Source organism: Bifidobacterium subtile (genome assembly GCF_000741775.1).
GTDB lineage: Bacteria > Actinomycetota > Actinomycetes > Actinomycetales > Bifidobacteriaceae > Bifidobacterium > Bifidobacterium subtile.
In genome coordinates, this window is sequence record NZ_JGZR01000003.1 from 288132 (window position 1) to 345802 (window position 57671).

At 61.9% G+C, this 57671-nt stretch carries 40 protein-coding genes (1 of these 40 only partly in view); 11 read left to right on the plus strand and 29 right to left on the minus strand.

All coding sequences use genetic code 11. The features are described from left to right. The 4 genes from BISU_RS03055 to BISU_RS03070 all read right to left on the minus strand — a co-directional run. Positions 1 to 4007, minus strand: partial view of a DNA-directed RNA polymerase subunit beta' gene (locus tag BISU_RS03055; RefSeq protein ID WP_024462682.1) — the 5' portion only. It extends 1 nt beyond the left edge of the window; only the first 4007 of its 4008 coding nucleotides appear in the window; its start codon is at positions 4005 to 4007; the stop codon is cut by the window's left edge — 2 of its three bases fall inside, at positions 1 to 2. 223 nt (positions 4008 to 4230) lie between these two features. Then, positions 4231 to 7797, minus strand: a complete 3567-nt coding sequence (gene rpoB / locus BISU_RS03060; RefSeq protein ID WP_024462681.1) for a DNA-directed RNA polymerase subunit beta — start codon at positions 7795 to 7797, stop codon at positions 4231 to 4233. A 427-nt stretch (positions 7798 to 8224) separates the two neighbouring features. After that, positions 8225 to 9076 (minus strand): hypothetical protein, encoded by an 852-nt coding sequence (locus BISU_RS03065; protein WP_404801770.1) that lies wholly within the window; start codon positions 9074 to 9076, stop codon positions 8225 to 8227. An 86-nt stretch (positions 9077 to 9162) separates the two neighbouring features. Next, on the minus strand, positions 9163 to 10335 hold the full coding sequence (locus tag BISU_RS03070; protein WP_226839084.1) for an HhH-GPD family protein: 1173 nt from the start codon (positions 10333 to 10335) through the stop codon (positions 9163 to 9165). Positions 10336 to 10518: 183 nt separating this feature from the next. On the opposite strand from BISU_RS03070, the gene BISU_RS03075 reads away from it, so the two are divergent. After that, on the plus strand, positions 10519 to 11118 hold the full coding sequence (locus BISU_RS03075; protein ID WP_152599035.1) for a tRNA (cytidine(34)-2'-O)-methyltransferase: 600 nt from the start codon (positions 10519 to 10521) through the stop codon (positions 11116 to 11118). A gap of 477 nt (positions 11119 to 11595) precedes the next feature. Here the strand turns inward: BISU_RS03075 and BISU_RS03080 are convergent, their stop codons facing one another. Together BISU_RS03080 and BISU_RS03085 are read right to left on the minus strand one after the other, a co-directional pair. Further along, positions 11596 to 12960, minus strand: a complete 1365-nt coding sequence (locus BISU_RS03080; protein ID WP_024462677.1) for a PFL family protein — start codon at positions 12958 to 12960, stop codon at positions 11596 to 11598. 22 nt (positions 12961 to 12982) lie between these two features. Continuing rightward, on the minus strand, positions 12983 to 13255 hold the full coding sequence (locus tag BISU_RS03085) for an ACT domain-containing protein (RefSeq protein ID WP_024462676.1): 273 nt from the start codon (positions 13253 to 13255) through the stop codon (positions 12983 to 12985). Positions 13256 to 13765: 510 nt separating this feature from the next. On the opposite strand from BISU_RS03085, the gene BISU_RS03090 reads away from it, so the two are divergent. Beyond that, positions 13766 to 15697, plus strand: coding sequence for a DEAD/DEAH box helicase (locus BISU_RS03090; protein ID WP_051245929.1), 1932 nt, complete (start codon positions 13766 to 13768; stop codon positions 15695 to 15697). A gap of 773 nt (positions 15698 to 16470) precedes the next feature. On the opposite strand, the gene BISU_RS03095 is transcribed toward BISU_RS03090, so the two are convergent. The 8 genes from BISU_RS03095 to BISU_RS03125 form a co-directional block, all read right to left on the minus strand. Further along, positions 16471 to 17640, minus strand: a complete 1170-nt coding sequence (locus BISU_RS03095; RefSeq protein WP_024462674.1) for a hydroxymethylglutaryl-CoA synthase — start codon at positions 17638 to 17640, stop codon at positions 16471 to 16473. Between the two features lie 408 nt (positions 17641 to 18048). Further along, the gene (locus BISU_RS11475; protein WP_024462673.1) at positions 18049 to 19875 is read right to left on the minus strand and encodes a hypothetical protein; all 1827 of its coding nucleotides are present in this window, start codon (positions 19873 to 19875) and stop codon (positions 18049 to 18051) included. Then, the gene (locus BISU_RS03105; protein WP_051245928.1) at positions 19872 to 21095 is read right to left on the minus strand and encodes a thiolase family protein; all 1224 of its coding nucleotides are present in this window, start codon (positions 21093 to 21095) and stop codon (positions 19872 to 19874) included. The genes BISU_RS11475 and BISU_RS03105 overlap by 4 nt, the downstream gene beginning before the upstream one ends. A gap of 677 nt (positions 21096 to 21772) precedes the next feature. Further along, positions 21773 to 23023, minus strand: coding sequence for a galactokinase (gene galK / locus BISU_RS03110; RefSeq protein ID WP_024462671.1), 1251 nt, complete (start codon positions 23021 to 23023; stop codon positions 21773 to 21775). A gap of 58 nt (positions 23024 to 23081) precedes the next feature. After that, positions 23082 to 23330, minus strand: coding sequence for a hypothetical protein (locus BISU_RS12420; RefSeq protein WP_152599246.1), 249 nt, complete (start codon positions 23328 to 23330; stop codon positions 23082 to 23084). A gap of 21 nt (positions 23331 to 23351) precedes the next feature. Then, positions 23352 to 24629, minus strand: a complete 1278-nt coding sequence (gene galT / locus BISU_RS03115) for a galactose-1-phosphate uridylyltransferase (RefSeq protein ID WP_033503225.1) — start codon at positions 24627 to 24629, stop codon at positions 23352 to 23354. A gap of 32 nt (positions 24630 to 24661) precedes the next feature. Beyond that, a complete protein-coding gene (locus tag BISU_RS03120; protein WP_024462669.1) occupies positions 24662 to 25465 on the minus strand; it encodes a DeoR/GlpR family DNA-binding transcription regulator in 804 nt (267 codons plus the stop codon). A gap of 308 nt (positions 25466 to 25773) precedes the next feature. Then, entirely contained in the window at positions 25774 to 26703 is a 930-nt protein-coding gene (locus BISU_RS03125; RefSeq protein ID WP_319020703.1) for a polyprenol monophosphomannose synthase, read from the minus strand. Positions 26704 to 26872: 169 nt separating this feature from the next. Here BISU_RS03125 and BISU_RS03130 point away from each other — a divergent pair, with 169 nt between their 5' ends. Then, positions 26873 to 28018, plus strand: coding sequence for a quinone-dependent dihydroorotate dehydrogenase (locus tag BISU_RS03130; protein WP_024462667.1), 1146 nt, complete (start codon positions 26873 to 26875; stop codon positions 28016 to 28018). Between the two features lie 258 nt (positions 28019 to 28276). Here the strand turns inward: BISU_RS03130 and BISU_RS03135 are convergent, their stop codons facing one another. The 9 genes from BISU_RS03135 to BISU_RS03175 all read right to left on the minus strand — a co-directional run bounded on the left by BISU_RS03135 (position 28277) and on the right by BISU_RS03175 (position 40461). Beyond that, the gene (locus BISU_RS03135) at positions 28277 to 29401 is read right to left on the minus strand and encodes an NADH:flavin oxidoreductase/NADH oxidase (protein WP_024462666.1); all 1125 of its coding nucleotides are present in this window, start codon (positions 29399 to 29401) and stop codon (positions 28277 to 28279) included. A gap of 65 nt (positions 29402 to 29466) precedes the next feature. Beyond that, a complete protein-coding gene (locus tag BISU_RS03140; RefSeq protein WP_033503228.1) occupies positions 29467 to 31707 on the minus strand; it encodes a transglycosylase domain-containing protein in 2241 nt (746 codons plus the stop codon). A 142-nt stretch (positions 31708 to 31849) separates the two neighbouring features. Continuing rightward, positions 31850 to 32572, minus strand: a complete 723-nt coding sequence (locus tag BISU_RS03145; protein ID WP_024462665.1) for a Crp/Fnr family transcriptional regulator — start codon at positions 32570 to 32572, stop codon at positions 31850 to 31852. Between the two features lie 22 nt (positions 32573 to 32594). Further along, on the minus strand, positions 32595 to 33815 hold the full coding sequence (locus tag BISU_RS03150; RefSeq protein ID WP_024462664.1) for a lipoate--protein ligase family protein: 1221 nt from the start codon (positions 33813 to 33815) through the stop codon (positions 32595 to 32597). A 65-nt stretch (positions 33816 to 33880) separates the two neighbouring features. Then, a complete protein-coding gene (locus BISU_RS03155) occupies positions 33881 to 34510 on the minus strand; it encodes a TM2 domain-containing protein (RefSeq protein ID WP_033503230.1) in 630 nt (209 codons plus the stop codon). A gap of 110 nt (positions 34511 to 34620) precedes the next feature. Beyond that, positions 34621 to 35658 carry a 3-isopropylmalate dehydrogenase gene (locus tag BISU_RS03160; protein ID WP_024462662.1) on the minus strand — a complete coding sequence of 346 codons (1038 nt, stop codon included), beginning with the start codon at positions 35656 to 35658 and terminating at the stop codon, positions 34621 to 34623. Positions 35659 to 35876: 218 nt separating this feature from the next. Next, the gene (locus tag BISU_RS13095; protein ID WP_033503231.1) at positions 35877 to 38429 is read right to left on the minus strand and encodes a S9 family peptidase; all 2553 of its coding nucleotides are present in this window, start codon (positions 38427 to 38429) and stop codon (positions 35877 to 35879) included. Positions 38430 to 38799: 370 nt separating this feature from the next. Further along, complete coding sequence (locus BISU_RS03170; protein WP_033503219.1) at positions 38800 to 40002, minus strand: App1 family protein; 1203 nt, start codon at positions 40000 to 40002, stop codon at positions 38800 to 38802. A 54-nt stretch (positions 40003 to 40056) separates the two neighbouring features. Beyond that, positions 40057 to 40461 carry a glycine cleavage system protein H gene (locus tag BISU_RS03175; RefSeq protein ID WP_024462659.1) on the minus strand — a complete coding sequence of 135 codons (405 nt, stop codon included), beginning with the start codon at positions 40459 to 40461 and terminating at the stop codon, positions 40057 to 40059. 148 nt (positions 40462 to 40609) lie between these two features. Between BISU_RS03175 and BISU_RS13510 the strand changes: the two genes are divergently transcribed. Next, a complete protein-coding gene (locus BISU_RS13510) occupies positions 40610 to 40945 on the plus strand; it encodes an alpha/beta hydrolase family protein (RefSeq protein WP_152599256.1) in 336 nt (111 codons plus the stop codon). Here the strand turns inward: BISU_RS13510 and BISU_RS03185 are convergent. The 4 genes from BISU_RS03185 to BISU_RS03200 form a co-directional block, all read right to left on the minus strand. Then, positions 40876 to 42507: a L,D-transpeptidase family protein gene (locus tag BISU_RS03185; protein WP_024462657.1), complete on the minus strand. Its 1632-nt coding sequence runs from the start codon at positions 42505 to 42507 to the stop codon at positions 40876 to 40878. The genes BISU_RS13510 and BISU_RS03185 overlap by 70 nt on opposite strands. Positions 42508 to 42763: 256 nt before the next feature. Then, positions 42764 to 43903 carry an NAD(+) diphosphatase gene (nudC, locus tag BISU_RS03190; RefSeq protein ID WP_024462656.1) on the minus strand — a complete coding sequence of 380 codons (1140 nt, stop codon included), beginning with the start codon at positions 43901 to 43903 and terminating at the stop codon, positions 42764 to 42766. Further along, a complete protein-coding gene (locus tag BISU_RS03195) occupies positions 43903 to 44772 on the minus strand; it encodes an alpha/beta fold hydrolase (RefSeq protein WP_081672586.1) in 870 nt (289 codons plus the stop codon). The genes nudC and BISU_RS03195 overlap by 1 nt, the downstream gene beginning before the upstream one ends. A 143-nt stretch (positions 44773 to 44915) precedes the next feature. After that, the gene (locus BISU_RS03200) at positions 44916 to 45539 is read right to left on the minus strand and encodes an NUDIX hydrolase family protein (protein WP_024462654.1); all 624 of its coding nucleotides are present in this window, start codon (positions 45537 to 45539) and stop codon (positions 44916 to 44918) included. Positions 45540 to 45557: 18 nt separating this feature from the next. On the opposite strand from BISU_RS03200, the gene BISU_RS12435 reads away from it, so the two are divergent. The 5 genes from BISU_RS12435 (at position 45558) to BISU_RS03225 (ending at position 50138) form a co-directional block, all read left to right on the plus strand. Beyond that, positions 45558 to 45845: a hypothetical protein gene (locus BISU_RS12435; protein ID WP_152599248.1), complete on the plus strand. Its 288-nt coding sequence runs from the start codon at positions 45558 to 45560 to the stop codon at positions 45843 to 45845. Then, entirely contained in the window at positions 45827 to 46192 is a 366-nt protein-coding gene (gene trxA, locus BISU_RS03210; protein ID WP_024462653.1) for a thioredoxin, read from the plus strand. The genes BISU_RS12435 and trxA overlap by 19 nt, the downstream gene beginning before the upstream one ends. Positions 46193 to 46458: 266 nt before the next feature. Further along, on the plus strand, positions 46459 to 47472 hold the full coding sequence (locus BISU_RS03215) for an aggregation-promoting factor C-terminal-like domain-containing protein (protein ID WP_024462652.1): 1014 nt from the start codon (positions 46459 to 46461) through the stop codon (positions 47470 to 47472). A gap of 484 nt (positions 47473 to 47956) precedes the next feature. After that, positions 47957 to 48655 carry an SDR family NAD(P)-dependent oxidoreductase gene (locus BISU_RS03220; protein ID WP_024462651.1) on the plus strand — a complete coding sequence of 233 codons (699 nt, stop codon included), beginning with the start codon at positions 47957 to 47959 and terminating at the stop codon, positions 48653 to 48655. A gap of 43 nt (positions 48656 to 48698) precedes the next feature. Then, the gene (locus BISU_RS03225; RefSeq protein WP_226839085.1) at positions 48699 to 50138 is read left to right on the plus strand and encodes an AAA family ATPase; all 1440 of its coding nucleotides are present in this window, start codon (positions 48699 to 48701) and stop codon (positions 50136 to 50138) included. A gap of 1 nt (position 50139) precedes the next feature. On the opposite strand, the gene BISU_RS03230 is transcribed toward BISU_RS03225, so the two are convergent. After that, positions 50140 to 52758 carry an excinuclease ABC subunit UvrA gene (locus BISU_RS03230; protein WP_051921995.1) on the minus strand — a complete coding sequence of 873 codons (2619 nt, stop codon included), beginning with the start codon at positions 52756 to 52758 and terminating at the stop codon, positions 50140 to 50142. 169 nt (positions 52759 to 52927) lie between these two features. Continuing rightward, positions 52928 to 54676, minus strand: a complete 1749-nt coding sequence (locus BISU_RS03235; RefSeq protein ID WP_024462648.1) for a DEAD/DEAH box helicase — start codon at positions 54674 to 54676, stop codon at positions 52928 to 52930. 411 nt (positions 54677 to 55087) lie between these two features. Between BISU_RS03235 and BISU_RS03240 the strand changes: the two genes are divergently transcribed. Continuing rightward, complete coding sequence (locus BISU_RS03240; protein WP_024462647.1) at positions 55088 to 55663, plus strand: glutathione peroxidase; 576 nt, start codon at positions 55088 to 55090, stop codon at positions 55661 to 55663. Positions 55664 to 55820: 157 nt separating this feature from the next. Beyond that, on the plus strand, positions 55821 to 57497 hold the full coding sequence (ettA, locus tag BISU_RS03245; RefSeq protein WP_024462646.1) for an energy-dependent translational throttle protein EttA: 1677 nt from the start codon (positions 55821 to 55823) through the stop codon (positions 57495 to 57497). Positions 57498 to 57671 lie beyond the last annotated feature (174 nt).

The window sequence follows — 57671 nt, forward strand, 5'->3', positions numbered from 1 at the left end:
TACATATCCAAGTCGCCTTGGCCTCCCTGATCGTCAAGGAAGTCATCCGGGTTGAAGTCGTCGCCGAGCTTCAGATCGCCGAAGTCGATGTTGGAGAAGTCCACATCGCTCGCCTCGGAATCGGAGAAGCCGGTGCCCAGATCGTCGCCGCCCAGCCCGAAGTTCGGGTAGATGGTGTCGCGGATGGCCTTGTCGGGCTCCACGACCGCATTGCGGTAGCGGGCCAGGCCAGTGCCGGCCGGAATGAGCTTGCCGATGATGACATTCTCCTTGAGGCCCTTGAGCTCGTCCTCCCGCTGGCCCAGCGCGGCTTCGGTGAGCACGCGCGTCGTCTCCTGGAAGGAGGCGGCGGACAGCCACGAGTCGGTAGCCAGCGAGGCCTTCGTGATGCCCATGAGCTCGGGACGGCCGACGGCGGGCTTGCCGCCGTTCTTGACCGCGGCGATGTTGGCCTCGCGGAAGCGCGTCTGGTCGACCAGCTCGCCAGGCAGCAGCGCAGTGTCGCCGGAGTCGATGACGGTGACGCGACGCAGCATCTGGTGCACGATGACCTCGATGTGCTTGTCGTGGATGTCCACGCCCTGGGAGCGGTACACGTTGTGCACCTCTTCCACGATGTTGACCTGAGCGGCGCGGGGCCCGAGGATGCGCAGGATCTTCTTCGGGTCCACGGAGCCCTCGATGAGTTGCGTGCCGGATTCGACGTGCTCGCCATCCTTGACCAGCATCGGTGCACGACGGGTCACCGGGTAGGCGATCGGCTCGATGCTCGTATCGTCCGGGGTCAGCGTGACCTGACGGCCGCGATCGGTGTCCTCCACCTTGACGGTGCCCGGGAACTCGACGATCGGCGCCTCGCCCTTAGGCGTACGCGCCTCGAAAAGCTCGGTGACACGGGGAAGGCCCTGGGTGATATCGGAGGCCGAAGCCACGCCGCCGGAGTGGAAGGAACGCAGGGTCAGCTGCGTGCCGGGCTCGCCGATGGACTGCGCCGCGACGATGCCGACGGCCTCGCCGACGTCCACCAGCTTGTTGGTGGCCAGCGACCAGCCGTAGCACTTGGCGCATACGCCGCGCTTGGACTCGCAGGTGAGCACGGAGCGCACCTTGACCTCTTCGACGCCGTGCGCCACGAGATCGCGCAGCACGTCCATCGACAGGGCGTCGTCGCGCTTGTAGAGCACGGTCGTGCCATCGGCCGGGTCGATCACGTCAGTGGAGAGCAGGCGGGAGTAAGGACCGCCGTCAGCCGCCTTGACGAGCACGAGATTGCCGTCCTCGTCGCGTTCGGCGACCTTCATCGCCAGCCCGCGCTTGGTGCCGCAATCCTCCTCGCGCACGATGACCTCCTGGGCCACGTCCACGAGTCGACGGGTCAGGTAGCCCGATTCTGCGGTACGCAGTGCGGTATCGGCCAGGCCTTTGCGCGCGCCGTGCTGCGAGATGAAGTACTCGAGCACGGACAGGCCCTCGCGGTAGTTCGACTTGACCGGTCGGGGGATGATCTCGCCCTTCGGGTTGGCCACGAGGCCTCGCATGCCGGCGATCTGGCGGATCTGCATCCAGTTGCCTCGCGCTCCGGACTGCACCATGATGTTCACGTTGTTGTCGTCATGGAAGTTGTCGCGCATGGCGTTGGCGACCTTGTCGGTGCATTCGGTCCACAGGTTGATGAGCTCCTGGCGGCGCTCCTCCTCGGTCAAAAGACCCATGTCGTACTGCGAGTTGACCTTGTCGGCCTGGTTCTCGTAATCCTTGATGATCGCGTTGCCTTCCGGAGGCTCGACGATGTCGGAGAAGGACATGGTGACGCCCGACCACGGGGCGCGGGTGAATCCCAGATCCTTGAGCGCGTCGAGGGTCGCGGCCACCTGGGCCGTCGGATAGCGCGTCGCGATGTCATCGACGATCCTGGAGAGCTTGCCCTTGGCCACCTGCTCGTTGACGAAGGGATAGTCGGTCGGCAGCGTCTCGTTGAACAGGATGCGGCCGTATGAGGTCGCGAACAGCACGGAGCCATTCTTGAAGCGCTCCTCCCTGACTACGTCCGGGCTGCCCGGCTCGGGGTCGATGACGTCGAGATCGGCCGGCTCCCAATGCTCGGGGAGCACGAAGTCGTGCGGCAGGCGGATGAGCACCTTGGCCTGCGTGTCGATGTCACGGCGATCCACGGCCATGGTGGCCTCCTCAAGCGAGGAGAACACGCGGCCCTGGCCCTTGGCGCCTTCCACCACGGTGGACAGATAGTACAGGCCCAGGATCATATCCTGCGACGGCATGGTCACGGTGTGGCCATCGGCCGGCTTGAGGATGTTGTCGGACGCCATCATCAGCGAACGGGCCTCGGCCTGCGCTTCGACGCTCAGCGGCAGGTGGACTGCCATCTGGTCGCCGTCGAAGTCGGCGTTGAAGGCGGCGCAGGCGAGCGGCGGCAGGTGGATGGCCTTGCCCTCGACCAGAATCGGCTCGAAGGCCTGAATGCCCAAGCGGTGCAGCGTAGGCGCGCGGTTGAGCAGCACGGGATGCTCGGAGATGACCTCTTCGAGCACGCCCCACACCTCGGCGTCGCCACGGTCGACCAGTCGCTTCGCGCTCTTCATGTTCTGCGCGTAGTTGAGGTCCACAAGCCGCTTGATGACGAAGGGCTTGAACAGCTCCAGCGCCATGGGCTTGGGCAGACCGCACTGGTGCATGCGCAGGGAGGGGCCGACCACGATCACGGAACGGCCGGAGTAGTCCACGCGCTTGCCCAGCAGGTTCTGACGGAAGCGGCCCTGCTTGCCCTTGAGCATATCGGACAAGGACTTGAGCGGGCGGTTCGAGGCGCCGGTGACCGGACGACCGCGACGGCCGTTGTCGAACAGCGAGTCGACGGCCTCCTGCAGCATGCGCTTCTCGTTGTTGAGCATGATCTCGGGTGCGCCCAGCTCGATGAGGCGCTTCAAGCGGTTGTTGCGGTTGATGACGCGGCGATACAGATCGTTGAGGTCCGAAGTCGCGAAACGGCCGCCGTCCAGCTGCACCATCGGGCGCAGTTCGGGCGGGATGACCGGAATGGCGTCGAGCACCATGGCCTCAGGCTTGTTGCCCGTGGTCAGGAAGGCGTTGACGACCTTGAGCCGCTTCAAGGCGCGTGCTTTGCGCTGGCCGGAGCCGGTGTCGATCTCCTCGCGCAGCTCCTTGGAAGCGGCCTCCAAATCGAAGTCCTGCAGGCGCTTCTTGATGGCTTCGGCGCCCATGCAGCCTTCGAAGTAGTCGCCGTAGCGATCCTCCATCTCGCGCCACAGGTCGACGTCGCCTTCCATATCCCCGGCCTTGAGGGCCTTGAAGCGGTCGAACACCGCGTTCAGACGCTGCACCTGCTCGTCGTAGCGCTGGCGGATGGCCGCCATGTCGCGCTCGGCGCCGTTGCGCAGCTTGGACTTCGCGCTGCCCTTGGCTTCGCCGTCGGCTTCGAGCGCCGCCAGATCGGCCTCGACCTTCTGCGCGCGGGTTTCGATCTCGTTGTCGCGACGCCTGAGGAGGTTCGCGATTTCGGTGTCGAATTCGTCCTGCAGATCGGGCAGATCCTGATGGCGCTGCTCCTCGTCGACCTTGGTGACCATGTAGGCGGCGAAGTAGATGACCTTCTCCAGGTCCTTGGGCGCGATGTCGAGCAGGTATCCCAACCGGCTCGGCACGCCCTTGAAGAACCAGATATGCGTGACCGGGGCGGCCAGCTCGATGTGGCCCATGCGGTCGCGGCGCACGCGGGAGCGGGTGACCTCCACGCCGCAGCGCTCGCACACGATGCCCTTGAAGCGTACGCGCTTGTACTTGCCGCAGGCGCATTCCCAGTCGCGGGTCGGTCCGAAGATCTGCTCGCCGAACAGACCGTCCTTCTCCGGCTTCAAAGTACGGTAGTTGATGGTTTCGGGCTTCTTGACCTCGCCGTAGCTCCAATTATGAATGTCCTCGGTGGTGGCCAGACCGATTCTCATTTTGTCAAATGCGTTGACGTCCTGCACTCTTATGTCCTGTCTCTGCGTTGTATAAGCACTGTGTTGCATTAAGCACTGCTGTTTAAGTACTTACGTTGCCTGCGTTGTTGCGTTGCCTGCGATTGCGCGGCGCTTGGGCCTCGCAATCCGTTGCGAATCACGATTCGTTGAACTCCATCCCGCGCGAGGCCGGCCGGCGGCATGTGCGACATGCTGTCCGGCGGGCCTTGCACGGAATGGATAGACGGGTCTAGCGGTATTCGGGCTCCGGCGCGGCCTGCTCCTCCTTGGCGGAGGCGTCCGGCCGAGCGCCGATGTTGAAGCCGAGGTCCTCGGAGGACGACATATCGTCATCATCCTCGTCGCTCATGTCGATCGCCACGCCTTCGGCGTTGAGCACTTCGACGTTGAGCGAAAGCGACTGCATCTCCTTCAGAAGCACCTTGAAGGACTCCGGGATGCCTGCCGGCGGCAGGTTCTCGCCCTTCACTATGGAGCCGTAGGCGCGCACGCGGCCGTCGACGTCATCGGACTTGGTGGTCATCATCTCGTGCAGCGTGTAGGCGGCACCGTAGGCCTCCAAAGCCCACACCTCCATCTCGCCGAAGCGCTGGCCGCCGAACTGGGCCTTGCCGCCCAACGGCTGCTGGGTGATCATCGAGTACGGGCCGGTGGAGCGGGCGTGGATCTTGTCGTCCACGAGGTGGTGCAGCTTGAGCATGTACATGTAGCCCACGGAGATCGGCTTGGGGAAGGGATCGCCGGTGCGGCCGTCGAAGAGCACGGCCTTGCCGCTGTCGCGCACCAGTCGGTCGCCGTCGCGGTCGGACAGCGTGGTCGAAAGCAGGCCGCGCAGCGTGTCGGGGCGCACGCCGTCGAACACCGGAGTGGCGACCGGAGTGCCCGGCTCGCCCTTTTCGGCGCCCTGCGGCACGTACTTCTTCCATTCGGCTTCCATATCCGGGTCGAGCGTGATATCCCAGCCGGCGTGGGCGATCCAGCCCAAGTGCAGTTCGAGCACCTGGCCGAGGTTCATACGGCTCGGCACGCCCAGGGGGTTGAGCATGATGTCGATCGGGGTGCCGTCTTCAAGGAAGGGCATGTCCTCCTCGGGCAGGATGCGCGAGATGCAGCCCTTGTTGCCGTGGCGGCCGGAGAGCTTGTCGCCCACCGTGATCTTGCGGTGCTGGGCGATGTAGACGCGAATCATCTGGTTCACGCCGTTGGGCAGCTCGTCGCCGTCTTCTTCGGCATCCTCGCGCGTGACCTCCTTGACCGAGATCACCGTGCCGGTTTCGCCGTGGGGCACGCGCAGCGAGGTGTCGCGCACTTCGCGGCTCTTCTCGCCGAAGATGGCGCGCAGCAGGCGCTCCTCCGGGGTCAGCTCGGTCTCGCCCTTCGGCGTGACCTTGCCCACGAGGATGTCGCCGGCCTCGACCTCGGCGCCGATGCGGATGATGCCGCGCTCGTCGAGGTTCGCCACCGCGTCCTCGCCGACATTCGGCAGGTCGCGGGTGATCTCCTCGGCGCCGAGCTTGGTCTCGCGCGCATCGATTTCATATTCCTCGATGTGAATGGAACTCAGCGTGTCGTCCTGCACGAGGCGCTGCGAGATGATCACGGCGTCCTCGTAGTTGTAGCCGTTCCATGGCATGAAGGCGACGAGCAGGTTCTTGCCCAACGCCATCTCGCCCTTTTCGGTCGCCGGGCCGTCGGCCAGCACAGTGCCCTTCTCGATACGCTCGCCGTCCTTGACCAGCGGCACCTGGTTGTAGCAGGTGGTCTGGTTGGAGCGCTGGAACTTGGCCAGCTTGTAGCTGGACTGCGTGCCGTCGTCGTTCATCACGCGGATGATGTCGGCGGAGACGTAGATCGCCACGCCCGGCTTCTCAGCCAGAATGGTGTCGCCCGAATCGTAGGCGGCGCGCCATTCGGAGCCGGTGCCCACCAGCGGACGCTCGGATTTGACCAGCGGCACGGCCTGGCGCTGCATGTTGGTGCCCATCAGCGCGCGGTGACCCTCGTCATGCTCCAGGAAGGGGATGAGCGAGGCGCCCACCGACACCATCTGGCGCGGCGAGACATCCATGTAATCGACCATGTCGATCGGAACGTCCTCGGCCTCGCCGGCGGCGTCACGCACAAGCGCGGTCTTCGCCACGAAGTCGCCGTTCTCGTCGATCTCCTGATTGGCCTGCGCGATGACGTGCTCGGCCTCGCGATCCGCGGTCATGTAGACGACCTCATTGGTGAGGTGGCCGTTGTCAACCTTGCGGTACGGGGTTTCGATGAAGCCGAAGGGATTGACGCGTCCGAAGGTCGCGAGCGAACCGATCAGGCCGATGTTCGGGCCTTCAGGGGATTCGATCGGGCACATGCGGCCGAAGTGGCTGGGGTGCACATCGCGCACCTCCATCGAGGCGCGGTCGCGCGACAGGCCGCCTGGGCCCAAGGCCGAGAGGCGTCGCTTGTTGGTCACGCCGGAGAGCGGGTTGTTCTGGTCCATGAACTGGCTCAGCTGGGAGGTGCCGAAGAACTCCTTGATCGTGGCGTTCACCGGGCGGATGTTGATCAGCGACTGCGGGGTGATGGCCTCGGCGTCCTGGGTGGTCATGCGCTCGCGCACGACGCGCTCCATACGGCTCAGACCGGTGCGCAGCTGGTTCTGGATCAGCTCGCCGACCTGGCGGATGCGGCGATTGCCGAAGTGGTCGATATCGTCCACGTCGACGCGCAGCTCCACGTCCTCGCCATTGCGCCTGCCTGGGAAAGTCTTGTCGCCGGCGTGCAGGGAGACGAGGTACTTGATCGTGGCGATGATGTCGTCCGCGCTCAGGCTGCGGTCGTTGATGTCGGTTTCGAGGCCGAGCTTGCGGTCGATCTTGTAGCGGCCGACGCGCGCCAAGTCATAGCGCTTGGTGTTGAAGTAGAAGGAGTCCAGCAGGTTGCGCCCGGCCTCGGGGGTCGGAGTGTCGGCCGGGCGGATCTTGCGGTACAGATCGGTCAGGGCGTCGTCCTGGGTTTCGATCGTCTCCTTTTCAAGAGCGTCCATGACCAGCGGGTAGTCCTTGAAGGATGCGGCGATTTCGGCCTTGGTCATGCCGATGGCCATGAGGAAGACGATGGCCGACTGCTTGCGCCTGCGGTCCACACGCACGCCGAGCACATCGCGCTTGTCGATCTCGAATTCGAGCCATGCGCCACGGCTCGGAATGATCTTCGCGCCGAAGACCTCCTTGTCGGAGGTGCGATCGCGCGAACGATCGAAATAGACGCCCGGGGAGCGCACGAGCTGCGAGACGATGACGCGCTCTGTGCCGCCGATGATGAAGGTGCCGTGCGGGGTCTGCAGCGGGAAGTCGCCCATGAAGACGGTCTGGCTCTTGATCTCGCCGGTGTCGCCGTTCTCGAATTCGGCGTTGACGTAGAGCGGCGCGGAATAGGTGTAGTCCTTCTCCTTGCACTCCTGGACCGTGTGGCGCGGCTCCTCGAAGTACGGGTCGGAGAAGGTCAGGCTCATGGTCTGGGCGAAGTTCTCGATCGGGGAGATCTCCTGGAAGACCTCGTCGAGCCCCGAGACGTGAGGAACGGTGTTGGTGCCGTTGGTCTCGTCCTCCTCGACGCGCTGCTTCCAGCGCTCGTTGCCGATCAGCCAATCGAAGCTGTCGGTCTGCACGCCCAGCAGGTAGGGCACGTCGATGGGTTCCTTGATGGAACCGAAGTTCACGCGGTCCGATGCCAGATGCCGTGCAATGTCATGCTCGTCGGCGCGTGCGTTGACTATGGTGGTATTCGTCGTAGCTTGTTCGTCAGCCAATGGACGTTCCTTATCGCTCGCTTATTCGTTTCGATCTGCTCGATCGATGCTGTGCAATCAGCACTGTGTGCCCAACGAATCGCCCTGATGCAGCCGCATGCATCGATTTGCGCTGCACCAATACGCAGTGCAACCCATCCATATGCAAGCCGCCGTATGTCAAATCCGCGGGCGCTTCGTTGTCTTGTTGTTGGCATGCCCGCTATATGACATACTTCACGTAGAGTCAAAAGAATAGCATTAATTTCTTATGCCCGCAAGCTGGCGTGTCTGCATAATCACGTCGGCGTGCCTGGATGCTGCTCTCACTGCACTGTCATATCCACTGCTGCGTCATACCCGCCGCTGCCAAGCCCACTGCACCGCCTCACCCTGTTGCGCGGTATCGCCTCATTACTGCAAGGCCACCCTTACTGCACGATCATTTTTACTGCACGATCACCGGCACCGGATCACTTACCGCTGCGGCATCATTTTTGAGGCTCAGCTTGGCTACATACGTCCCGGGATTGACCCTAGGAAGATCGGCATCGTCGACGCATTCCGAACCTGTGCTGTCCGCATTCCAAGTCAGCGTATCCACGCGCTTGTCGCCCTTGGACATGAGCAGCATATGCGGATCGGCCGGGCATGCATCCGATTTCCATATTGTCTGTTCGCCCGAGGTGATGGTCAGCACACGTGAAGCATTCGAAACGTCGATCAGGCAGCTGCCTGAACCTTTATATGCGACCGTCATCGTGAAGTCCACAGAGCCTCCGACCGGTATGGTCTGCGACTGCTCGCTCAGTTCCAGCCGCACATCGCCGGCCGTGCAATCGCGCACGCCGCTGGCATGTTTCGCGCTGGGGACTTCCCTGCGCACAAGCGCCGTAAGATCGTCGTGTCGGATGACGTCCGATATTGCGACCACTCCCCTGCCGAGGCTGTAGAAGCAGAACGCGATCAGTGCCAGCGCCACAACCAAAGCCGTCAGCACCACGATGCGGCGACGGCGATAAATCCGCTGCTGCCTTTTGCTTGGTTTTCTGCGCCCGTCTGCCGCAGAGGACACTGCGGCAGACGAGGATTTGCCGCGTGGGACGCGAGCGCTGCCCGTGCGCCGCGCTGAGGACGTTGCCGACGCATTGCGCTGTTTGGCACGCCCGCGCTGGCCGGATTGCCTTCGCTGGCCGGATTGCCCGCTCTGCACGCCTTGTCGGCGCCCGCTAGATGCGCCCGATGCGCCGCGCTCGACTGAGGATTTGCGCGTATTGGGAGAGTGCGGTGTGCTGGCCATATCCACGAGTCTAAACCGACTGCTCAACCGGAACGGCTCGTGGCGCGGCCGCAGCCACCTCGCATTCGTAAGCCAGCTGTCCGCCACTACTGCGGCAATCGCAGCGACTGGTCTGGAAGAACCTCGATCAGGCCGTCCTCGTCCAAAGAGGCAATGCACAGATCCAGCTGCACATGGTCGCTCCACAGCGCCTCGACCTGATCGCGCGGCAGCGATTTGTCTGCTGTTGCTGCAGCACTCGTCTGCGCAGAACCCTTCCGTACAGCGTCCATTTTCACAGCGCCTGACTCCCCAATGCTCACCTTTGCCGTGTCCATTATCTTAGCGTTCGCCTCCACAGCGCGTGCTTCCCCGGCGCCAAGCCCACGCAACGCATGCAAAATCATGCCGCGCACCTGCCGGTTCGTGCCTTGGAAGCGCTGGCGAGGTCGAGTGCGCCGCTCGCCCAGCTCAGGCCGCCCCGCGGCGAGGAACGCACACGAATCGGCCAGTGGGCATTGCTCGCATAGCGGGTTCTTGGCCGTGCAGACCGTGGCGCCGAGTTCCATGACGGACTGGTTCCACGTCACGCTGGCCTTGGCCTCCTTGGGCAGCACCCGTTTGGCCAGCTCGCGCTCCTGTTTTGTCGCCGAGCCGCCATGCGACTCAAGCCCCGAAAACACGCGGGAGAGCACCCTGCGAATATTCGTGTCGATGACCGCGATAGGACTGCCGAAGGCGAAGCTCATCACCGCTGAAGCCGTGTAGTCGCCGATTCCCGGCAACGCGAGCAGCTCATCGTACGTGCGCGGCAGTTCGTTGTCGTAGCGCTGCGCAACCACGCGCGCGCACTCCTGTAACCGCAGCGCACGACGCGGGTAGCCGAGCCGCCCCCACGCGGTGATTACCTCGGCCGTGCTCGCCTGGGCCAACGAAGCCGCGTCGGGCCACACCGCCATCCACGCAAGCCAATACGGCACCACGCGGCTCATCTGCGTCTGCTGGCTCATGACCTCGGATATGAGCACGCCCCACGGCGTCGTTCTGCCGAATCGCCATGGTAAATCACGCGCATTTCGATTCCACCAGGCGAAAAGATCGCTTTGGACAAGATCCTTCAGCTCTTGAGCAGGATCGGTCGCGCCGTCAGCCGCTGCCAAAATCGAGATCCGTTCATCGCTCGCGGCGTTCTTCCTTACATGCTGCACGGCCCCTATTGTGCTCCACGCGGGATACACCAGCGCTCCTTCATCACCGGGCATGGGACGTTCTAAGCTCATTCATGCATGATGGATGACGCACGCGGCCGATTCTGCGATTCTGTTCACATTGCAGACAGCCGGTGTGCCAACGAAGATGAAACAGAGAATCAGGACGGTGGTATGGGCGAGAACACGCAGAACGGCACGACGAACGGCAGGGACTCTGCAAAAGCAGAAAACCCCGAGTCACGCGTGGACGGCATGTATGAGTACGGGTATCGCAAATCGAATTACGGCCCGGACGAGCTGGTGACCGACGCGCACGGCAACCCGATCAGCGTGGTCGACGCGATGATGAGCGCGCGCGAGGCCAGCGAGACCGAAACCGTCACGCCGCACCTGTGCTACTACTCGCCGCGCATCCCGGGCAACACCGGCTCCGCGATACGCCTGTGCGCGGTGACCGGCAGCATCCTGCACTTGGTCGAGCCGCTGGGCTTCAACCTGCACGACACCAAGCTGCGCCGCGCCGGGCTTGACTACCACGATATGGCGCATGTAGTGCTGCATCCGGATTTCGATGATCTGGTCACATCGATGCCGAATTCGCGCATCATCGCGTTCACCGCCCATGCCACGAAGCTGTACACCGAAGTCGACTACAAGCCTTCGGATATTCTGCTCTTCGGCCCCGAACCCGGCGATATCCCCGACCCGATGGACATCATGGCCGGCCCGCACGTCGCCGAACAAGTCCGTCTGCCCATGCGCCCCAGCCTGCGTTCGCTCAACCTGACCAACTGCGCCTCCATCGCCCTCTACGAAGCGTGGAGGCAGTTGGGGTTTAAAGGCGGAGCGTAAACGGAATAGCCCAGTGGGCTATTCCGTAGCGACGCGCTAACGCCCACTAAGGGCGTTAGCGTACTCGACTGAACCACTATCAAACCGAAACCAAACCACCCAACACAACCACAACCGGAGCGTAAAGCTCGACAGTCCTGCTGAGCCGTAAAGCGGGCAGTCCTGTGGACTGCCCGTAGGCGAGGTGAGAGCCTTTGAAGGGCTCGAAGAACCGGCGCAAGCCGGTTGGTTTTGTAGCGACGCGCTAACGCCCACTAAGAGCGTTAGCGTACCCGACTGAACCACTATCAAACCGAAACCAAACCACCCAACACAACCACAACCGGAGCGTGCCAAAAACAACACCGGTCCGAAGGACCGTCTCTATCCCAGCCTTCAGCTTGAATGAACTCGCGCTCTTCCGTATACGGCGTTAGCTCCCTTCGCAGCCTTAGCGACTGTGCGTCGCCTCGCTGCCTGCTTAACGGAGTGTGAAACTCAGTTCTTAAAGCTGTGAATCGGCGCGGGTATCCGCCCGCCGCGCGTCACGAAGGGCTCGCACGATGAGGTGTTGACCCGCATGATGGGCGCGTAGCCCATCAGGCCGCCGAAGTTGGCCATATCGCCCACGCCTTTGCCGTACACCGGGATGAGCCGCACGGCGGTCGTCTTCTGGTTAACCATGCCGATGGCGGCTTCGTCGGCGATTATGCCGGAGATGGTCGAATCCGGCGTGTCGCCCGGAATCGCAATCATGTCGAGGCCGACCGAGCACACGCAGGTCATCGCTTCAAGCTTCTCCAAGGTGAGGCAGCCGGCTGCTGCGGCGTCGATCATATTCTTGTCTTCGGAGACCGGAATGAACGCGCCCGAAAGCCCGCCGACATACGACGAGGCCATGATGCCGCCCTTTTTGACCTGATCGTTGAGCATGGCGAGCGCCGCTGTGGTGCCTGGCCCACCGACCTGCGTCAGGCCGATCTTCTCAAGCACTTCGCCCACGGAATCGCCCACTGCCGGGGTCGGCGCGAGCGACAAATCAATAATGCCGAAGGGCACACCAAGCCGACGCGAGGCCTCCTGCGCGACCAGTTGGCCGACGCGGGTGATCTTGAACGCGGTGCGCTTGATCGTCTCGCACAGGAATTCGAAGTCCTTGCCCACGGCAGCATCCAGGGATCGCGAGACCACGCCCGGGCCCGACACGCCGACGTTGATGACCGCGTCGCCCTCGGTCACGCCGTGGAATCCGCCCGCCATGAAGGGGTTGTCGTCGGGTGCGTTGCAGAAGGCGACGAATTTCACACAGCCGTAGCTGTCCGTGTCGCGGGTCGCATACGCGATGTCCTTGACGATATGCCCGAGCAGCTCGACCGCATCCATATCGATGCCGGTTTTCGTCGAGCCGACGTTCACCGAGGAGCACACGATATCGGTTTCAGACAAGGCCTGCGGCAGCGAGCGGATAAGCAGCTCATCGGCCTTGGTCATCGATTTGGACACCAGCGCCGTGTACCCGCCGATGAGATCGACGCCGACCTCTTTGGCCGCCCTGTCAAGCGCGTGCGTGATGGCGACGAAATCCTCGGACGTCGTGCACGCCCCGCCGCCGACCAGCGAGATCGGCGTGACGGTGATGCGCTTGTTGACGATCGGTATGCCGTAATCGCGTTCGATGGCCTCGCCGGTGGCTACCAAATCCTTGGCGAGCCGGGTGATCTTGCGGTAGATGTTCTCGCATAGCTGGTTCACATCGTCGCTCGCGCAGTCGAGCAGCGAAATGCCCATCGTAATCGTGCGCACGTCGAGCTTCTCCTGCTCGATCATCTGGTTGGTCTCGTGGACCTCCATGATATTCAGCATGGTCTTCTCCCTTTCAGCCGACTCAGACGCGATGCATCTTGGTGAAGATCTCCTCGCGCTGGCAGCGGATGCGCACGCCGATCTCCTCCCCCAGCGAGTCCAGGTCGGTGACGATGGTGCCAAATTCCTTGTCGGAATCGGCGTAGTCGACGATCATCATCATGTTGAAAAATCCGTCGATGATGGTCTGCGAGATGTCGAGCACATTGACGCGATGCTGCGACAAATATGTGCACACACGTGCGATGATGCCGACGGTGTCCTGCCCGACGACGGTGATGATGGCCTTGTTCATGCTTCCTCCGGTGCTTCGCGTTGCCGACGCGGGCAGTATGGGCATTGCGGCTATTGCGGCATCTATCAAGCTCCTGGCGATGGGCACTCGCCGTGCCGAATCGCCATATTGCCTCAACGCCAAATCCTAGCGCCGTAACGCCGCCGAATGCGCGCAATCCACATGCCCCGCGTCAATCGTTCCTCAGTATAAGGAAGGCACCAGCCAAGCCAGCGTCAGCCGTCGCGGCATCGTCCGCCGAAGCCGAAAGTAGCGACCCTCGCGTATAGTGTTGCAACAGTCCGGGGCAAGGACAAGAAAGAACCCCGGCGTCGCTGAAAAATGCTTAAGTATTTCGGGATAGACGATGAGTCGGCTGCATACAGGCCGCAGGAGTGAATCGCGAATTCCATAAGGTACACGGCTCACTTATTTGCGATTCATCAGGCGCGCCAACCGGCGCAGGCCTTATGCAGACACTTTCTTCACATCCCGAAAGGTACCCATTTGTCTTATTCAGACACAATCGACATGACATCCGCAGCAATGCTTACCGCTGATTCCGCTGATAACAGCGTTTCCAACGCTTCCGTCGAGTCCGCCAACACCGCCAACGCTATGGCCGACATCGCAACCGATGCCAGCAATGCTGACAACAGCATCGCCGATCAGCATTCTGACGCACCGACCTTCGCCGAACTGGGCGTTCCCTCGACCCTGGTGAAGGGCCTCGCCCGCGACGGCAAGACCACCGCCTTCCCCATCCAGGCCGAAACGCTCCCCGATTCGCTGCAAGGCCGCGACATCCTGGGCCGCGGAGCCACTGGCTCAGGCAAGACGCTCGCCTACTCGATTCCGCTGCTCGCCCGTCTCGAAGGCCGCGCCCAGCCCAACCGCCCGCGCGGTCTGGTGCTGGCGCCGACCCGCGAGCTCGCCAACCAGATCAACGACGTACTGCGCCCGCTGGCCAGCGACTGCAATCTGACCACGACCACCATCTATGGCGGCGTGCGCCAAAGCGTGCAGACCCGCGACCTGCGTCGCGGCGTCGACATCGTCGTGGCCTGCCCCGGCCGGCTCAAGGACCTCATCGATCAGGGCCGTCTGACGCTGGACGACGTGGCGATCACCGTGCTCGACGAGGCCGATGAAATGGCCGACATGGGCTTCCTGCCCGATGTGAGCGAACTGCTCGGCATGACCCCGGCCGACGGTCAGCGGCTGCTGTTCTCCGCCACGCTCGACCACGGCGTCGACACGCTGGTGCGCCGCTATCTCAATGACCCGAAGGTGCACGAAATCGATTCGGCCACCGCGCAGGTCTCGACCATGACCCAGCACATCTTCCAGGTGAGCGCCGCCGACAAGCCGCGCATCATCAACGAGCTGGCTTCCGGCATGGGCAAGCGCATCCTGTTCACCAAGACCAAGATCCAGGCCGAGGAACTTGCTGCAACGCTGATCGAGCGCGGCATCCCGACCGCCGAACTGCACGGCAATCTCTCGCAGTCGCAGCGCGACCGCAATCTCAAGGCCTTCAGCTCCGACGAAGTGCGCGTGATGGTCGCCACCGATGTGGCCGCCCGCGGCATGGACATCAGCGGCGTGGAGCTGGTCGCCCAGCTCGATCCGCCGCAGGACCCCAAGTCCTTCCTGCACCGCTCGGGCCGCACCGCCCGCGCCGGTCAGGATGGCGACGTCGTCACGCTCGTGCTGCCCAAGCAGAAGCGCCGCGCCATGCAGATGCTGCACCGCGCGGGACTCAAGGGCCATGTCGTGCGTGTGGATCAGGATTCCGATGCACTGCTCGATCTCGTTGGTGAAACCGCGCCGCTGGTCGAAGGCTGGTCGCTGGAAGACTTCACGAGGCGCAATCGCAAGGCATCGCACGATTCACGCGATTCACGCCGAGGCGGCTACGGCCATCGCGGATACAGTTCGCGCGACAATCGCGATGGCTCGGATCGTCGGCATTCGGGGCGAGGCAACCGCTTCCGCCGTTCCGACCGTTTCGAGCATGCCGATCGCTCTGATCGTTCGAATGAATTCGACCGCGCAGAAAGCTTCGAGCGCTCGGAGAATCGCTCGGATTCTTCGGATCGCTCCGGCTATCGCGACGACCGCCGTGGCGGACACCGCAACGGCGATTTCAACCGCGGGCCGCGTTCGCATGACTCGCATCGCAACTTCCGCAACGACTCCAAGTTCGACTCGCGCAGGGACTTCCGCGATCACGCCGAATCCCGTCATGCTGATGCCGACAACGACGATTGGTCGAAGCCCTTCGACGGCCGCAGCGACAAGCGCCGCAACCACGCCGAATCCTACGACAGACGCGAAGGCCAGTCGGGACGCCGCTCCGGCGACTACCGCCGTTCATCCGACGACCGCCGCCACGCTTCATATTCGGATCGTGGCCGCCGCGACTATCACCGTGACTCTCGGCGTACCAGCGACCGCTAAGGCGCAATCGCCGAGATGATGGTTCGCTGAACCGCAAACTCGATACCAGATGATGCCCCGCACAGGTTTTGGCCGTGCGGGGCATCATCGTATTGGATGAGATACGCCACCTATCTCTGTATCCATAGCCGTCTGTCTCAACTAGATAACCCGTGCCATTGTCAACACCGGAGCATTCGGCAACAGCACCTGCCAATCCCGGTCTTCCAGCTAATTACGATTGTCCCACTCAACCTTCATTAGGCCCTTTGCCGACCAAAACTGTCTATATAGGGATTGCTCCAATGCTGTCGTTTTCCAAGAAATGTTGGAATTCCAAGGATCTCAAAAACAGCGCATCGGCTGTCTACTTGATGAAAGGCCTAATGAATGAAAAATCGGCCTAATGAACGAGGCTGGCGGCGATTTTAGCGCGTTTGGGTCCAAGACCATTCAACGGGCACCTAGTCAACCATGCCCAAGCCAAACGTAAACCATCTGTCTGAACAAGAGAGCGGCAGTTTTATCAAAAGACAGCTTGGAAAATACTCGCAACGCATTCGTTAGGCTGATTTTTCGCTCATTAGGCCTTTCGCAAAGTAGACATTGTATTCAGCACTTGGCTCTTCCGCAGAATACCGCCATTCCCACGACAGGGCACCTTGGTGCTAAGGCTCTTTTGGCATTGTGATTCTCTGCAATTGACCTAATGAATGCGGACGAGTTACCTACTTGACGCCAACTTTGACATTATGTACATACGGACACGTAGCCATGTCTCACTGACGAGTCTCTCACCGATAGAAGCGCTCGTGGCCTTCCATACGAATTAAGGCATGCAGAGCGGCCGGGTCGCCGTCTTCGATATCCTGCTGCGAGCCGTCAGTGACCAGCGAGGCACTGAAAATTGATTCATATTCATCTATCGAAAGCCTCTGGCGAGCTGCGAGCAGCGCTTCATGACCGGTTCGATTGAGTCGATCGCGGTAGCCGGTCTGCAGTATGCCAAAGAACAGCTCGGCCACGGAACCCGAACCATAGGAGAACAGCCCAATGCGGTCGCCAGCACACAGACTCTCGTCCCGTTCGAGCAGGGAGATCAGGCTCAGGTAGAGCGATGCAGTATATAGATTGCCGACCTCCTGGCCGTACATGATCCCCTTTTCGAAGCGTGCAGTCAGCCGCTCGTAATCGCTCACGGGAATCACGGATTCCAGCGTGCGCAGCCCTTTACGGCCCATCTTCGAGAAAGGAATATGGAAGAGCAGCGCCTGCAGACCGCTCACCTGCGTCAGCCCGAGCGACTCGGCTTCGCGCCAGTCCTCGGCGAACATCTCAAGATAGACTTGCTCCGAGTACTTGCCTTTCGCGAAGGCTTCGGCGGAGTAGTTCGGCCGCCAGAAGTCGTCGGTGCTGCGGCTGCGCACCACCGAGCGCTCCTCAAGGGCGAGGATATGCGGATTCTCGGCCACCAGCATCGCCACTGCGCCAGCACCCTGCGTCACTTCACCGCCGGCGTTGAGGCCGTATCGGGCGATATCAGCCGCGATTACCAGAGCCTTGGTGCCGGGATGCGCGCGCACGAAATCCGCAGCAAGCTGCAAGCCGGCCGTGCCACCATAGCAAGCCTCTTTGATTTCGATGGCACGCATCGAAGACGGCAGACCAAGCAAGTCATGCACGAAGAGCGCTGAGGCTTTGGACTGATCGACGCCGCTTTCGGTCGCGACAATCAGCAAGCCAATCGACGCCTTTTCCTTATCGTCAAGGCCGCCAAACATTCCCTCTGCCGCATTGGCACCCATTGCCACGATGTCTTGGCTGAGCGTCGGCACAGCCATCTTGCGCTGGCCGATGCCGATGAGATACTTATTGGGGTCGGCTCCACGAGCATGCGCCAAGTCCACCAAATCCAGATAGCGATTCGGCGTGGAAAACTCAATCCTGTCGATGCCGACCTTCATGTGCTGCTCCTTATATATACTGTCGTATCCGTATTATCCGTCAACTTCTTCGTCAATGTCCGCATGCCCACATCATTATCGCTCGTATCCCCGGCATTGCCTGTCACCGCCCGACAAATCATCTCCGTCGCGGAACTGTCCTATCCTGCTATTCTGCCGGACACGCAGGGCGGAACATATGCCTCGACCGCTGATGCTCACTGCCCATGCATGACGAATCAGGAAACCTCGGAGCAAAACAGCTCGTCAACGCAGCGCACAAGAACCGCGACGTCATCAGGCGGCGAGCACCCATTTGGTTTCGAGCCAATATCAACGTTGTGTCTGGCTGCACCACGGCAGACGGCGGGCACCGTACGCCACGACGCAAACCTGCAGCGATGCATACCGCATGTTCCACGATGCCTGTCACGCCGATCCCTCACGCAACCGTCGCAGCTGTTCCTGCGCCGCAGCAAGACTCGCCTGGCGCGGATTTGCACGAAGCCAACGCACCAATTCCTCTGCCTCGTCGCCCTGCGCGCCAGCCATCATAGCCAGACTCTGCAGTTGCAGATTCATATGCCCCGCCTGAATGCCCCGCGTCACCAACGCACGCATCGCCGAGAGATTCGAAGCCAAGCCTACGCTGGCGATGATGCCCATCAATGTCTCGGCTGAGGGCTGGCGCAATAGCCGCATAGCAAGTTTTGCCGTCGGCAACGTGGAAATCGCTCCGCCTACTGAGCCGATGGGCATCGACATGTCGATTTCGCCAATGAGCCTCTCGCCGTCGAAACGCCAGTCCGTCCATGTGCGATGCCGCTCGCTCAAGTCCGCGTACGCGGCAGCGTTCACATTGCGCGTGTCGTTGCCGCTCGCCAGCACGACCGCGTTGATGCCGTTCATGATGCCCTTGTTATGCGTGGCGGCCCTCAGCTCGGACGCCTGCGCGAACCGCGATGCGGCTGCAATCCGCCCCGCCACTTGGGCTCCGGGCATATCCTTGGTTGCCAGCAGCTCAGCGTTGATGCATGCGCACGCCCTCGCCCGCTGCTGCGGCGCGCAATTGGACAGAATGGCCATCAGCAGCTCGTAGTGCGGCAGCTGGTCTGCCAGATAACGCGAAACCGCTTCAGCAATCGTGTTGACGGTGTTCGCGCCCATCGCTGCGCCCGGGTCGATGAGCAGGTCGAATTCGATGAACTCGCCTGCGCATGTTCTCGCGCTGTTCGCTGCGACGGCCTTCGCACTGCTCCCCGTATAGTTTTCTGCGTGATTCAACATGTCACTGTTCGCTGCGGCATGCTCAACCGCGCCGATATCGCTCGTTCGCCGCACGCTCACCGACCGCAGCCCTCCACCATGGCTCGCCAGCGTCGGGTGGGCCTGCCGCGCAATTTCGCTGATTCGCGCGATATGCGCATGCAGAAAATCGCGCCACGAATCCATTGCATATTGCGTATCGGCGGCGTTCGCCGTGTTTTGCCCGTGATCGACGCTTTCCGCAAACCCGCGAGACGCGTGCTCATAGTCGACCGCGCCATTATTCCCAGCCTCGCGACCAACGTCTTCGCCAGCCCTGTGAGACGCCGTCTCAGCAATGCATTCCGCAGTCTTGCACTCCACAGAGCTGTCTTGCACAGCATTATGCGCAGTTATCTCGGAATCTTGTTTCACAATCCAAGGCTTCCCCGCATCTCTTTCGTCAGCGCCGCGCGATACCGCATTCGGAAAATCAAGAATCGCTGATTTGCCGCCACCACATGAGTTGACAACGTTTCCCGCCACATTCATCTCGGCGAGTATGGCAGAGGAAGAGGCACCACTGCCGGCGTCCGAGCCACTTGCAAAGCCAGCGTCACTATGAGCGCCTCCAACCTTACCGGCTCCGTCAACACTGCCATCCGACCGCCCACTTCGAAACACGATCTGCGCGGTGATGCCGCCACGCACTGACTCCGTGTGGAATCCGCCGCTGCGGGCGATGCGCTGCGCCGCGTTGCCTGCGGCTGCGATAACCGACGGCTCCTCAGTAGCCATCGGAATGAGATACTGCTCGCCGTCGATGAGGAAATGTTCGGCAAGACCCAGCGGCACCGGAAAATCACCGATATGGTTCTCGACCATCCGCGAGGCAATGTCAGCATTCAGCCCGCCATCGCGCAGCAACGCGGCGTCTGCCGTAGTCAACCGCCCTTCGGATATCAGCTGGCTTAACCGTTCCTCGGTGCTCAGCTCATAGAATTTCGTCATGCCTTACCCTCAAGTTTTTTACAACTGCCCAGATTCTCGACTTCCATCGCGATGGCCTGCCCCCCGCCGATGCACAGCGCCGCGACGCCTATGCGTGCCCCGGTACGCCGCAGATTGTGAATCAGCGTCGTCAAAATCCGCGTGCCTGACGACCCCAACGCATGCCCCAACGCCAAAGCGCCGCCGGAAATATTGTAGATATCCGGGTCGATGCCGAGCTCCTGCCGCACTACGATAGCCTGGCTGGCGAAGGCCTCGTTCACCTCGAACAAATCAATATCGCCGATATTCTGCCCGCATCGATCCAGCAGCCGACGAATGGCCAGAATCGGCGTGTAGCCCATCAGTCCCGGCTGGTAGCCCGCTTCGCAATAGCCGGTGATCCGCACCAGCGGCATCAGACCCAATTCCGCCGCCGTACGCGCCGTGGTCACTGCCACCATGCTCGCGCCGTCGCTCAGCGGCGAGGTGTTGCCCGCCGTCACCATGCCGTTCTGCTGGTAGACCGGCGGCAATCCAGACAGTATTTCCAAGGTCGATTGCGGCCGCATGACCTCGTCGATCGCAAGCTCGTTGACCGGCAGCACCTCCTCGTCGAACCAGCCGGCCTGCCACGCCTGCGCCGCCTTGCGCTGCGAATCCAGCGCGTACTCGTCTAGCTGAGCGCGGCGAAGATGGAACATCCGGTTGAGGTTCTCGGCCGTGACCCCCATCGCGTAGTCCTCGAAGGCATCGTTGAGCCCGTCGTTGAACAATGTGTCGCGCCAACCGTCAGTGTCGAAGGTCTTCTTGCCCGTTCTTGGTGCAAAAGCCGGCGCTCCCGACATGCTTTCGACGCCGCCCGCAATCGCCACGCGCGCATCGCCAAGCAGCACGGCCGACTGGGCGAGCCGAACCGCCTTGAGGCCGGAGCCGCAGACCTGATTCACGGTCATCGCCGTGCCGTCGACCGACAGCCCGGCATTGATCTGAACCTGCCGCGCGACGTTCTGCCCCAACCCAGCGGACAAGACATTGCCCAAGATCATCTGATCGACACATTTGGAGGCAATATGGTCACGTTCAAGCGCTGCGAACACCAATCGGGACGCCATATCCACGGCGTTGACATCGCTCAGACTCCCGCGAAACTTGCCGGTAGGCGTGCGATACGCGGAGGTGATGACGACATCGATGCCGTCAAGTGCATCCGCATGTGGCACCGCTTGAGTCTGAGCCATACACCCTCCATAGTCATCCGGACACGCCGTCGCCTTCATCAACCCTTAAGCAGACTACCGGCAATGAAGTGAATGTCCTATGAAGACGAGCGCTCCGCAACGATTTCTTCACCCTCGGCACGGCTGTTCCTCATTGATTTCCTACCTTTGGGCCTTTCTACACCCCGCAGTTCACTGGCTGAATGCGTTTTTCATGATTCAATGCGCCGAACTTCGCGTTTTACATGGGTATCTGCGTTATGTGAGGCGTTAATCAGGCCCCGCGGAGGTCTATCTGCGTTGTGTGAGGCGCTATTTCGCGGAGCATCGAGTATCAGACGGCCCAGAACCGCCATTTTCGGCCAACGATACTCGGGGCGCCAAGGAATTAACGCCTCACACAACGCAGATAGACCTCCACAAGGCCGAGTTAACGCCTCACACAACGCAGATAGCCGAATTTATCGGGTGCAGCCACGAAATTCCAGCAGCTCCGCGGCCGATGCAAAGATCAAGGGACTTCTTGACACGTCCCGCCACGCGCAATCACGTACGAAGAATCGATTATGCCCCTTTCGTGACGCTAACCCGTGATAAGGCGTCATGAAAGGGGCATAGCCCGTGTCGTAGTGCCCCTTTTGTGACGCTAATGCCGCGCTAGAGTCACGAAAGGGGCATAGTGTGTGTAACCCTCGACTTTAGGCCTCGCGGCGGGCGCTGTCGGAGGCCACGGCGGCGAGCGCACGCGGCGCGTGGAATCCGCGTGAGGCGAATTCGTCGGCGATCTCCTGCGCGATCTCCTGGCTACGGCCCCGATCCACCAGCGCGATGATGGAGCCACCGAAGCCGCCACCGGTCATGCGCGCACCATAGGCACCGGCCCGCCGCGCCACATCCACGGCTACATCCAGCTCGGGCACGGTGACCTCATAATCGGATGCCAGCGAATCATGCGAAGCGTTGAACAGCCGCCCAGCCGCCACGATATCGTGCTGCGCGAAAGCGTGCACGAAGGAGCGCACACGTTCGATTTCGGTGACGACGTGGCGCACGCGCTTCTTCATCGTCTCGTCCGGCAGCGCATCCAGCGTCTCTTTGAGCGCCTGGAAGGAATCGCCCGCCTTGATGATGCCATCGGCGCTGACCCGCAGGCTGGTGACGCCGAGGATGCGCGCGGCCGCTTCGCAGGTGGCGCGGCGCTGCGCGTACTGCCCGTCGTTGAGCTGGTGCGGCGCTTGAGTGTCGACGACGAGCAGTTCAAGCCCAAGCTCGTCGAGATCGAAGGGCTGCTGGGAGACGTTTTCGAGGGGCGTGAGCTCTGGGCGGCAGTCGAGCAGCAGGGCGTGCCCGGCGGTGCAGCGCATCGAGGCGTTCTGGTCAAGTCCTCCGGTGGAGGCTCCGGCCATGTCGTTCTCGGAGGCCATCGCCGCGTTGATCAGCGTCACACGCCCCGCATCGGACGCACCGTATCCCAAGCCGTATACGTCATCCAGAGCCAGCGCAGTGGAGCAGGTCATCGCCGCCGACGAGCTCAGGCCCGAGCCAAGCGGCACGCAGGACGTGAAGGCGGCATCAAAGCCCTGCACCTGCGCGAACCCGGCTTCGCGCAGCGCCCAGGCCACGCCAATCGGGTAGGCGGCCCAGCCATCCACACCACCAGCCTGTAAACCGTCAAGATCAGCCTGCGCGACCGCATCCGGCGAAATGTCCGACACAACCCGCGCCGTCGTGTCATTCCGGGCTTTGAGCGCGATGAAGGTGCGGTGCGGCAGGGCGATGGGCAGGCATAGGCCGGCGTTGTAATCGGTGTGCTCGCCGATCAGATTGACCCGCCCCGGCGCGGACCACACGCCGTCGGGCTGCTCGCCGTAGGCCTGGGCAAACAGTCGGGTGGCACGGTCGACGCCTTCGTCATGCGTCAGTGCGTCGATGAACTGAACGGTATTCATGATGTTCTCCTTGTTGATGTTGACATGACTTCAGCCATTGCGATTGCGCCATACGCAGTCACAGATGGCAATCCGCCTGCTGTGTTTCTTGAAAATATTGACTGTGAAAATGTTCAGGAAGATATCCGAACCGCAATGGGATCTTCTGCGATTCGTTGCGGTTCGGGATTGCGACGAGTGATGGCAGCGCAATTCGGGCGGAGTGACAGCGGTGAGACGGGAGCAGACCCAAGTTCGGTTCAAACAGAGCCGTCATTGCCGCCACGGCTCCGCCCTCGCCCAATCCGTTTCGCTGCCGTTTCATCATCAACGCCGAAATTCTCGCCGGCTAGTCGCCGATGTCAACGCTGCCGATTTCGTGGAAGCGCTGCGCGATCAGCTCCGGCGTGGTGTCGGAGACCCAGGCGGCCATGCCCGATTCCGACCCAGCCAAGTACTTGATCTTGTTCGTCGCGCGGCGGAAGGAGAAGAACTGCAAATTGAGCCGGTAGTGCGCCCGGCGCGCATCGTGGATCGGCGCCTGGTGCCAGGCGGCGATGTAAGGCAGGTCCATGCCCTTGCCGTCGCCCGTGTCGAAGAAGGCATTGCCCCGCTTGAGCAGCGTGGAATACATCTGCGCCAGATCCCAGCGCTCCTGATCGTACAGCTCGTCCAAGGTCAGCACATCGCGCAGCGGGGCGACATGCACTTCGAGCGGCCAGCGCGCGGCGGCCGGCACGTAAGCCACCCAACTGTGGTTGCGCATTACGATGCGCTCCCCCGCCTCGATTTCGCCATGCAGGATGTCCCCCAGCAGATTACCGCCGGTACGCTCGTAATACGCCTCGGTGTGCGCAAGCTCCTTTTCCAGCTTCGGCGCAATGAAGGGGTAGCAATACACCTGACCGTGCGGATGCGCCAGCGAAACGCCGATCTCCTGGCCATGATTTTCGAAGGGGAAGATCTGCTCGACACCCTCCATATGCGAGATCTCAGCGGTCCGGAATGCCCACGCCTCGACCACCGTACGCAACCGGGACACCGGCAGATCGGCCGGCAATCCGCTTTCGTTGGGGTCGAAGCAGATGACCTCGCAGCGCCCCGCGGCGAGCTCCTGCTCCCACAGCGGGTTGCCGTTGACGTAGCTGACTTCGTTGGAAGCCCCGGGCACGCGCACCATGGAGGGGAAGCGGTTTTCGAAGATCACGACGTTGTAATCGCTGTCCGGCACTTCGCCGTCCTGATAGGGGTCACCGGGTTTGCGCGCGGCGAGCGGATTGCCCTTTGCCGTAGCTCCCGGGCCGGCAGTGATCGGGCGATTCATACGCGCAGTCGCCATGGGGATCCAATCGCCGGTGAGCGGATCGCGGCGCATCTGCGGAGCGGCGTACGGCACTTCATTGCCATCGGCATCGAGGTGCGGTGCGAAACGATAGGCCAACGGGCGCGGGTCATGCAGCTCACGCGTCTTGCGCCCGGAGACATAGTCCGGGTCGTCGTCCAGATAGAAGAACTCGCGCCCGTCCGCAAGCGTCGTGGGCGTGATGCGGATATGCTTTGCAGCATAGTCTCCCGGCAAATAGTGCCCGAATTGGGAAGCCGGAATCTCCGGCGTTTCGCTCAACATTGCCTCTGCAGCCGTTGTCTTTGCAGTCATCACTACTCGTCTCCTTGGGCATTCTCGTTCTGGTGAACCAGCACAAGCTCTTTGACCAGCTCCTTGGTTCTCGCCGTGGAATCTGGGTCGAGCCCGTCATCGGTGATGACCGTGTCCACCTGATCGAAGCGCGCGAACAGCGAGAGCGACGTGGAGCTCCATTTGGTGTGATCGGTCAGGATGATCGTGCGGTCGGCGATGTCCATCATCGCCATATCCGTGGCGGCCTCAAGCGAGTTCGGCATGAGGAAGCCGCGCGGAATCGACACGGAATGCGAGCCGAGGAACACCGTGTTGACGCGCAGCGATTCGATGACCTTGTCGGCGATCGGCCCGACCAGCGAATTCGACCGGGTGATGACGCCGCCGGTGACGATGACCTCGATATCCTTGGACTCCAAGGCCTGCACCAGCTCCGCGACCGGAATCGAATTGGTCAGAATCGTGATGCCCGACGACTGCTGCGATTCGAGCAGATGCTGCGCGAAGACGTAGGCCGTGGTGCCGCCGCCGATGGCGATCACATCCCCGGGCGCGACGTACCTGACTGCCTCCTGCGCAATGGCGTCCTTAAGGCCGATGTCCATCTGCGATTTGACGGAGAACAGCGGCTCGCTCAGCAGCGTGCTGGTGGTCACCGCCCCGCCGTGGACGCGCTTGAGCAGCCCCTTGTCGGCGAGATCGGCGATATCGCGCCGAATGGTCATCGCTGACACGCCGAGTTCCTTGGACAGCGCAGTGATGCGCACGGCTCCACGGGTGCGCAACCGGCTCAGTATGAGATGCTGACGTTGTGACGAAATCATATGAACATTATCGCACATATTTTCTTGAAAGTCAAACAAAACATGGTTCTAAACGAACATGACCTCACATTAGATGATCGTCACGCCATGCCTGATCTCCCTTGGATCCCTTGTCCTCACCCGTCTCATACGCAACCGCATAGCCTGCGTCCGCAGACCTGCACAAACCTGATTTGGCGAAACCGCTTCAATGCCACGAGACAATGGGTTGACAGTCACCAAGCCGAACCAGGCCAGACCAAGCCGAATCAAAACGGGCCCAGCCGAATCAAACCGGACTCAGCCGAGGCCATACCGCCCTAATCTCATCAGCTCCGCTCGAACAGCCGGCGCAGCCCCCACCCGGTCACGCGCCACATGGCTTCGGCCACAATGCCGATACCCATCTTCGAGCGGCCATGGACTCGCTCCGGGAAGACGATCGGCGCTTCGGCGATGTTCCCGCCAGCCATTGCCACCCGGCGGGTCATATCAATCTGGAAGACATAGCCATTCGCCTCGACCGAGCGCAGATTCGACGCGCGCAGGATCCGGGCGCGGTAGGCGCGCAGCCCCGAGGTCATATCGCGCACGCCTAATCCGAGCATCGTGCGGGCATACCACGAGCCGGCGCTCGAAATCCAGTTGCGATGTCGCGACCAGCCCTCAGTGCGCCCGCCCGGAATGCGCCGAGAGCCAATCACCAGATCGATCGTGGGATCGGCTGCGACGATCTGAAGCATCGCGTGCAGATCCTGCGCCCGATGCGAGCCGTCCATGTCCATCGAGCATAGCGTGGCGTAACCGCGCTGCAATGCCCAACCAAAACCCGCCAAATAGGCCGGCCCCAAGCCATTTTTGCCGTCGCGATGCAGCACATGCATGCGCGTGTCGCCTGCCGATATGGCTTCGGCCACCTCACCGGTACCGTCCGGCGAGTTATCGTCGACGACCAGCACATGCACCCCGGGGTTCCATTCGAACAGCGCAGCCAAGGTAGGCTCGATGTTCTCGCGCTCGTTATAGGTCGGCATGACGACGCACACGCCGCCGTCGCACGTCACGTCATCGCACATGCCGCCGTCGCCCACTCCGTCATTGCGCGCAGCTCCATCATCGCACACGGTCCTGCTCCCGTCGCACGCCACGCCACCATCGCGCATTGAGCCAGCGACCGCATAACCGCCTGCGGATACGAGGTCGGCTCGCCCGCCACGGCGCCCCGCAGCCGCCGCATGCGTATCCTGTCTGGTTTTCACGACTTCACTGTACAAGCGTCGCCGCCCCGTTGTCCACAGCTCTGCCGCGTTGCCCATGCCTCGCGTCACCTTTCCGGCGCAGCCCTCGGCGAACCGCGCGGCACGACCGCCGCCCGCGCGAGCCACTTCCCCGAGTGTCGTTCTCTCGCGCGGGTGGCACAATATGGTCATGGGTTATGTTTCAACGAATTATTGGCACGATGCACTGAACAAAGCCGCGACCGACATGGTCACTTTCGGGTACAAGCATGTCGTCAAACCGCGTTTCGTGTTCAACCATGCTCCGGACGAGGCGCATGAGAACATGGTCTCCTTCTGCCATCTCACCAGGAACATCACGCCGCTCATGTGGCTGCTGCGCCAGACGATCGACTATACCGATCCGATTCTCGAAACCGAGGCCATGGGACTCGACTTCGCCAACCCCTTCGGGCTTTCGGCCGGGCTCGACAAGAACTGCGACATGCCCGTGCTCATGGACAACGCTGGCTTCGGCTTCGAAACGGTCGGCTCCATCACTTCCCGTCCCTGCGCAGGCAATGCAAAACCCTGGTTCCACCGCCTTCCGGAGTACGATTCGATGATCGTCCATGTAGGCCTGGCCAATGAAGGCAGCGCGAAGATCATCGAACGCGTCGCGCAGGCGGAAGACGCAGCCAAAACGATGCGCATGTCCATTTCCATCGCTCGGACCAATGACGACCTCGTAGGCGACATCGACGAAGGCATCGAAGACTACCGCATTTCGCTCGAACAGGCCTCGGGTTGCAGCTCAATGGTCGAAATCAACATCTCCTGCCCCAATACCCGCGTCGGCGAGCCCTTCATCGAACCCGACAACCTCGACAGGCTGTTCACCGAGTTGGACGAGGTCTCTCATTCGCAGCCGCTGCTGGTCAAGATGCCGCAGGACACCGGCTGGCCGCGATTCCGCGAGCTGCTGGAAGTGCTCGCCGAGCATGACGTGCAGGGCGTCACCATCGCCAACCTGCGCAAGGACCGCACGGGCTTAAGCATTCCGCGCGACTGGGAAGGCGGCCTGTCGGGCGGCCCGGCGTACCAGTCCAGCAATGAGCTGATTCGCGGCACCTATCGCGAGTTCGGCGACCGCTTCACCATCGCCGGCGTCGGCGGCGTGTTCACTCCGAAGCAGGCCTATGCCAAGATCCGCGCCGGTTCGAGCCTGGTCATGTTCATCACATCGCTGATGTATCGCGGCCCCCAGCAGATCAGCGTGCTCAAGCGCGGTCTGGCCGAGCTGCTGCGCGCCGACGGCTTCGAACATGTGTCCGACGCGGTCGGCATCGACGTCTGAGGCCTGTCGTCTGAAATCGCCCGACGCATCATGTGCGACATGTATTCGGGTTATTTGGCGCCATTGATGCACCGCCCGAAAGTCACCGCATCAGTGGCGCCGTTTGCGGCAAGTTCACGTCGCAAAAGATGCATCAGCCATGCGTGCCGCGGCATAAAGGCCGTGGCATGGCTCGGCAGCCAAACTGCCTGATGCGACCCAACAGCCCACACAGTGCAAACCAACAGCGCAATCCAACAGTTCAGTCGCCGAACCCGTCTAGTCCCTGAATGCCCCGCGCACATATTGCTGCGGGTAGGGAATCTGTTCGGCGGCCAAGCCCAGCCGATGCGCGGCCCGCAGCGGCCAGTACGGATCGCGCAGCGCAGCCCGGCCGATCTCGATGGCGTCGGCCTTGCCTGCGCGCAGCAGCTTCTCCGCCTGCTTCGGCTTGGTGATCAGCCCCACCGCCGTCACCGGAAGGCCGGCATCATGGCGAATCGCGTCGGCGAACGGCACTTGGTAGTTCGGCTTGACCGGAATGGAAACCCCGGCGACGATGCCGCCGGTCGACACGTCGATCAGATCGATGCCATGCTCCTTGAGCACGCGTGAGGTTTCGATCGTCTCTTCAAGATTCCAGCCATTCGTCGCCCAATCAGTGGCTGAAATGCGAACCGTCAGCGGCATGGTTTCGGGGATGGCGCCGCGTACCGCATCGACGATCTCAATCAGGAAGCGCATGCGGCCGGCCAAATCGCCGCCGTATTCATCGCGGCGATTGTTCGACAGCGGGTCGAGGAACTGGGAGATCAGGTAGCCGTGGGCGGCGTGGAGCTGGATCATCTGGAAGCCTGCAGCAACCGCACGACCGGCCGCGTTCCTGAACTCATCGACAATGCCGTGAATCTCATCCACGCTCAGCTCGCGAGGGTCGGCGTAGTCGCCGAAGGGAATCGGGCTTGGCGCGACGGTCCGCCAACCGCCGTCTTCAAACGGCACCGAAGCGTTCTCGTGACCGATGCCCGCGCATCCGGTTGAGGCCTTGCGTCCGGCATGGTTGAGCTGGACGCCGAAAGCGGCGCCTGCCGCCTTGACACCGTCGACGATCCATCGCCATGCCGCAACCTGGTCGTCGTTCCACAGCCCCACGTCGCACGGCGAAATGCGCCCTTCTGGGCTTACCGCCGTAGCCTCGGCGATGATCATGCCGAATCCGCCCAGCGATCGCGAGACATAATGCTGGTAGTGGAACGGGGTCGGCTTGCCATCGCGATCGGGCACGGAATACATGCACATCGGCGGCATCCACACGCGATTGCGCAGCGTCAGGCCGCGCAAGTCCATCGCCTCGAACAGCGTCGGAGTCTCTTGGCTCACGGATTTACTCACGGATTTGCTCATCGGAATCATCCCTTATGTGAAGTCTCTGCTTGAAGTTTCATGCGGCTCAATGCCTCAGCGCCAGGCTACTGCCCCTGCCTCGCGCCCTGCTGATTTTCCTGCGTGCCCTGCTGGTTGTTCTGATTCTGCTGCGTGTTCTGCTGCGCACGCGGCGCCGCAGCCGGGGCGGACAAATACTGCGGAGCCGGATTGCCGTAATTGTTGTCCTGCGGGATTCCAGCCGAGTTCAGGTAGTTGTTCATGAACTCCTTCCAAGCCGGGGTCGCGATGTACATGCCGTACCACATGCCCATCGTGCGCCCGTTGATGGTCATGCCGTTGAAGCTCTGCTGCGACTCGGCGTTGCCCACCGCCACGAAGGAGGCCACCTGGTTCGGCACGAATCCGCCGGTAAGCATGTAGGTGTCCTCGTTGGTTCCGGTCTTGGCGAAGGTCTTGCGCCCGTTGTCGAGCTGGGTCGTGGCCGCCTCACCTCTCGGAGTCACCACGCCCTGATTCATCGCGTAGGCCGTGGTCTGAGCCACTTCGGGGGAAATAGCCTGATGGCAGTTGGCGCTGGGCACCGCGATGTTCTTGCCGGTCTTATCGGTGACCTTCTTCAGCGCGATCGGCGTGCACTCCACGCCATTGGCGCCGATGGTCGCATAGATGTTGGCCATGGTGAGCGGCGAGGCCTGCACCGAGCCGATGGTCATCGGCGGGTTGAGCGAGTTGGGATCGTAGACATCCTCATGGCCGGCCGGGGAATTGTGGTACCCCATCGCCTTGGCCGTGTCGGCGATGGCGCACAATCCGATCTGGGATGCCATGGACGCCTGGGTCGTGTTGTGCGAGCGCACCAAGCCCTGCAGCGGGGTCTCAGGGCTTACCGTGCCGCCACCCGAATTCTGCACAGACCACACGCCGAAACCGCTGTAGCGATCGCAGCTGAAGGAGCTGTTGTTGTACCGCATTGAAGTGGCGAGCGGGGTGTTGATCGATTTGCCGGCGATCATCCATGCCGCCAAGTTGATCGGCTTCCATGTGGAGCCAACCTGGAAGCCCCAGCCGCCACCGTCCTTCTGATCGACCGCGTAGTTGATGGCGGTATGCGTCGGATCGCTTTTCGCGGCGTCCGTGGCATCGTAGACGCGGTTGCTGCCGAAGGCGAGCACTTCTCCGGTGCCTGGCTTGATTGCGGCGATCGACACTTCGAAACCACTGGGATCGTCCACGGGGATGGTGTCGCGAGCCGCCTGCATGGCCGCGGCGTTGGCGGTCACATCCATCGTGGTATAGATGTCGAGGCCGCCTTCGGTGAGCAGCTTCTGGCGGGCTGCCTCGCTTTTGCCGAATTCAGGGGAATTGAGGATCTGCTTGATCACATAGTCGCAGAAGAACCCGGCATCGCCTGCGGACTGGCACCCTACGTCGGTCACATTGTCCTGGATGTTGAGCGTGTCCTTAATCGGCGTGTTGTGCGCCTTCTCGTATTCCGCCTTGGATTTGATATAGCCCTGATCATACATGAGGTCGAGCACGATGTTGCGCTGCCTCTGCGCCTGCGCCTGGTTCCCCTCGACTGAAGGATCGAAGGCGGTCGGGTTTTTCGTGATGGCAGCTATGGTCGCGGCCTGCACCAGATTGAGTTTCGCGGCCGAAGTGTTGAAATAGCGCCGAGCGGCAGTTTCCACACCATAGAGGTTATGCCCGCCGAACTGCGCGATATTGAGATAACCTTGCAGAATCTCCAGCTTCGAATACTTCTTCTCCATCTGCACAGCGATAAGCATTTCGCGTAGCTTGCGCGCCACCGTATCCTCGGTGGCATGGTATTCGCCGATCGGATCGTTCTTCTCGCGGGCCTGGATGAGCAGCACGTTCTTCACGTACTGCTGGGTCAGCGACGAGCCGCCCTGGGTGTCGCCTTTCTTGATGAAGGTCTGGATGAAGGCGCGTAGCACGCCCTGCACATCCACGCCGGCATGCTCGAAGAAGCGACGGTCTTCGCGAGCGACCACGGCCTGCCGCATCGGTTCGGAGATGTCCTTGATCGGAACGACCGTACGGTTCTGCGCATAGAAGGACGCGATCACGGTTTTGCCATCGGAAGCGTACAGTCGTGATTTCTGCGGCAACGACGTCACATCGAAGTTGATGCCCTCCACCTTAAGCGACGGCACGACGGCCTTGGCGATCTTATTCACGCCCAGCACGCCGGGCGCGAGGAATATGCTCGTCACAACGCCGCCGGCGATGCACAGCGTCACGTAGGCGAGAATCAGCGCAAGCACGCGCCGGACGATGAGGGGTTTCTTCTTCGGCATGGTGACCATTCTAGGGGGGTGTCTCTACCGCATCGCCGCCGTCGCGAAGTCGTGACGAAGCCCTCACGTTGCGGCGTCGAAGCTGTGCGAATGCCGATAATTCACTGGGTGAAACGGCGCTTCGCATAATCGCCGTGCGGCTTCAGCGACGAGAGCGGCGGATGAGCATGCCGGGCTTGTAGATGATGATCGCACGCCCTTCGCGCGCGATCCAGCCACGGTTGGAGAAATCCATAAGCGCCTTGTTCACCGTCTCGCGCGAGGAGCCGACCAGCTGGGCCAGCTCCTCCTGAGTCAAGTCGTGCGGCACCTTGAGTCCGGCCTCAACCGGTTCGCCAAAGCGCGTGGCTAAGCTCAGCAGGGTTTTGGCCAGTCGCGCCGGCACATCCATGAACACCAGGTCGGAGATGCGCTCGTTGTTGGCGCGCATCCGGTTGGCCAGCACCTGCAGCATGTCCACGGCGACGCGAGGATACTTGCCCAGCCATGCGAACAGCGCATCACGCTCAAGCCAGGCGACGCGCGCGGTATTCGTCATCGCGACCGCCGAGGCGGTGCGGGGGCCGCCATGGGGATCGAATACCGGTATCTCGCCGAGCACCTCGCCATACGCATGGATGCTGAGCAGCTGCACCCGGCTGTCGCGCGATTCGCGAATGAGCTTGACCCGCCCCTCTTCGAGCAGGAATATGCGCTGATCCTCGCCGCCCTCGCGGAAGATGAAATGGTTCTTCGCGAATGTGGCCCGCTTCAGATGCGGCAGCAGCTCCTCCGCCTGCTCCGGCGAGACTTGTTTGAACAAGGCGGTACGCAGCAGGATATTATCCGGCTCGGGCATCTCATTCGGCTTTGCCACGCTTGTCATACCTCCATGAACAGGTGAATCCTCATCGACTCAGGCCCATTGTAGACCCGTCCCGCGCCGATTCCGTAAGCAGCGCGATTATGGACGCCCTGTCCATGCCCGTCTGCGAGCGCAGCGGGTCGACGCGCCTGACCGCCGAGCGCACGGCCTTGTCGCGCAATTTCTCACGTGACACCTTGAGCACACGGCCCATTTTCGCCGCGTCGATGTCGTACGACATCGTGACGTGGTGCAGCAGCGAGCCCGGGCCCGCGCCTTGCGGCGGGAAGCGCCGTTGCGCCGCGCCGCCGATTTTCCCGTACTGGGAGGCGATATCGTTGAGCCCCGAGAACCGCACGTCCAAGCCGATGCCGTCCAAGGCGTCCACCAGCCACTGATCGCATAGGCGATAGGACTGTTCGATGCTGACGTCACGCACGAAATCCCTCGGCGCATACAGCGAATACGTGATCGTGTTGCCCGGCTCCACGAACATCGCGCCGCCTCCGGTGCAGCGGCGCACCACGCTCACCTGTTCGCGGCGGCAGGCCTCAAGATCGACCGAGTCCTCAAGCGACTGAAAACGCCCGATGATCACCGCCGAGGACGCCCATTCCCAGATGCGCAGCGTTGCCGGCCTTGTTCCGGCGGCCACTTCGCGGGCCCATTGCTCGTCGACGTCCATCTGATCCTGCGGCTGGCGCGCGCGATCATGGACGACAACCGGGCGCAAGTCCGCCCAGCGCCGACGCGCTTCATCCCGCAGCGCGTCGGAGCCGACTATTGCTGGTGGCAGCGGCGTCGGCGAGGGCACTGAGGCAGCTGCATACGACCGGGTTTTATCTGTGCGGGCTCCTCGTGTTTGACGTTCCTGCGCCTGGGAACTCTGCGCTCGAATGTCCGTCTCGCCTGCCTGCCCGCCCGCAAGACCATCGCTGGCCGTATTTGTGCCAGCGCCCACGGCTCGCGCGAAAGCCGTCTCAATCGACGCCGCGTCGACGCCGACGATCGACGTGCCCGCGTGCCGGGCGAAGACCGCTTCGATGCGGACGCCTTCGACCAGCGCACGTTCGATATCGTGCACCAGCGCCGCGATCTCACGATCGTCAGCACCGTCGAGGAAGAAATCACCGTCAAGTCGGCATTGCGCAACGGCTCCGGTACCATCGCGACGTACATTGACTCCCACAAGCTTGCCGCCAGCGAGCTTGCATTCCCCGCGCGAGAAGCCCCCACGGGCGCTATGATCGTCACTCACCTGCATGAGCGAGTCCACTCCTTAACCGTACAAAGCTTCCAATTGCCGCCCGAGCGCAGCGTTTGCGCCGATCAGTCCCTGAGCTCGACGCCGAGGGCGTCGCGGTGCCACGGCGAGCCATAGTTGGCGCACAGGATGAGGATGCCTTCGATCAGCCCCCACACCCAAGACACGAATGGACCGAAGAGAACAATCCACCCGATCAAGGTCAGCAGCAGTTGCGCGACCGCCTTGCCGGTATTGCCCAAATAGAAATTATGCACGCCGAAACAGCCCAGGAAGATGCCCAGCAGGCCGGCCACAAGCTTCTGCCGGGGTATATAGCCGTAAGGAATCTCCTGACCAGCGCCATAGGGCTGGGTCATGTATGGCGCGGTTCCATATGCCTGCGATGATTGCGCGCCCCACTGCTGGCCGGGCTGCCCTTGCGCGGGGCCGCCCGGCTGGCCGCCTTGCGCGTAGCTGTTCTGCCCGGGGGCAGAATACGCGCCTTGATAAGCGCCATAGGGCTGCTGCTGCGAATACTGCGGCTGCTCGTTCGGGCCGGCGTCCGGATTCGCGTAGCCATACTGGCCAGCAGCCCCGGCAGCATACTGCTGCTGGGTTGGCTGCGGCTGCTCGGCGGCAGGCTCCTGAGGCGTCTGCGCATAGCCATCGTCAGGATATTGCTGCTGGCCGTTGTCGGCATTGAAATCGCTCATGCCCACAACCATACTGTATTGCGCTTACTGCACCATTATGCCTGCTGCGTGATGGCTGACGTCACGGCGTGATGTCGTGCTGGCGGTCTTGGCTCGGCTCACAACCTGCCTCACAACCGGGCGAGGATATCCTGCCCCACCTGCTGGGTGCTGCGCTGCGCGGAGCCGAGCTCTTCGATATCGGCCTCGACGGCCCTCTCGATGCGCACGGCGGGCTCATCGAAGCCGAGATGGCGCAGCAGCATGGCGGTAGACAGAATCGCGGCGGTCGGATTGGCGATGCCCTTGCCGGCGATATCGGGCGCAGAGCCGTGGATCGGCTCGAACATCGAGGGGTATTCGTTCGACGCATTGATGCAGCCCGAGGCCGAGTAGCCCACGCCGCCCACGACCGCGCCCGCCTCATCGGTGAGGATGTCGCCGAAGAGGTTGTCGGTCAGGATCACGTCGAAGCGCGAGGGGTCGGAGACCAGGAAGATCGTCGCCGCGTCGATGTGCTGATAGTCATGCGATACCTCAGGATACTCCGCGCCCACACGGTCCACGATGCGCTGCCACATGTCTCCGGCGTTGACGAGCACGTTCTTCTTGTGCACAAGGGTGACGTGCTTGCGCCGCTTCATCGCCAGCTCGAAGGCGTAGCGCACGACGCGCTCGACGCCGTACGCGGTGTTGATCGACACCTCGGTGGCGACCTCCGCCGGCGTGTCGCGGCGAATCGCGCCGCCCGCGCCGCAGTACAGCCCTTCGGTGCCCTCGCGCACGACGACGAAGTCGATGTCGCCGGGGTTGGCGAGCGGCGAGGTGACACCCTTGTACAGTTTGGAGGGGCGCAGGTTCACATACTGGTCAAGCGCGAATCGCAGCTTGAGCAGCAGGCCGCGTTCCAGGATGCCCGCCTTGATGCGCGGGTCGCCGATGGCGCCGAGCAGGATGGCGTCGGCGCGCTTGATGCGTTCGAGATCCTCGTCCGGCAGAATCGCGCCGTCGCGCAGGTAGCGTTCGGCGCCGAGGTCGAAGGGCTCGTATGCGAAGTGCGCCGCGCCTTCAGCCGCCTTCTCGAGGGCCGCCTGCGCTATCGGAATGATTTCCTTGCCGATGCCATCGCCGGGGATGACGGCGATGTGATATGTCTGGGTTGTAGTCATAGGCGTGACACTAGTCGCGCCCGCCCGCAGACCCGAGTGCGCGTTCCAAGTATTGGACATGAATGTGGTCATAATTCGGCCCTAGCGTACAAAACGTAACGTTTTAGGGGCCGGTTACGTCACCTTTCAACCGCTAGGGTCGCGTTAGCGTACACAATGCGACGCAACGACGAGACTCCCGCATTCAGCCATTCAGCATCACGCGACACCGCGCAGTATCACGATGTCACCAGCTGCGTGGCCCCCATCGCATCGAGGCACCAAGCGTTCTCGTAGGAGACTTCCTCCCACTGCTTGTAGCGCCCGGTGGTGCCGCCATGGCCCGCCTCGATCTCGATTTTGGCGATCACATCGACGCCGGCCGATTGCAGTCTGGCGATCCATTTGAGCGGCTCGACGACCAGCACGCGCGTGTCGTTCATCGACGTAGTCACGAGAATCTTCGGGAACCTCGACGTCGGATGGTCATCGCTGGGCGCATTTTCATACGGAGTATAGGACTTCATGTACTGGTACACCTGCTCGTCGTGCAGCGGGTCGCCCCACTCGTCCCATTCGGTGACGGTCAGCGGCAGCGAGGGGTCGAGTATCGAGGTCAGCGCATCCACGAAAGGCACGTCCGCTTCGATGGCGGCGAAACGATCCGGCGCCATGTTGGCGACGGCCCCCATGAGCAGGCCGCCTGCCGACCCGCCATTGGCCACCGTCCGCGCCGGATCGGCGTACCCGGCCTCCTGCAGCGCGGCGGTCACGTCGACGAAATCCTCGAAGGAATGCTTCTTCTCAAGCCGCCGCCCATGCTCGTACCATGCGCGGCCCATTTCGCCGCCGCCACGGATATGCGGCACCGCATAGAGCACGCCGCGGTCGAGCAGGCTGATGCGGCCTGCGGAGAAGCCAGGGTCCGAGCTGATTTCGTAGGCTCCATAGCCGGTGACGAACATCGGAATCGAAGCGGCAGGACCAGCCGCTCCATTCGCCGCATGGCTGGCGTCGCCCGCCTGCAGCTCGATATCCGCACCCGCGATATCCGCTGCGCTCCCTGTCGCCGGCACCGCGTCCGGAGCCGGGGCCGCGATATGCCTGGGGCACGCGGCCAGCTGAGGCATCGCCTCGGTGCGCCAGACGAGCGAAACCGGCACATCCTCACCGTCACGCACCTTCACCCAGACGCGGCGCTCCGAGTAGTCGCGCGCATCGAAGCCGCCAAGCATCTGTGCCCGCTTGAGCAGGACATCCTCGCCGGTGGCAGGGTCCAGCTCATGCAGCTCGGCCGGCCGCGTGTAGCTGCCAAACGAGTAGCGCATGCGCGGCGCGTCGTACGACGGGTTGCCGCCGGTGCCGAAGGAGTACAGCCGCTTCGGCTCCTTGGGCTTCAGTTTCGCGGCTTCACCAGATTCACCGGACTTGCCGGCTTTCCGCAGCTCGCCCGTACGCTCCTTGCCGCCCTCGCCATCCTGCGATTCAGCCTCCTGCGGTTCGATCTCCCGGAAGCGCCACGGCCTACCGGCCAGGAAGTCCTGCGCGGCGTCCTGCTTGGTCATCACGGCTATATGCGGCAAGCTGTTCGCGCGATACGACAGCGATACGAAGTTTCTGTGCAGCGCGATGCCTTCGATGCCCAAACCACGTACGCCCTGCAGCATCGCCGGATTGCGGGGGTCGTAGTACGGCGTGCAGACCGATTTGGTCGACGCCCCGGCCTCAAGCCGTTCGCCCTGCTCGCATCCGTACGGCGAGCCGACTGCGACCACGGTGCCTTCGCCGAGACGGTATGGCGGCTCATGCGCGCGCATGTCGATGACGTCGATCTCGAAATTCGGATTGAGCGCGTTGTGATACACGACGGCGAGCGGAATGTCTTCGCCCTGCTCGCCCGCGTCTTCGAAGCACGCGAAGCTCACATCGTATTCCACGTCGTCCTGACGCGGAATGAAGACGCGGAACTCCTCCTCGGGCGTCGCCACAGGCAGCATCCACACCTCGCCGCTGGTCTTCGAGCTGGTGGCGATGACGATGTGCCGTTCATCGAAGCTCAGGCCCACGCCCGCCCAGAAGCGCTCGTCGTCCTCGAGGAACACCTCCACGTCCGCATTGACCGGTGTGCCGACGTGGTGCCGGCGAATCGCGTAGGGCCTCCACGCCTCATCAAGCACCGCATAGAACACCCACTGCGCGTCCGGCGTGAAGCATGCCCCGCCGATGCCATGCAGCACTTCCGGCAGCTCGGTGCCGTCGTGCAGGTCGCGAATATGAAAGTCATAGCGTTCGTCGCCGGCGGTGTCGACGCCGTAGAGCAGCCAGCGCCCGTCCCGGCTCAAGTCAAGCCCTCCAAGGCGGAAGAAATCGTGGCCCTGCGCCTCAAGGTTCGCGTCGAAGACGATCTCCTCGCCGCGCATCGAGCCGGGGTCGCCCTTCGGATCGATCTGCGGCGGCGTCCAGTCTTCCGGTCCGGCAATCGGGATGCGGCATTGCGTGGCGTACTGCTGTCCCTCCTGCGTGCGCACGAAGTACCAATACCCGTCGATGCGCGTCGGCACGGACATGTCCGTCTCCTGCACGCGGGATTTGAGCTCGTCGAACAATGTCGCGCTCAAGCCCTGCAAACCCGCCGTGCGCGACTGGCAGTAGTCGTTCTGCGCACTGACATAGTCACGCACTTCGGCGGATTCCTTGTCGCGCATCCAGTCGTATGGGTCGTTGAACGTGTCGCCGTGGGCCGAGCGAATATGATCAAGCTTCCTGGCGACAGGCGGCTGCATGCCAGACATGCCAGGGCGCGGACCCGTCTTCGGATCATGCCGCGCCTTGTCTGTTTCCTCTTCAGCGATGGTGGTGACAATGGTCATGGTGCCCGATTATACGACGCTGCTCGGCGCACAAGCCGGGACTTATGCGCCGAGCCGACCGCCATGCGCATGCTGTAGCCCACACCTCGGGCAGCCGGCACCTAGCCAGCGTCTATCGTCATGTCAGCGTTGCCCCATGCCAACACTGGGTTCTCAGCGTACGTTTCTTGTCACATTGCTGAAGGTCATACCGAAAAACGTACGCTGAGCATGTGGCAGCGCACGTTTCCCAATACGGTCGCCGCAAGCGATCAGGAAAACGTACTGAGGGCCGACCACCTCAAAAACCGCGCTACTGGAACTTCGCCAGATACGGCAGCATGGTCTTCATGAGGTTCGAGCCGGTCGTGCCGGTGAACACGGGCACGTCGGTGACCGGCATCGGCTGGGTTGCGGTCAATCCCGCCACCGTTCCCAGCGGCGAGTATTCGCGCGGACTGAGCTGGCGGATGCCGATGGCGAGCACCCGCCCCGGGTAGCGCCGCGCGATGGTGGCGTACGTGGTCGGGTCCTTCTGCCCGTCGTCGCCGATCAATATGAAGCGCATATCGGGGAAGTCCCCCATGAGCTGCTCGGCGAATTCGAGTTTGTGCTGCACGCCGGAGGGAATGAAGGTCTTGGGGCGCGGGTCCAAGTCACGCAGCAGCAGCGGGCCTCGCGGGAAGCCCTGGTCGGCGATGAAATTGCGGATGGAGCTTTCGACGTTCCACGGCGAAGTCGACAGGTAGAAGAACGGCGCCTGCGGAAACATATCGGCGATCTTGTTGAACAGCACGCCCATGCCTGGCACCGAGCCGCGCTTTTTAGGATTCAGCAGCAGCAGATTGTAGGCCGCGCGCAGCGGCGAGGGCGCCTGCGTCACCATGATCGTGTCGTCGACGTCCGAGATCACGCCGATCGGCGTGCCCGGAGCGATGGTGAACAGCTGCGAGGCGACAGGCTTGCGATGAGCCACCTGGTAGGACACGGTGTGGATGCCCGGTTCAAGCCGACGCTCGGCCACCAGATCGAGATAGCCCGAAACGTCGGAGATGATGGTCTCGCCGCTGCGATCCCTGCCGTGGTCGACCCGGTCGTAGGCCTCGGAGCTGCCGATCTGCACGGTGGTGAGCGGCGCTGCGTCAATCGCGATTCTGACGTGCGTGGCGGGCGCCGGGACCATGAGCATCGCCCGCAGCCCGCGAACCAGCCTGCCCGGCTCGCTGCGCGCCGGCGCGTATACGGTCCGGCAGATCAGCCGGGAGTAGTCGTCAGTGCCGTACCCGACATACGGCTCGACGCTGGGACGCCAGTTGAGCTGTTTGCCGATGGCGCTGGATATATGTATCCACATGCCGAAGCCGGTGATGACCAGCCGCCGTATGAAACGGATCGGCAGTGGTTTGTTCTCGAGCCGCTCATGCCTTGAAGCAGCGTCGAACGTCGTGACGACCCGTCGTGCCGGGATGGGAATGGTGGGCATGTCGTCGGGATCGAGTTCGTCTTCTGAAGTCATATTCTCTCCATATGCGCGGCTCGGGGAACTGCGGGCTCAAAGAGCGTGTGCGGGCTATTTGATCATTGCGCCGTACTCGTCGGCGCTGAGCAGTTGCGGCTCGTCGTCGTCCAGCTCCATTTTGAGGATCCATCCCTCGCCGTATGGATCGTTGGTGATCACGCTGGGATCGTCGGCTGCGTCGCGGTTCACATACCGCACGGTCCCCGCCACCGGGCACACCAGCGGCTCTACGGCCTTGGAGGATTCCAGTTCCACGATCTCATCGCCCGCCTCGACGCGGGTGCCGGTCTCCGGCAGATCAAGGAACACAAGCTCGCCCATCTGGCTGGCGGCATATTCGGTCACGCCGATCAGCGCAGGACTCACCGAGTCGTCCACCCACACATGCTCGGTGGAATACTGTAGCTGCTCGGGGATATCGAGATTCGCCGGCTTGTCTTCAATATTTTCATCCATGGGTCACCAGCGTAGCGTCCCTGCATTACATAGAGTCGGCATGCTCCCACGCGGTAGCGTGCGTCGGCCCCGGCTTACTGCCGAAAGGCAAGTCTGCCAGCGGCTTTGTCACAAGCCCCTACCGGACATTTCTGACATCGACTGAAACATCGTTCATGGCGAGAATGACAGCGTTGTTCCGGTCGAGCAAAGCAGGCTCATGGCCCTCGCCTGCACTGAAGCAGGCGTGCCCGTTGAACTCACTATCGTCAAGGGGGCCGGCCATGCCCTTACCTTCGTCGATGCGGAAGACTACATCAGCCCGAGCATCGAATTTCTCAGAAGAGCGTTCTCTCAACGCCTCTTGGTCATTCGGCTAGCGGGCTCTGCGTGTCCTTGGCAGCCAAACAGCCCAGCGCCTTTTGCCCGCTCAGCTCAGCGCACCGCGCCGCTGGGCTGGGCGCCGACCACCTGGACGACCGTGCCTTCCGGGCAGTTGTCGTAGATCCACTGCGCATCCTGCTCGTACATGTTGACGCAGCCGTGCGACCCGTTGTTGGAGGGGTTGCCGCTTGCGATGCCGCCGTAGTTCCAGTCGGCGGTGTGGAAGCCTTCGCCGCCGTTGAAGTAGCTCACCCATTTCACGCCGGGCGAGAGATAATGCGAGCCGTCGTCATTGAGTCCGCGCATATCCTGCGAGGCGTACTTCAGATAAACGAAGAAGGTGCCGCTGTCGGTTTCATGGTTGCCCGAGCGACCGGTGCACACCAGGAAGGTCTTCACTGGCGTGTCATTGTGATACACGGTCGCGGTCTGCGAGGTTTTGTCCACGACGATGCGGTATTCGGGCTTGACCTGCTTGGTATCGTACTTGGTCACGTCCGCCTCGGCTTGGAGGGTGGCCGGCTTGCCTGCGTCGAGCGCCTGAACCACCTGCTGGGCCACGGCATCGGTGTTCTTGACCGCCACGCCATCGACGCCCGGGGTCTTTGTGGTCAGTACTACGCCCGCATCGTTGACGATGTCTTCCTGCGTGACCTTCTCCTGATTGAGCTGCGCGGGCAGCTCCTTGGCCATGTATGCGCTGATCGCCGCCTTGTCGTAGCTCACGGCGATGGTGCCGGCTGCGGGGTCGCCCGTCGGCTTGATCCATGAGGCCACGGCAGTTGCGGGAATGTCAAATGATTTCGCATTGCCGTTGTTGATGGTGATCGTGTTCGCGAGGCGCTGGTTCGCCTGGTCGGCGGCCTGCTGCGCATTCGCGACGGGAATCGGCATGTTCACGTCGCTGTAGGTTACGGCCACCGCAGTCGGCTGCCCGGGAGCGGCGATCATCGCGTCCACGGCCTTGTTGACCGGTGCTGCCACTGGCGCCTTGCCGTCCTTGCCCTGCATCACGTTGAATTGCCCGGCATTGCCGTCGAACGCGATGGTGGAGGGCACTGCGCGGTCCGATTCGGCGATGAAGGTTTTCGTCAGATAGGCGGATGCGGCGAGCTTGTCGGATTTGGCGGCCAGCGCTACCGACTGGTGGGAGAAGGGATTGAGTCTGGTGAAATCGCTGCCGCTCTTGGCATCGAGAATATTGCTGACAGTCGCATTGACATCGACCTGCACGCCGAGATCCCCAAGCGAGGCCTTGGCTTTCTTGCCGGAATCGTCGTTCACCGTGATCACCGATTGGGCGATCGCGGCATCGACCGTGTTTTTGAGTTCGGCAGCCGTCTTGCCCATCACTGATTGACCGCCGAAGGTGACGCCGGGGACCGCCTTGTCCTGGAAATACCAGCGCGCGCCGAAGAAGTACCCGAGCGCAAGCACGACAAGCGCCGCCAGCACGCTCAACGCCACGATAAGCGCGACTCTGCCGCGCCTGCGCGGGGCGGCGAGCGCAGCTCCAGCCGCAGCGGAAGCGGGCGCTGGCTGAGCGTCCCACTCTCCAAGCGGGGAAAAGACATCAGTGCGATCACCGGGCGACGGCAATTCGTCAACGGGTGCGTTCTGGTATGCGGGAATCTTGCCTGTCTGATCAGGCATGAACCCGTGGCTTTCGGTAGCGCTCGTCACGTCGTATCCTTTCCCTTCACTCCGGGAAAATTGTATGCCCAACTTATGACCTGAAATTAACGCTGTCATGCGAATATCGGCATCAGGCCCGCCTACTGGCATGCAACGGCACCGATGGTATGGCTTCGAAGTCGCGATTTCGGCGGATTATCGGGGTTGCACAGCCTCTGCGGTTGTCGGGCGCCCCGCTGATTCACACGTCGCACGGGCTTTCCGTACATCACGCCTGCATCTCCAATACGCTGTGAGCGTGCTTTCACAGCTCGCGCCCGTACCATTCCTCGATCATATATCGCGCGATGGTGGCTTTGCCGGGCGCCTGCATGCGGCCTGTGGCCAGTTCGGCGGTGTATTCGTCACGGGTCAGCCAGCGGGCTTCGGCGGTTTCGATGTCGTCGACCGTGATTTCGGTGCTGGCCGCCCGAGCCTTGAACGCCACCATCAGGGACGACGGGAAGGGCCAGGGCTGCGAGCCGAGGTAGCGCACCTCGCCCACGTCCACGCCGACCTCCTCCTTGGCTTCGCGCCGACAGGCGTGCTCAAGATTCTCGCCTGCCTCCACGAATCCCGCGGAAACGGAGAACAGCCGCGAATCGCCCCATGCCTTGTTGCGCTGCAGCAGCAGCCGGTCATGCGCATCCACGATGGAGGTGATCACCGCCGGCTCGATGCGCGGGAACAGCGTGCGGTTGCCATCCGATTCGTTCTCGCAGCGCTGGGCCCACCCGCCCATCGCCGGCCGCACAACCGCGCCGCAGCTCGGGCAGAAGCGCTGACGGGCGTGCCACAGGCTCAGCGCGCTGGCGTTAGTGGCCTGCCCAGCTTCGCGGGCCGCGGCATGCGGGACGAAAGCGCGCAGATCGACCCAGTCGAAACGGTCCGCAGCCTGCTCAAGCAGCGATGCCTTGCGCTGCGCAGCACGGCCGTTGAGGCCATTGTCCGGGTCGAAGGCGTCGTCGACGCCTTCGTGCGCCGCATCCGGCGCTAGCACACGCGAAGCGGCCTGTGAGCCGTCGAGCAGCCGCGTCAGATCCAAGGCGACGACATGGTGTCGGCTGTCGACGGTTCCGCTCCCGTACGCGCCAAGATAGATCGCGATGATTTCCGGATGCGCCGCAAGCTCGTCGAGAATATAGCGGCCAGGCAGCTCGGCGAGCCGCATGCGGGCAAGATCATAGCCGCCCAAGCGCCCCTGACCGTGCGGAACCGCGACCTTCCCGTCGCGCACGAGCATGACCGAAGTCACCGGCGATTCAGGACCACGCAGCAGGGACTCGATGAGGCCCGGCTCCTCCCTGCGCGTGGTGTCGTAGTCGATGTCTCCTTGGGACAGCGGGAGGAACGGCAGCGTCTGCGTGAGCGCCAATGACGAGAACTTCGCTGAGAACACCGCCATCAGCCTTCCGCCACGCGCTGCATGAGGTCGCTCAAAGCCCGGGCCACGGCAGCCGGCTGCTCGACGGCGCTGAAATGGCCGCAGTCCTCGATTTCGGTGGTCACGACCTCGGTGCCCGTCAGCAGCGGCACGAAGCCGCGCATCGCCTGCAGTGAGGGGTCCAGCGTGCCGCATACCACGGCGGCGGGAACCGTGATCGTCGCGAGCTGATCGGTGAAATCGGGCCGGCCCGCCGCCATGCGCTGCCGCCAGGCGATGCCCTGCGGACTTTGCTCGCGAATCCATCGCGTGAAAAAATCGACGCATTGCGGCGAGCGCTTGAACGCCGAATCGCCCGGTTGCGGCATGGCGAAATGCATCACCGGTTCGACGGTCTGCTCGTCCTCGCACCGCTGCGCGATAGCCAGACGGCTCACGCGCGCCTGAGGCGCATCCGGGCTGGGCTGGGTGTCGCATAGCGCGATGCCGGCGAGCATCTGCGGATGGCGGCGCACAATATCAAGCACCACATAGCCGCCCATCGACAGGCCCACGAACACAGCCTTGGCGAATCCGGCCCGCCGCACCAGATCGACATAGGCATCGGCGACCAGATCGAGCGCATGCGGGTATGAACCGTCCTCGTCCGCGCCGCCGGATTCGCTCACGCCGGGAACCGGGCACGTGCCGGCGCCCGGCATATCAGGTGCCCAGATCGGGAACGGAGCCGATCCGGCGCTGTCGCCGAACTGCGCGATCAACGGTGCGCAGTCGTCCCACATGCGATGGTCGACCGGGAAGGCATGGACCAGCACCAGCGGCATGGAATCCTCCGGGGCTTCGCCTCCCGATCCCTTGCGGTATATGGTGTTCTGCAATGATATCGTCATTCCCCGCGTCTCCATTCCTAAAAGTTCGCAAGTCACATGCATCCAAATCCCATGCATCCATGCGTTGTTCCGTATTTACTCCCCCACTGTATCCGCTGGGCCGTTCAGCCGCTCAGTGGTTGCGGTGATCGCCCATCGTCCGCCTATCGCCCGACCCAAGCCAGGGCCCTGCGCACGATATCGCCCTGGCCATTGGCCATCTGCTGGATGAAGACTTCGCTGCGCTCGCCTTCCGGGTCGCACCATTCCACGTCCAAGGTCTCGTCCTGCGGCTTGCAATCGCCGGGAATCGGCACCACGTAGCACAGCGCGACCGCATGCTGGCGCGGATCGTAATACGGCGACACGCCCGGAGTGGGGAAGAATTCGGCCACGTTGAAAGGCTGCAGGCCAACCGGCAGCTCCGGGATGGCGATATCTCCGAGATCCTTGGCGATATTGCGCGCAATGGCCTCGCGCAGCGTCTCGTGGTAGAGCACCCGGCCCGCGATAAGCGTGCGTTCCACCGCGCCATCATCACCCACATGCAGCAGGGAGCCGACCTGCGAGACGCGCCCCAGTTCGTCGGTGCGCACGGGGACGATTTGAACGTAGATGATCGGAAGCTGCCGCCGGATGCGGTCGATATCCTCCCGCGAGAGCCATCCGGGAGGATTGCCGTGGGAGCCGCGCACGAAATCCTCAGGAGTTATGCCATCGAATTCCCCGCGGCGGCGGTTCGCATCGAAGTCATCGTCGTCGGGCACCTCATCATTCAGGACTTGCATTCCTCCATTATCGCCCGCATGACCCATTCCGAAGCGAGCGATTTGTGTGAAATCTTTGAATATTTATGTAACGTCATGATCATCGGCTTCTTCGCCATTGCGCCCGATGCGCCTGGCAAGCGCCATAACCGCCCTGATTCCACCGGTTCGAGGGCTGCGGCCCACATCGTGCGAGCCTGGGGCCGCCTTGTCATCCTTCGTCTCAGAGCGAAGCATTCCGTAGGTTTGTTGAGTGGTGCTGGAATGCTGGAAGCCAACGTGAACGGCACGATATGGAAGGAGCCATTATGGCAACGACAGCCTTAACCGCACAGAACTTCGAGCAGACCCTCACCGGCAACGAGCTGGTTCTGGTGGATTTCTGGGCCACTTGGTGCGGACCATGCAAAGCCTTCGGACCGGTATACGAGAAGGCCAGCGAAGCCAACCCGGACATCGTCTTCGCCAAGGTCGACATCGACCAGAACCAGGAGCTGGCCTCCGCCGCTGACATCAAGGCGGTGCCGACTCTGATGATCGCCAAGAAGGGCCAGATCATCTTCAAGCAGGCGGGCGCGCTGCGCGGATCCGATCTGGACGACCTGATCTCCCAGGCCAAGAGCCTTGATTTGGACGCAGCCAAGGCGCAGTCCGAAAACTCCATCAAGGCCTGATCGGCCAGCCGACGGCACGCGCCGTCGGCTCCATGCTCCAGGCCGTGGCGCCATCTCGCTGGAAGTTATCTCATTAAAACGTTATCTCGTTAAAAAATGCAGCTAGCGCCAAGGCTTTTGTGAAGACTTCCATGCCTCTTCTTATGATGGTGCCTATTGAGTGCGTCTGCGACGGTATGCCCTGCCAGTGAGAGATGAATAATCAGACGTGATCGGCTGGGGTGCAGCCGACAGCAGATAGGAATATTGGTCGAACAAGGAGCATAATGGCCAACCACCGTAAGGAAGTCACGACACTGAAGTCGCTCAGCAAGCGACAGTGGACCAAGATCGCAGCGGCTCTCGTTACGATGGGACTGCTTGCAGGCGCCGGAGTCGCATCCCGCAGCTTCTATGAGTCGCAGCATCGCCTTACGTCGGTGACCTCATACTCCGCCACCGACGCCAATGCGCTGGAGGTCTCTCGTGGCACCGATCGTGAGGAGCTTCGCGGATCGAATGCGAATACCTCCTATGTCACGGTGAAAATCAACGGCAAGTCGCGCGTGGTGCTGGGCAATAATTTTACCGATGTCAAATCGGTGCTCGATGCCGGCGACATCACGCTGGAACCGAATGACAGCGTCACCCCTGCACTGAGCGACAAGGTCGGCGAATCGACCACGATCACCATCGATCGTGCCGGCGCCGATCTCGTGACCTCCGATTCCGCCATCGCCTTCAACACCGTGAAGAAGGAAACCGCAGCGCTCCCTCAAGGACAGCAGAAGGTCGAAACCGAAGGCAAGGAAGGCGTGATGGAGACCACCAGCATCGTCACCCGCGCCGGCAGCAAAGTGGTTTCTTCCAACATCTTCGCCTCATTCGTCAAAACAGCCCCCACCGACAAGGTCATCCTGATCGGCACCGGTTCCACATCATCCAGCGATTCCAGCAATGCCGGCGGCTCTGCATCTGCCAGCATCGGCACCACTGTTCCGGCTGGCGAGATGCAGCAGTGGGCGCATGACTACATGCTGTCCAACGGCTACTCGGAAGCCGATTTCAGCGCCACGGTCTACATCATCTCCCATGAATCCGGCTGGCGCGTCAACGCCATGAACCCGTCCGGAGCCTATGGTCTGCCGCAGGCGCTGCCAGGCAGCAAAATGAGCAGCATGGGGGCGGACTGGGCCACCAACTATCAGACCCAGCTCAAATGGTTCTGGCAGTATTGCGCAGGCCGCTACGGCTCCGTCCAAGGCGCCTACAGCTATTGGCTTTCGCACCACAACTACTGATGGGCCGCACAGCGCGGTTCTGCAGTGAGCCACTTGGCGTATAGCTAACTGAACCGATATGAAGGCGGGCATTCGCGGCAATCGCGAGTGCCCGCCTTCATTAGTGCCCAGACCAATGCTCTGGCGTAGGCCTGCTCAGGCTTTTTCATGCTTTTTGTCGTCCGCTGTCGTCGCGTCCGCTTATGTGCAGTGCACAACGAGGACTGCGGAGGTCTATCTGCCCTATCTGTAGTGCAGTGCCGTTGGATTGAGTTTCGACTGATGCACGCGTCGCCGCGCGATTTTCCGAGCACATTGACCGCGATACGCCTAGGACTGCACTACAGGGGACAGATAGGGAAGCTGCACCTTTGCCGTCACTATATCGCGCTACAGAATAGTCGAGATATCCGATTCCGCCGTGTCACGTGCCTGATTCCCGTTGCGCCCAGTAGACTGGAAAGCGGTTTCAGCAGGAACGATATGATCATATGGAAGGGCAATTATGGCGAATGGAATTGCGATTGTGACCGGATGCGCGGCGGGCTTGGGCTATGAGCTCACGCGCCAGCTGATCGGCAAGGGCTGGCTGGTGTGCGGCGTTGATTTCAATGAGGCTGCCATGCGCAAACTCGACGATGAGTTCGATGCCGGTCATTTCCGTGGCTTCGTCGGCGACATCACCGATGGAGCCTTCGTGCAGCAGTCGTTGGACCAGATCGGCGCGCTCGGCCACGTAGATTTGCTCATCAACAACGCCGGCCAGCCTTCGTTCAAGAAGCCGACCGATTACACGGCCGATGACGTGGCCCGCTGCCTCAAAGGCCTTACCGGCATGATTCTGTGGTGCGTGCAGACGCTCAAATCCTGCAAGGAAACGAACCTCAAGATCGCGAACGTGATGAGCACCGCCGCCACGCGCGGCAATGCGAACGAATCCGTGTATTGCGCCGCCAAATGGGGTGAGCGCGGCTACACCGAAAGCCTCAAGGCGGCGTACAAGGGCAGCAGCGTCAGCGTGGTCGGCGTCTACCCCGGCGGCATCGACACCGATTTCTACCGCGATAGCCACGACTACGTGCCGCTCGACAAGCAGCATTCCTTCATGCGCGCCGACGAGCTTGCGACGATTATCCTCGCCAATCTGGTCAACGACCTCAACCTCACCGTCTCCGACATCCGCATCGACCGCAACCCGAGGTAATGCGCTAGTTTTACCAGTACATCGACATTGTTATAATCACGATTTGACAAATCATGATTATAACAATTACGATTTATTTATGGTATTTATCGGCAGGACCAATGAATTGGCATTTCTCGAATCGTGCTATCACGACGAGAATGCCCAACTGGTGTTTTTGTACGGGCGTCGCAGGGTAGGAAAAACTGAAACCTTGTCCCACTTCACGCAAGGGAAATCTCATGTATTCTTCGCAGCGCAATCCGCTACGAAAGACGAGCAGCTTGCGGCTTTTTCTCGTCAGATGTTCGAAGCAGGCGCGCCTGCAGGCAAATACATCGCACAATACTCGGATTGGAACAGCGCCTTATCGGATATCGCGAATCTGCCCGCGACCGAAGAAGGACATCGCCTCGTCGTGCTCGACGAGTTTCCGTATCTGGTGAAATCAGACCCATCGCTGCCATCCGTATTGCAGAACCTATGGGATCACACCTTGCGTCATGAAAATGTCATGATCGTACTGTGCGGAAGTGCGATGAGCTTTATAGAAAAGGAGCTGCTTGCCGAGAAATCCCCATTGTACGGGCGCGCTACAGGCATACTTAATATGCTGCCGATGCCCTACTGGGATGCTGTGAAATTCCTGCCTAACTACAGCGTCGAAGACAAGATACTCGCATATGCGACCCTTGGAGGCATCCCGCATTATCTGGCGCAGTTCAATCCGAACGAAAGTTTGGAGACGAACATCAAACAGCACATTCTTCGTAGAGGCTCGGCGCTATACAGTGAAACCGAATTCCTCATGCATCAGGAATTCCGGGAGACTGCCATCTACAACAGCATTATCCAGGCAATCGCTCTCGGCGCGACGCAACTGAGCGATATCGCGAACCGGACCATGATGGCACCACAAAAAGCCAGCACCTATATCGCCAATCTTCTCGAAATCGGAGTATTGGAACGTGAATTCCCTGTCGGCACAAAGCCAGTGGAACGATCCAAAGGCATGCGAGGCCTCTATCAAATAAGCGATAATTTCTTCCGATTCTGGTATGCCTTTGTGTTTTCGAACCGCTCGGATCTCGAATTTGGCGACATCGATGGCATATACCGTTATGCCATCGAACCGCAGATGCACGCTTTCGCCTCCAAACCGTTTGAGCACATCTGCGCGATGTGGCTGCGGCGAGAAAACATGGCCGAACGACTGCCTTTTCGCGCTGGCGATATTGGTCGCTGGTGGAGCAAACGCGACGAGATAGACGTAATCGCCACGAGCAAAACCGACGAACGTCTCATTGTCGGCGAATGCAAATTCCAGAACAAACAACTCGCCGTATCTGTTCTTCGCGCCCTGCAAAACAAAGGGACTCAACTGCACGGGACACAGCAATATTATTATCTGTTCTCACTGAACGGATTCACTGCGGCTTTGGAACGCATCGCGCAGACGGGTGTGAGCATACGGCTGGTGACGGCGCGCGAGCTCTTCGACTGATTCAGACCTGATTCAGATGCTCAGCCAGATATCGGCCGGTGACACTGCTCGGATTGCGGGCGATTTCATCGGGCGTGCCGACGGCGATGATGCGACCGCCTTCCTGCCCGCCGCCCGGACCCATATCAATAACGTAGTCGGCGTTGGCTATCATATCGAGATCATGCTCGATGAATACCACCGTGGCTCCTCCCTCGATTAGCCGCTGCAGCACACCGATGAGCGTGCGCACATCGAGCGGATGCAGGCCTGTAGTCGGCTCGTCGAGCACGAACAGCGCGGTGTTCTGCCGTTTGCCCAGTTCGTTGGAGAGCTTGAGCCGCTGCGCCTCACCGCCTGAGAGTGAAGGCGTGTCCTCGCCTAGCTTGAGATAGCCGAGGCCGAGGCCGGACAAGGTCTGCAACGCCCCGTAAATCCGCGAACGCATGGCATTCGCGATCATCGATGGTTTGGAGTTGTGTCCGGCATGCGCATCACGCGGCTTTTCGATGCTCGCGAACACGTCAAGCGCCTCATCGACTTCCAACCCGAGCACTTGCGGCAAGCTCAACCCTTCAAGCCTGGCCGGAGTCGCCACGCGGATACCATCCGCTTGGGGCTTGTAGCGGTTGCCATTGCATACCGGGCAGGTGATCGTCACATCCGGCAGGAACTGCACGTCAAGGCTGACCTGCCCGGTGCCGTCGCATTGCGGGCAGCGCAGCGAACCAGTGTTATAGGAAAAAGCGGAGACCTTGAGACCGGCCGATTTCGCAGCGTCGGTGGCGGCGAAGGTCTTGCGCAGCATATCCATAATGCCCGTGTACGTGGCGAGCGTGGAGCGCACATTGATGCCGATTGGCGTCGAATCGACCAGTCGGACGCGGTTGACGCCACTGGTATCGATCTTTAAAACATGTGCAGGCAGCGCCCGGCCGTCGGCTGCCGCCTGCAGCGCCGGAATCAGCGATTCGAGCACCATCGTCGTCTTGCCGGAGCCGGAGACGCCAGTGACCGCGGTCATGCAGCCGCGAGGTATGGCCACATCCAGCGCATGCACGGTATGAATCGAGATAGTGGACAAATGTAGCCAATGAGCGGGCTCAGCAGGTTGCAAGCATGGTAGTCGATGCCGCACCAGCACCGGTTCCCGTCCGGAGAGGAATCCGGCGATGCGCGAATCAGGACTGCGCTCGATCTCCTGCGGCGCGCCTTGCGCTAGCACATGGCCGCCGCGACTCCCCGCGCCTGGCCCCATCTCGATGAAATAGTCCGCGGCTCGCAGCACGCGCACGTCATGGTCGACGAACACCACCGAGTTGCCGGCGGCCAGCAGATCGCGCATAACGCCGATCAGCCCTTCGACATTGGCCGGATGCAAGCCGGTCGAGGGCTCGTCAAGCACATAGAGCACACCTGTCGTCTCATTGCGCACTGCACGGGCAAGCTGGGCGCGCTGCCGTTCGCCGGTGGACAGCGAGGCACTGGAACGCTCGAGCGCCAGATAGCCAAGTCCGAGCTCCATAAGCCGTGCGCCCATGCCTTGCAACGTGTCGATGAGCTCGTGTGCCATCGGCCGCATCTCGACTGGCAACGTCGGCACAATCGTCTTCGACCAGGCGAGAATATCGCGCAACGCCCATGACGCCACTTCGGCCAGATTATCGCCGTTGATGCGCGGCGCCCGAGCCGCCTCGCTCAGCCGTGTCCCGCCGCAATCCGGACAGGTGCGTTCGACTAGGAACTTCTCGACTTTGGCCAGCCGCCGCTCGTCGCCCGCTCGCTCAAGCTCCTTGATGACGGTCAGCCGCGCGTTGCGGAAGGTGAAATCGAGCTTGTGCACGCCTTTGACGGAGGTCAGCGTGATGTGCTTCTTCTCCTCGGGTCCGTTGAAGACGATGTCCTTCTCATGCTCACTCAGCTCGCGCCACGGCACATCGGTGCGCACGCCGAATTCACGCACGATGTCAGGCTGCACATTGAATCCGAATGTGCGCCACGGCACGACCGCGCCCTCATCAATGGTCAGCGAATCATCGGGCACCAGAGTGTCATCGTTGATTTCGCGCACGATACCGATGCCCTGGCAGCGCGGGCAGGCCCCGGCCGAATTGAATGCAAGGGCTTCTGCCCCGGGAGGGTCAATCGGCGCGCCGCAGACCTCACAGCGCATCGGGACCTCGGCGGCGACAGCGATCGAAGGCTGCTGGTAATGCCCGTTGAGACAGCGATGCGACGCGAGTCGCGAGAACATGAGCCGTAGCACGTTGAGCAACTCGGTCGACGTGCCGAAGGTCGAGCGTACTCCCCCAATACTTGGCCGCTGCCGCAACGCCAATGCTGGCGGCAGGAACCGCACCGAATCTACCTGCGCACGTTCCGATTGGGTCATGCGCCGTCGGGTATACGTCGACAACGCGTCAAGATAGCGACGCGAGCCCTCGGTATAGAGCACGCCAAGCGCCAGCGAGGACTTGCCTGAGCCGGAAACACCCGCGATGCCGACCAGCTGGTTCAGTGGTATGGAGACGTCGATATTCGCAAGATTGTGCACGCGGGCACCCCGCACTTCGATTACCTGTGGAATCCCTTTGACTGCCGCTCCTAGCCGTTCCCGTGCCTGTGTTGTCGACAATGTCATAAAACACACTCCCTAGGTTCACCTGCGGGCAATTACCCTATTGTATATTCCCGGGCAAAGCCTCGGGTGATATATGCAAGTCGGCCTATGGCATTGCCGAATCGCGGAATACCGCCACTCGAAACTGCCATAGGCCGACTTACGTATGTCGCCTCACCGTTTACAAGGTCTAGCGACCGCTGCGGAACGGGGCCGCGCCTTTGCCGCCGCGGGAATGGCGGAAGCCGGATGCCGTGCGCGAAGAACGGCCAGCGGCATTTCTTGCGCCGCTGCCGCTGCCACGGCGACCGGAGTCGCCGCGCTCGCTGCGGTTTGCGCCACGACGGCCGCCCTGCTCGGACTCATAGTAATCACTATGACGTTCGCTGCGGCGCTCATCACGCCCGTCGCGAGCGTTGCGTCGGCGTCCTTCGCCGCGCGAGTCGCTCCTGCCGCCACGAGCGCCGCTGTAATCGAAATCGTCGCGACGCGAACCGCCGCGTCCTGCGTTGCCGCCGCGTGAGCTACGAGAACCGTTGCCCGCATTGCGATCCGAGCCGCCACGAGCGCCGCCGCGGGAACCGCGATGCCGCCTGGAACCCGAACCATTGCCGGAGCCAGCCTGCGGCTGCACCGGCGCGCTCAGCTCCCAGTCCTTGACCAGCGGGGCGTGCTCGCCGACCAAGCTCTCAAGCTCCGGCGAGGCGGGAGTCACTTCCACGGAATGCACATGAATGCCGGCGCGACGCAGCATATCACGCGCGTCGCGTTGCTGCTCGGGGAGCACCAACGTCACCACATCGCCCGCTTCGCCTGCGCGGGCGGTACGCCCGGAGCGGTGCAGGAAGGACTTGGGGTCCTCCGGCGGCTCGGTCTGCACGACCAGCTCCACATCGCTCACGTCGATGCCGCGCGCCGCCACATCGGTGGCGACCAGCACGCGCACCTCGCCGCTCGTGAACACGGCCAGATGGCGGTCACGCTGATTCTGCGAAAGATTGCCCTGCAGGTCGACGGCTGGGATGCCCTCAGCGACGAGCTTTTTGGCCATTTTCTTGGCCTGATATTTGGTACGGGTGAACAGGATGCGCTTGCCCATGCCGGAGGCGAGGATGCGGATGACCTCATGCTTGTTGCCCTGCGAAACGGCGAACACGTGGTGCGTCATCGTGTCGACATGCGATTCGGCGGAGTCCACGGAGTGAATCCGCGCATCGGTCAGGAAGCGCTTGACCAGCTTATCGACGCCATGATCGAGCGTGGCGGAGAACAGCATGTGCTGCCCGTCCGCATCAACCTGGCCCAGCAGGCGCGAAACCGCTGGCAGGAAGCCCATGTCGGCCATCTCGTCGGCCTCGTCGAGCACGGTGATCTCCACCGAATCCAGCGACAGCAGCCGCTGCTGCAGCAGGTCCTCAAGCCGGCCCGGGCAGGCCACGACGATGTCAGCACCGTCACGCAGCGCAGCGACCTGGCGGTTCTGGTTGACGCCGCCGTAGATCGTCGTGGTCGTCATGCGGTAGGCATGCGCCAGCGGAGCAATCACCTCATCGATCTGGTTGACCAGCTCACGGGTCGGGGCAAGCACCAGCCCACGCGGGCGGGGCAGCATGGCCTGCGCCTTGGAACGCGAATCGCCGTGCTCGCGCCAATGCTCGAAGCTGCGGATGGCCGCATCGCTGCCATTGTTCTGGCTCAGTCGTGCGACCAGCGGTATCGCAAAGGCCAGGGTCTTGCCCGAGCCGGTCTGGCCTCGGCCCAAGAGATCGCGCCCCGACAACGAATCAGGAAGCGTATCGACCTGAATCGGAAAAGCGGTGGTTTTGCCGTCAAGGGCGAGCACATGCACCAAGGGCTCAGGCACGCCGAGCTCGGCGAAGGTCACATCGCGGTCGCCAAACAGGGAGCTGGACTCAGCGCCCTCATCGAGCTCGGACACACCTGTATTTCGAGCACCGGCATCGGAGTAAACATTGGAAATATTCGAATCGGAAACAGAATGAAGTTTCGGCACAACAGCCTTTCACACACTACGCACATGACAATTGCATATCATGGCATTACATACAGCTACATAATTGAAGCCGTCTCTCACGTGCCTCGGGCATCAAGCCCGCGCGGCGACTTTCCACAGACAACTCACTATATCAACACGGCCCGTCATCGCGGACACCTCACATGGCCTATCTCTGCAATCATCGTTGGCATGTGCTGATTCCAACCGCGTCGGGTGTTGCCGAATTCCGCCCACTGCCAAAATATTCGGCTCACACTCGACCAACCGCAAGCTCGCTTCGATACAGTGGTATAAGACCGGCTATTTGAACAACGAATATAGAAGGAGACTCGGATGACGCAAGACACGCAAACAGCAGATACTATTCCCGAAACCGGCAATCCCGCGGCGGAAACGGCAAACCCGGAAACCACCGCAGCCAACACAGCCCCAGCAACCACTATCTACGATTTCACCGTCACGGCGCAGGATGGCAGCAGCGTATCGCTGGCCGATTATCGCGGCAAGGCGCTGCTCGTCGTCAACACGGCGACCGGCTGCGGGTTCACGCCCCAGTATGAAGGCCTTGAGGCGCTGTATAAGAAATACAAGGATCAGGGCTTCGCGATCCTCGATTTTCCCTGCAACCAGTTCGCCGGTCAAGCGCCCGGCACCGATGAGGAGATCCATGAGTTCTGCGTGGGCCGTTTCGCGATGACCTTCCCGCAGTTCTCGAAGATCAACGTCAACGGCAAGGACGCCGACCCGCTGTATGTCTGGCTCAAATCGCAGCAGGGCGGCGTGGGCGGCAGCCGCATCAAATGGAACTTCACCAAATTCCTCATCGACCGCGATGGCCATGCCGTAGCCCGCTTCGCTTCCAAGACCACGCCTGAGGAACTGGATAGCAAGGTGGCCGCGCTGCTGTAGACTCTCAGCCCCGCGCGGTCGTGAGCGCTGCAGCACGCTCGATGTCGCGGGCAACGCCCCCTTGTTGCGCCGGTTTGCTACCCTTGAACGCATATGGTGGGTTGATACGAACTCTTACATTTCATTCCAATGATTTCAATAAAGGATAGGATGCAGCTTGGCTGAATTTGTATTTCAGATGATCAACGCGCGCAAGGCCTACGGCGACCGCGTGATCCTCGACAACGTGACCCTGAACTTTCTGCCCGGGGCCAAGATCGGCGTGGTGGGACCCAATGGCATGGGAAAGTCGACGCTGCTCAAGATCATGGCCGGACTGGAAACCGTGTCGAATGGCGAGGCCTACGTCACGCCGGGATCCTCCGTCGGCATCCTGCAGCAGGAGCCGCCGCTGGACGAGACGAAAACCGTCGGCGAGAACATCAAGATGGCCTTCGGCGGCATCTACGACAAGGTCACGCGCTTCAATGAGATCGGCGAGGAGATGGGCAATCCCGATGCCGATTTCGATGCGCTGATGGAGGAAATGGGCACGCTGCAGACCGAGATCGATGCGGCCAATGGCTGGGATCTCGACTCGCAGCTCGAGCAGGCGATGGACGCGCTGCAGTGCCCTGAACCGGACACGCCGGTTACGCAGTGCTCGGGCGGCGAGCGCCGTCGCGTGGCGCTGTGCAAGCTGCTGCTTGAGGCGCCCGATCTGCTGCTGCTCGACGAGCCGACCAACCATTTGGACGCCGAGTCGATCCTGTGGCTCGAACAGTTCCTGCACCAGTATCAGGGCGCCGTCATCGCCGTCACCCACGACCGGTACTTCATGGACAATGTCGCCGAATGGATCTGCGAGGTCGATCGCGGCCAGCTCTACCCATACAAAGGCAACTACACCACGTACTTGGAGACCAAGGCCAAGCGCATGGAGATCCAGGGCGCGAAGGACGCCAAGATGGCCAAGCGGCTCAAGAACGAGCTCGACTGGGTGCGCAGCTCCCCCAAGGCGCGTCAGGCCAAGAACAAGGCCCGTCTCGAACGTTACGATCAGATGGAGAACGAGGCGCGGAATTCCAAGAAGCTCGACTTCTCCGAGATCCAGATCCCGCCGGGGCCGCGCCTGGGTTCGCAGGTGCTCGAGGCCGAGCATATCCACAAGGCTTTCGGCGAGCGCGTGCTCATCGACGACTTGTCGTTCACGCTGCCGCGCAACGGCATCGTCGGCGTCATCGGCCCGAACGGCGTGGGCAAGTCCACCCTGTTCAAGACGATCGTCGGCCTCGAGCCGCTCACCTCGGGCGAGCTGACCGTGGGCGACACGGTCAAGATCTCCTACGTCGATCAGAACCGCGCAGGCCTCGACCCGAACAAGAACCTGTGGGAGGCGGTCTCCGACGGGCTTGACTTCATCGAGGTCGCCGGCGTCGAAGTGCCTACGCGCGCCTATGTGGCGAGCTTCGGCTTCAAGGGCTCCGACCAGCAGAAGATGACCGGTGTGCTCTCCGGCGGCGAACGCAACCGGCTCAATCTCGCGTTGACCCTGAAGCAGGGCGGCAACCTGCTGCTGCTCGACGAGCCGACCAACGACTTGGATGTTGAGACCTTGGAATCCTTGGAGAACGCGCTTATCGAGTTCCCCGGATGCGCCGTGGTCATCTCCCACGACCGCTGGTTCCTCGACCGCATCGCCACGCATATCCTCGCGTGGGAGGGCGACGACGAGCACCCGGCGAACTGGTACTGGTTCGAAGGCAACTTCCAGGCCTATCAGGAGAACAAGGTCGCCCGGCTCGGCGAGGAGGCCTCGCGCCCCCACCGCCTGCACCGCAAGCTCACACGATAGCTCATATTGTTTTAGCAGCCATTGCCGAGGGGCGCCTGACTCTGTCCGCAGAGTCAGACGCCCCTTCTCCTATTGTGGCAGCATAGGACGATATCACCGTGAAAATCCAGATTTTGCGCTGCGTCGCGCAAGGCTCGCCGTATTACAGGCGCATCTGCGTTATGTGAGGCGTTA

Excerpts from the sequence above, each read along its gene's own strand:
- BISU_RS03065 (WP_404801770.1), bottom strand. The coding sequence starts at position 9,076 with ATGGCCAGCACACCGCACTCTCCCAATACGCGCAAATCCTCAGTCGAG.
- BISU_RS03070 (WP_226839084.1), bottom strand. The coding sequence starts at position 10,335 with ATGAGCTTAGAACGTCCCATGCCCGGTGATGAAGGAGCGCTGGTGTAT.
- BISU_RS03075 (WP_152599035.1), top strand. The coding sequence starts at position 10,519 with ATGTATGAGTACGGGTATCGCAAATCGAATTACGGCCCGGACGAGCTG.
- BISU_RS03080 (WP_024462677.1), bottom strand. The coding sequence starts at position 12,960 with ATGCTGAATATCATGGAGGTCCACGAGACCAACCAGATGATCGAGCAG.
- BISU_RS03085 (WP_024462676.1), bottom strand. The coding sequence starts at position 13,255 with ATGAACAAGGCCATCATCACCGTCGTCGGGCAGGACACCGTCGGCATC.
- BISU_RS03090 (WP_051245929.1), top strand. The coding sequence starts at position 13,766 with ATGACATCCGCAGCAATGCTTACCGCTGATTCCGCTGATAACAGCGTT.
- BISU_RS03095 (WP_024462674.1), bottom strand. The coding sequence starts at position 17,640 with ATGAAGGTCGGCATCGACAGGATTGAGTTTTCCACGCCGAATCGCTAT.
- BISU_RS11475 (WP_024462673.1), bottom strand. The coding sequence starts at position 19,875 with ATGACGAAATTCTATGAGCTGAGCACCGAGGAACGGTTAAGCCAGCTG.
- BISU_RS03105 (WP_051245928.1), bottom strand. The coding sequence starts at position 21,095 with ATGGCTCAGACTCAAGCGGTGCCACATGCGGATGCACTTGACGGCATC.
- galK (WP_024462671.1), bottom strand. The coding sequence starts at position 23,023 with ATGAATACCGTTCAGTTCATCGACGCACTGACGCATGACGAAGGCGTC.
- BISU_RS12420 (WP_152599246.1), bottom strand. The coding sequence starts at position 23,330 with ATGATGAAACGGCAGCGAAACGGATTGGGCGAGGGCGGAGCCGTGGCG.
- galT (WP_033503225.1), bottom strand. The coding sequence starts at position 24,629 with ATGTTGAGCGAAACGCCGGAGATTCCGGCTTCCCAATTCGGGCACTAT.
- BISU_RS03120 (WP_024462669.1), bottom strand. The coding sequence starts at position 25,465 with ATGATTTCGTCACAACGTCAGCATCTCATACTGAGCCGGTTGCGCACC.
- BISU_RS03130 (WP_024462667.1), top strand. The coding sequence starts at position 26,873 with ATGGGTTATGTTTCAACGAATTATTGGCACGATGCACTGAACAAAGCC.
- BISU_RS03135 (WP_024462666.1), bottom strand. The coding sequence starts at position 29,401 with ATGAGCAAATCCGTGAGTAAATCCGTGAGCCAAGAGACTCCGACGCTG.
- BISU_RS03140 (WP_033503228.1), bottom strand. The coding sequence starts at position 31,707 with ATGCCGAAGAAGAAACCCCTCATCGTCCGGCGCGTGCTTGCGCTGATT.
- BISU_RS03145 (WP_024462665.1), bottom strand. The coding sequence starts at position 32,572 with ATGACAAGCGTGGCAAAGCCGAATGAGATGCCCGAGCCGGATAATATC.
- BISU_RS03150 (WP_024462664.1), bottom strand. The coding sequence starts at position 33,815 with ATGCAGGTGAGTGACGATCATAGCGCCCGTGGGGGCTTCTCGCGCGGG.
- BISU_RS03155 (WP_033503230.1), bottom strand. The coding sequence starts at position 34,510 with ATGAGCGATTTCAATGCCGACAACGGCCAGCAGCAATATCCTGACGAT.
- BISU_RS03160 (WP_024462662.1), bottom strand. The coding sequence starts at position 35,658 with ATGACTACAACCCAGACATATCACATCGCCGTCATCCCCGGCGATGGC.
- BISU_RS13095 (WP_033503231.1), bottom strand. The coding sequence starts at position 38,429 with ATGTCTGGCATGCAGCCGCCTGTCGCCAGGAAGCTTGATCATATTCGC.
- BISU_RS03170 (WP_033503219.1), bottom strand. The coding sequence starts at position 40,002 with ATGACTTCAGAAGACGAACTCGATCCCGACGACATGCCCACCATTCCC.
- BISU_RS03175 (WP_024462659.1), bottom strand. The coding sequence starts at position 40,461 with ATGGATGAAAATATTGAAGACAAGCCGGCGAATCTCGATATCCCCGAG.
- nudC (WP_024462656.1), bottom strand. The coding sequence starts at position 43,903 with ATGGCGGTGTTCTCAGCGAAGTTCTCGTCATTGGCGCTCACGCAGACG.
- BISU_RS03195 (WP_081672586.1), bottom strand. The coding sequence starts at position 44,772 with ATGACGATATCATTGCAGAACACCATATACCGCAAGGGATCGGGAGGC.
- BISU_RS03200 (WP_024462654.1), bottom strand. The coding sequence starts at position 45,539 with ATGCAAGTCCTGAATGATGAGGTGCCCGACGACGATGACTTCGATGCG.
- BISU_RS12435 (WP_152599248.1), top strand. The coding sequence starts at position 45,558 with ATGACCCATTCCGAAGCGAGCGATTTGTGTGAAATCTTTGAATATTTA.
- trxA (WP_024462653.1), top strand. The coding sequence starts at position 45,827 with ATGGCAACGACAGCCTTAACCGCACAGAACTTCGAGCAGACCCTCACC.
- BISU_RS03215 (WP_024462652.1), top strand. The coding sequence starts at position 46,459 with ATGGCCAACCACCGTAAGGAAGTCACGACACTGAAGTCGCTCAGCAAG.
- BISU_RS03220 (WP_024462651.1), top strand. The coding sequence starts at position 47,957 with ATGGCGAATGGAATTGCGATTGTGACCGGATGCGCGGCGGGCTTGGGC.
- BISU_RS03230 (WP_051921995.1), bottom strand. The coding sequence starts at position 52,758 with ATGACATTGTCGACAACACAGGCACGGGAACGGCTAGGAGCGGCAGTC.
- BISU_RS03240 (WP_024462647.1), top strand. The coding sequence starts at position 55,088 with ATGACGCAAGACACGCAAACAGCAGATACTATTCCCGAAACCGGCAAT.